The organism is Thioclava sp. F28-4, assembly GCF_002020045.1.
Taxonomy (GTDB): domain Bacteria; phylum Pseudomonadota; class Alphaproteobacteria; order Rhodobacterales; family Rhodobacteraceae; genus Thioclava; species Thioclava sediminum.
Genome location: NZ_MPZQ01000004.1, coordinates 1 through 56,093 on the forward strand (window position 1 = coordinate 1; position 56,093 = coordinate 56,093).

General features: G+C 57.3%; 56 protein-coding genes and 1 pseudogene (1 of these 57 running past the window's edge). 24 read left to right on the plus strand and 33 right to left on the minus strand.

Annotated features, from left to right (window positions below):
- Nucleotides 1-254, minus strand: a 254-nt coding sequence (locus tag BMI87_RS22685; RefSeq protein WP_210402471.1) for a hypothetical protein, incomplete at its 3' end; no start/stop codon positions are given.
- Between the two features lie 171 nt (nucleotides 255-425).
- On the opposite strand from BMI87_RS22685, the gene BMI87_RS22090 reads away from it, so the two are divergent.
- Nucleotides 426-1,163 (plus strand): competence protein CoiA, encoded by a 738-nt coding sequence (locus tag BMI87_RS22090; protein ID WP_143594835.1) that lies wholly within the window; start codon nucleotides 426-428, stop codon nucleotides 1,161-1,163.
- Nucleotides 1,164-1,214: 51 nt separating this feature from the next.
- On the opposite strand, the gene BMI87_RS10040 is transcribed toward BMI87_RS22090, so the two are convergent.
- Complete coding sequence (locus tag BMI87_RS10040; RefSeq protein ID WP_078521066.1) at nucleotides 1,215-2,192, minus strand: reverse transcriptase family protein; 978 nt, start codon at nucleotides 2,190-2,192, stop codon at nucleotides 1,215-1,217.
- Entirely contained in the window at nucleotides 2,173-2,478 is a 306-nt protein-coding gene (locus tag BMI87_RS10045) for a helix-turn-helix transcriptional regulator (protein ID WP_078521068.1), read from the minus strand. Before BMI87_RS10045 ends, BMI87_RS10040 begins: the two co-directional genes overlap by 20 nt.
- An 814-nt stretch (nucleotides 2,479-3,292) precedes the next feature.
- Between BMI87_RS10045 and BMI87_RS10050 the strand changes: the two genes are divergently transcribed.
- Nucleotides 3,293-4,642 carry a hypothetical protein gene (locus tag BMI87_RS10050; protein WP_143594836.1) on the plus strand — a complete coding sequence of 450 codons (1,350 nt, stop codon included), beginning with the start codon at nucleotides 3,293-3,295 and terminating at the stop codon, nucleotides 4,640-4,642.
- A gap of 117 nt (nucleotides 4,643-4,759) precedes the next feature.
- Here BMI87_RS10050 and BMI87_RS10055 read toward each other — a convergent pair whose 3' ends face one another.
- From BMI87_RS10055 to BMI87_RS10065, 3 genes are read right to left on the minus strand one after another with little or no spacing between them, the layout of a single operon-like run.
- Nucleotides 4,760-5,686 carry a U32 family peptidase gene (locus BMI87_RS10055; protein ID WP_078521072.1) on the minus strand — a complete coding sequence of 309 codons (927 nt, stop codon included), beginning with the start codon at nucleotides 5,684-5,686 and terminating at the stop codon, nucleotides 4,760-4,762.
- Nucleotides 5,677-6,675 (minus strand): peptidase U32 family protein, encoded by a 999-nt coding sequence (locus BMI87_RS10060; RefSeq protein ID WP_078521074.1) that lies wholly within the window; start codon nucleotides 6,673-6,675, stop codon nucleotides 5,677-5,679. The genes BMI87_RS10055 and BMI87_RS10060 overlap by 10 nt, the downstream gene beginning before the upstream one ends.
- Before the next feature lie 19 nt (nucleotides 6,676-6,694).
- A complete protein-coding gene (locus BMI87_RS10065; RefSeq protein WP_078521076.1) occupies nucleotides 6,695-7,201 on the minus strand; it encodes an SCP2 domain-containing protein in 507 nt (168 codons plus the stop codon).
- Between the two features lie 296 nt (nucleotides 7,202-7,497).
- Between BMI87_RS10065 and BMI87_RS10070 the strand changes: the two genes are divergently transcribed.
- Both BMI87_RS10070 and BMI87_RS10075 read left to right on the plus strand, forming a co-directional pair.
- Complete coding sequence (locus tag BMI87_RS10070; RefSeq protein WP_078521078.1) at nucleotides 7,498-7,911, plus strand: Rrf2 family transcriptional regulator; 414 nt, start codon at nucleotides 7,498-7,500, stop codon at nucleotides 7,909-7,911.
- A 457-nt stretch (nucleotides 7,912-8,368) separates the two neighbouring features.
- Entirely contained in the window at nucleotides 8,369-9,199 is an 831-nt protein-coding gene (locus BMI87_RS10075; RefSeq protein ID WP_078521079.1) for a DUF3883 domain-containing protein, read from the plus strand.
- Nucleotides 9,200-9,203: 4 nt separating this feature from the next.
- Here BMI87_RS10075 and BMI87_RS10080 read toward each other — a convergent pair whose 3' ends face one another.
- From BMI87_RS10080 to BMI87_RS10095, 5 genes are all read right to left on the minus strand, one after another.
- Nucleotides 9,204-10,205, minus strand: a complete 1,002-nt coding sequence (locus BMI87_RS10080) for a tyrosine-type recombinase/integrase (RefSeq protein ID WP_078521081.1) — start codon at nucleotides 10,203-10,205, stop codon at nucleotides 9,204-9,206.
- A 100-nt stretch (nucleotides 10,206-10,305) separates the two neighbouring features.
- Nucleotides 10,306-10,599: a hypothetical protein gene (locus tag BMI87_RS22095; protein ID WP_146681568.1), complete on the minus strand. Its 294-nt coding sequence runs from the start codon at nucleotides 10,597-10,599 to the stop codon at nucleotides 10,306-10,308.
- Between the two features lie 180 nt (nucleotides 10,600-10,779).
- On the minus strand, nucleotides 10,780-11,007 hold the full coding sequence (locus BMI87_RS10085; protein ID WP_078521083.1) for a hypothetical protein: 228 nt from the start codon (nucleotides 11,005-11,007) through the stop codon (nucleotides 10,780-10,782).
- A gap of 108 nt (nucleotides 11,008-11,115) precedes the next feature.
- Nucleotides 11,116-11,613, minus strand: coding sequence for a hypothetical protein (locus tag BMI87_RS10090; RefSeq protein WP_146681569.1), 498 nt, complete (start codon nucleotides 11,611-11,613; stop codon nucleotides 11,116-11,118).
- Nucleotides 11,614-11,665: 52 nt separating this feature from the next.
- Nucleotides 11,666-12,154, minus strand: coding sequence for a hypothetical protein (locus BMI87_RS10095; protein WP_078521086.1), 489 nt, complete (start codon nucleotides 12,152-12,154; stop codon nucleotides 11,666-11,668).
- A gap of 624 nt (nucleotides 12,155-12,778) precedes the next feature.
- Between BMI87_RS10095 and BMI87_RS10100 the strand changes: the two genes are divergently transcribed.
- From BMI87_RS10100 to BMI87_RS22100, 6 genes are all read left to right on the plus strand, one after another.
- Nucleotides 12,779-13,027 carry a hypothetical protein gene (locus BMI87_RS10100; protein WP_078521088.1) on the plus strand — a complete coding sequence of 83 codons (249 nt, stop codon included), beginning with the start codon at nucleotides 12,779-12,781 and terminating at the stop codon, nucleotides 13,025-13,027.
- Nucleotides 13,028-13,539: 512 nt separating this feature from the next.
- On the plus strand, nucleotides 13,540-14,097 hold the full coding sequence (locus BMI87_RS23015; RefSeq protein ID WP_078521649.1) for a GNAT family N-acetyltransferase: 558 nt from the start codon (nucleotides 13,540-13,542) through the stop codon (nucleotides 14,095-14,097).
- Nucleotides 14,098-14,250: 153 nt separating this feature from the next.
- Nucleotides 14,251-14,883, plus strand: coding sequence for a tyrosine-type recombinase/integrase (locus BMI87_RS10110; RefSeq protein ID WP_078521090.1), 633 nt, complete (start codon nucleotides 14,251-14,253; stop codon nucleotides 14,881-14,883).
- A gap of 265 nt (nucleotides 14,884-15,148) precedes the next feature.
- Nucleotides 15,149-15,859 carry a hypothetical protein gene (locus BMI87_RS10115; RefSeq protein ID WP_146681570.1) on the plus strand — a complete coding sequence of 237 codons (711 nt, stop codon included), beginning with the start codon at nucleotides 15,149-15,151 and terminating at the stop codon, nucleotides 15,857-15,859.
- 387 nt (nucleotides 15,860-16,246) lie between these two features.
- Nucleotides 16,247-17,704: a site-specific integrase gene (locus BMI87_RS10120; protein WP_078521094.1), complete on the plus strand. Its 1,458-nt coding sequence runs from the start codon at nucleotides 16,247-16,249 to the stop codon at nucleotides 17,702-17,704.
- A 132-nt stretch (nucleotides 17,705-17,836) separates the two neighbouring features.
- A complete protein-coding gene (locus BMI87_RS22100; RefSeq protein ID WP_168175195.1) occupies nucleotides 17,837-19,459 on the plus strand; it encodes a hypothetical protein in 1,623 nt (540 codons plus the stop codon).
- Nucleotides 19,460-19,461: 2 nt separating this feature from the next.
- Here the strand turns inward: BMI87_RS22100 and BMI87_RS22105 are convergent, their stop codons facing one another.
- The 3 genes from BMI87_RS22105 to BMI87_RS10140 all read right to left on the minus strand — a co-directional run bounded on the left by BMI87_RS22105 (nucleotide 19,462) and on the right by BMI87_RS10140 (nucleotide 21,715).
- The gene (locus BMI87_RS22105) at nucleotides 19,462-20,286 is read right to left on the minus strand and encodes a hypothetical protein (RefSeq protein ID WP_168175196.1); all 825 of its coding nucleotides are present in this window, start codon (nucleotides 20,284-20,286) and stop codon (nucleotides 19,462-19,464) included.
- A complete protein-coding gene (locus tag BMI87_RS10135) occupies nucleotides 20,243-20,575 on the minus strand; it encodes a hypothetical protein (protein WP_146681573.1) in 333 nt (110 codons plus the stop codon). The genes BMI87_RS22105 and BMI87_RS10135 overlap by 44 nt, the downstream gene beginning before the upstream one ends.
- Before the next feature lie 483 nt (nucleotides 20,576-21,058).
- Nucleotides 21,059-21,715 (minus strand): TetR/AcrR family transcriptional regulator, encoded by a 657-nt coding sequence (locus BMI87_RS10140; protein WP_078521101.1) that lies wholly within the window; start codon nucleotides 21,713-21,715, stop codon nucleotides 21,059-21,061.
- 102 nt (nucleotides 21,716-21,817) lie between these two features.
- On the opposite strand from BMI87_RS10140, the gene BMI87_RS10145 reads away from it, so the two are divergent.
- From BMI87_RS10145 to BMI87_RS10155, 3 genes are read left to right on the plus strand one after another with little or no spacing between them, the layout of a single operon-like run.
- Nucleotides 21,818-22,927, plus strand: coding sequence for an HlyD family secretion protein (locus BMI87_RS10145; RefSeq protein WP_078521103.1), 1,110 nt, complete (start codon nucleotides 21,818-21,820; stop codon nucleotides 22,925-22,927).
- Entirely contained in the window at nucleotides 22,924-24,495 is a 1,572-nt protein-coding gene (locus tag BMI87_RS10150; protein WP_078521105.1) for a DHA2 family efflux MFS transporter permease subunit, read from the plus strand. The genes BMI87_RS10145 and BMI87_RS10150 overlap by 4 nt, the downstream gene beginning before the upstream one ends.
- A gap of 41 nt (nucleotides 24,496-24,536) precedes the next feature.
- On the plus strand, nucleotides 24,537-25,097 hold the full coding sequence (locus BMI87_RS10155) for an NADPH-dependent FMN reductase (RefSeq protein WP_078521107.1): 561 nt from the start codon (nucleotides 24,537-24,539) through the stop codon (nucleotides 25,095-25,097).
- A gap of 519 nt (nucleotides 25,098-25,616) precedes the next feature.
- Here the strand turns inward: BMI87_RS10155 and BMI87_RS10160 are convergent.
- Nucleotides 25,617-25,916 carry an SCP2 sterol-binding domain-containing protein gene (locus BMI87_RS10160; protein ID WP_168175197.1) on the minus strand — a complete coding sequence of 100 codons (300 nt, stop codon included), beginning with the start codon at nucleotides 25,914-25,916 and terminating at the stop codon, nucleotides 25,617-25,619.
- 291 nt (nucleotides 25,917-26,207) lie between these two features.
- Between BMI87_RS10160 and BMI87_RS10165 the strand changes: the two genes are divergently transcribed.
- The 4 genes from BMI87_RS10165 to BMI87_RS10180 all read left to right on the plus strand — a co-directional run bounded on the left by BMI87_RS10165 (nucleotide 26,208) and on the right by BMI87_RS10180 (nucleotide 30,783).
- Nucleotides 26,208-26,837 carry an AbiV family abortive infection protein gene (locus BMI87_RS10165; protein ID WP_078521111.1) on the plus strand — a complete coding sequence of 210 codons (630 nt, stop codon included), beginning with the start codon at nucleotides 26,208-26,210 and terminating at the stop codon, nucleotides 26,835-26,837.
- A gap of 220 nt (nucleotides 26,838-27,057) precedes the next feature.
- Nucleotides 27,058-28,449, plus strand: a complete 1,392-nt coding sequence (locus BMI87_RS10170) for a Fic family protein (protein WP_078521113.1) — start codon at nucleotides 27,058-27,060, stop codon at nucleotides 28,447-28,449.
- 1,458 nt (nucleotides 28,450-29,907) lie between these two features.
- Nucleotides 29,908-30,261, plus strand: coding sequence for a hypothetical protein (locus tag BMI87_RS10175; protein ID WP_078521115.1), 354 nt, complete (start codon nucleotides 29,908-29,910; stop codon nucleotides 30,259-30,261).
- A gap of 171 nt (nucleotides 30,262-30,432) precedes the next feature.
- Entirely contained in the window at nucleotides 30,433-30,783 is a 351-nt protein-coding gene (locus BMI87_RS10180; protein ID WP_078521117.1) for a hypothetical protein, read from the plus strand.
- 328 nt (nucleotides 30,784-31,111) lie between these two features.
- On the opposite strand, the gene BMI87_RS10185 is transcribed toward BMI87_RS10180, so the two are convergent.
- A complete protein-coding gene (locus tag BMI87_RS10185) occupies nucleotides 31,112-31,945 on the minus strand; it encodes an AraC family transcriptional regulator (protein ID WP_078521119.1) in 834 nt (277 codons plus the stop codon).
- 116 nt (nucleotides 31,946-32,061) lie between these two features.
- Between BMI87_RS10185 and BMI87_RS10190 the strand changes: the two genes are divergently transcribed.
- Nucleotides 32,062-32,922: a DMT family transporter gene (locus BMI87_RS10190; RefSeq protein WP_078521121.1), complete on the plus strand. Its 861-nt coding sequence runs from the start codon at nucleotides 32,062-32,064 to the stop codon at nucleotides 32,920-32,922.
- A gap of 251 nt (nucleotides 32,923-33,173) precedes the next feature.
- On the opposite strand, the gene BMI87_RS10195 is transcribed toward BMI87_RS10190, so the two are convergent.
- From BMI87_RS10195 to BMI87_RS10215, 5 genes and pseudogenes are all read right to left on the minus strand, one after another.
- The gene (locus BMI87_RS10195) at nucleotides 33,174-34,298 is read right to left on the minus strand and encodes a hypothetical protein (RefSeq protein WP_146681574.1); all 1,125 of its coding nucleotides are present in this window, start codon (nucleotides 34,296-34,298) and stop codon (nucleotides 33,174-33,176) included.
- Between the two features lie 110 nt (nucleotides 34,299-34,408).
- Nucleotides 34,409-34,741 (minus strand): annotated as a pseudogene (locus tag BMI87_RS10200) (IS3 family transposase); the annotation flags it as partial.
- 218 nt (nucleotides 34,742-34,959) lie between these two features.
- Nucleotides 34,960-35,751: an ImmA/IrrE family metallo-endopeptidase gene (locus BMI87_RS10205; RefSeq protein ID WP_078521125.1), complete on the minus strand. Its 792-nt coding sequence runs from the start codon at nucleotides 35,749-35,751 to the stop codon at nucleotides 34,960-34,962.
- On the minus strand, nucleotides 35,748-36,173 hold the full coding sequence (locus tag BMI87_RS10210; RefSeq protein ID WP_078521126.1) for a hypothetical protein: 426 nt from the start codon (nucleotides 36,171-36,173) through the stop codon (nucleotides 35,748-35,750). Before BMI87_RS10210 ends, BMI87_RS10205 begins: the two co-directional genes overlap by 4 nt.
- On the minus strand, nucleotides 36,170-36,745 hold the full coding sequence (locus BMI87_RS10215) for a sigma-70 family RNA polymerase sigma factor (RefSeq protein WP_078521127.1): 576 nt from the start codon (nucleotides 36,743-36,745) through the stop codon (nucleotides 36,170-36,172). Before BMI87_RS10215 ends, BMI87_RS10210 begins: the two co-directional genes overlap by 4 nt.
- A gap of 135 nt (nucleotides 36,746-36,880) precedes the next feature.
- Here BMI87_RS10215 and BMI87_RS10220 point away from each other — a divergent pair, with 135 nt between their 5' ends.
- The 3 genes from BMI87_RS10220 to BMI87_RS10230 all read left to right on the plus strand — a co-directional run bounded on the left by BMI87_RS10220 (nucleotide 36,881) and on the right by BMI87_RS10230 (nucleotide 38,169).
- Nucleotides 36,881-37,159 (plus strand): hypothetical protein, encoded by a 279-nt coding sequence (locus BMI87_RS10220; RefSeq protein WP_078521129.1) that lies wholly within the window; start codon nucleotides 36,881-36,883, stop codon nucleotides 37,157-37,159.
- Nucleotides 37,160-37,171: 12 nt separating this feature from the next.
- Nucleotides 37,172-37,396: a DUF2188 domain-containing protein gene (locus BMI87_RS10225; protein ID WP_078521131.1), complete on the plus strand. Its 225-nt coding sequence runs from the start codon at nucleotides 37,172-37,174 to the stop codon at nucleotides 37,394-37,396.
- A gap of 293 nt (nucleotides 37,397-37,689) precedes the next feature.
- Entirely contained in the window at nucleotides 37,690-38,169 is a 480-nt protein-coding gene (locus BMI87_RS10230) for a toll/interleukin-1 receptor domain-containing protein (RefSeq protein ID WP_246832683.1), read from the plus strand.
- A gap of 583 nt (nucleotides 38,170-38,752) precedes the next feature.
- Here the strand turns inward: BMI87_RS10230 and BMI87_RS10235 are convergent.
- Nucleotides 38,753-39,118, minus strand: coding sequence for a hypothetical protein (locus BMI87_RS10235; protein ID WP_078521135.1), 366 nt, complete (start codon nucleotides 39,116-39,118; stop codon nucleotides 38,753-38,755).
- Nucleotides 39,119-40,726: 1,608 nt separating this feature from the next.
- On the opposite strand from BMI87_RS10235, the gene BMI87_RS10240 reads away from it, so the two are divergent.
- Nucleotides 40,727-41,419: a hypothetical protein gene (locus tag BMI87_RS10240; protein WP_078521137.1), complete on the plus strand. Its 693-nt coding sequence runs from the start codon at nucleotides 40,727-40,729 to the stop codon at nucleotides 41,417-41,419.
- A gap of 637 nt (nucleotides 41,420-42,056) precedes the next feature.
- Nucleotides 42,057-42,602 (plus strand): hypothetical protein, encoded by a 546-nt coding sequence (locus tag BMI87_RS10245; protein WP_078521139.1) that lies wholly within the window; start codon nucleotides 42,057-42,059, stop codon nucleotides 42,600-42,602.
- Between the two features lie 1,041 nt (nucleotides 42,603-43,643).
- Here the strand turns inward: BMI87_RS10245 and BMI87_RS10250 are convergent.
- The 5 genes from BMI87_RS10250 to hppD all read right to left on the minus strand — a co-directional run bounded on the left by BMI87_RS10250 (nucleotide 43,644) and on the right by hppD (nucleotide 49,183).
- Nucleotides 43,644-44,981: a hypothetical protein gene (locus BMI87_RS10250; RefSeq protein WP_078521141.1), complete on the minus strand. Its 1,338-nt coding sequence runs from the start codon at nucleotides 44,979-44,981 to the stop codon at nucleotides 43,644-43,646.
- A complete protein-coding gene (locus BMI87_RS10255; protein ID WP_078521143.1) occupies nucleotides 44,971-46,920 on the minus strand; it encodes a hypothetical protein in 1,950 nt (649 codons plus the stop codon). The genes BMI87_RS10250 and BMI87_RS10255 overlap by 11 nt, the downstream gene beginning before the upstream one ends.
- A gap of 252 nt (nucleotides 46,921-47,172) precedes the next feature.
- Nucleotides 47,173-47,376 carry a hypothetical protein gene (locus BMI87_RS22110; protein WP_146681575.1) on the minus strand — a complete coding sequence of 68 codons (204 nt, stop codon included), beginning with the start codon at nucleotides 47,374-47,376 and terminating at the stop codon, nucleotides 47,173-47,175.
- 190 nt (nucleotides 47,377-47,566) lie between these two features.
- A complete protein-coding gene (locus BMI87_RS10260) occupies nucleotides 47,567-47,821 on the minus strand; it encodes a hypothetical protein (protein WP_146681576.1) in 255 nt (84 codons plus the stop codon).
- Nucleotides 47,822-48,088: 267 nt separating this feature from the next.
- A complete protein-coding gene (gene hppD, locus BMI87_RS10265) occupies nucleotides 48,089-49,183 on the minus strand; it encodes a 4-hydroxyphenylpyruvate dioxygenase (RefSeq protein WP_078521147.1) in 1,095 nt (364 codons plus the stop codon).
- A gap of 133 nt (nucleotides 49,184-49,316) precedes the next feature.
- Here hppD and BMI87_RS10270 point away from each other — a divergent pair, with 133 nt between their 5' ends.
- Nucleotides 49,317-49,772 (plus strand): Lrp/AsnC family transcriptional regulator, encoded by a 456-nt coding sequence (locus BMI87_RS10270; RefSeq protein ID WP_078521651.1) that lies wholly within the window; start codon nucleotides 49,317-49,319, stop codon nucleotides 49,770-49,772.
- A 64-nt stretch (nucleotides 49,773-49,836) separates the two neighbouring features.
- Here the strand turns inward: BMI87_RS10270 and BMI87_RS10275 are convergent, their stop codons facing one another.
- From BMI87_RS10275 to hpaE, 6 genes are all read right to left on the minus strand, one after another.
- On the minus strand, nucleotides 49,837-50,586 hold the full coding sequence (locus BMI87_RS10275) for an HpcH/HpaI aldolase/citrate lyase family protein (RefSeq protein ID WP_078521149.1): 750 nt from the start codon (nucleotides 50,584-50,586) through the stop codon (nucleotides 49,837-49,839).
- Nucleotides 50,587-50,728: 142 nt separating this feature from the next.
- A complete protein-coding gene (locus BMI87_RS10280) occupies nucleotides 50,729-51,529 on the minus strand; it encodes a 2-oxo-hepta-3-ene-1,7-dioic acid hydratase (RefSeq protein ID WP_078521150.1) in 801 nt (266 codons plus the stop codon).
- Nucleotides 51,523-52,404 (minus strand): fumarylacetoacetate hydrolase family protein, encoded by an 882-nt coding sequence (locus BMI87_RS10285; RefSeq protein ID WP_078521152.1) that lies wholly within the window; start codon nucleotides 52,402-52,404, stop codon nucleotides 51,523-51,525. The genes BMI87_RS10280 and BMI87_RS10285 overlap by 7 nt, the downstream gene beginning before the upstream one ends.
- Nucleotides 52,401-53,813 (minus strand): pyridoxal-dependent decarboxylase, encoded by a 1,413-nt coding sequence (locus BMI87_RS10290; RefSeq protein ID WP_078521154.1) that lies wholly within the window; start codon nucleotides 53,811-53,813, stop codon nucleotides 52,401-52,403. Before BMI87_RS10290 ends, BMI87_RS10285 begins: the two co-directional genes overlap by 4 nt.
- A 38-nt stretch (nucleotides 53,814-53,851) precedes the next feature.
- Nucleotides 53,852-54,832, minus strand: a complete 981-nt coding sequence (gene hpaD, locus BMI87_RS10295) for a 3,4-dihydroxyphenylacetate 2,3-dioxygenase (protein ID WP_078521156.1) — start codon at nucleotides 54,830-54,832, stop codon at nucleotides 53,852-53,854.
- A 54-nt stretch (nucleotides 54,833-54,886) separates the two neighbouring features.
- Nucleotides 54,887-56,093, minus strand: partial view of a 5-carboxymethyl-2-hydroxymuconate semialdehyde dehydrogenase gene (gene hpaE / locus BMI87_RS10300; protein ID WP_078521158.1) — the 3' portion only. The gene runs 302 nt beyond the window's last position; the window shows 1,207 of its 1,509 coding nt (coding positions 303-1,509); its start codon lies beyond the right edge, outside the window; the stop codon is at nucleotides 54,887-54,889.

Sequence of the window (56,093 nt, forward strand, 5' to 3'; positions counted from 1 at the left end):
CCATGCGCCCTCATATCGTCGTTCAGTTGGCTGGTGCGCCGCCTCTGCGCATCTTTGCCTCGATAGCCCGTTTCGTCATTAGGAGCGCGCGCGAAGCCAGGAAAGACCGAGTCACGAATGCTGTCGATATGAAGACGTTGCTTCGCGTAGCAGACATTGGTGTAAAGCGCAGCGAACGACCGCGTTCCGCCTTTCCTGCGTGGGAGCAGTGAACGGCCCATTCCGGACTTTGGCCATACCAGCCATTGCTGCACTGCGGCTTCCCCATAGCGGACATAGCGCCACACTGAACCGGACGAGGGCCCATCGTAAGGCAAGGCGCTGCTCTGATGCGAATGGCACGAAGCTTCGCGAAACAGTTCGAGATGGATGTGAAAAGTTGTTACGACTAGGTAACCTCATCACCACAAGCTCGAAGCGTAAGAATGTTAACAGCAATCATAAATGGCAACCAAAGTAGACCCATCCCGGGGACTGTTGGGCAATGCCCGTTTTGCAAATCTGAAATGTTTCCGCGTTGCGGCGAGGTCAGGGTTCATCATTGGGCGCATAAAAGCAAAGTGGCCTGTGATCCTTGGTGGGAGCCGGAAACCGATTGGCATCGGAACTGGAAAAACGAGTTTCCACTCCGTTGGCAAGAGCAAGTGTTTACTGATCAAGATACAGGTGAGAAGCACATTGCCGACGTGCGCACGCTGGCGGGCCTCATTTTGGAGATCCAACATTCTCATCTCGATCCCAACGAGCGTAGAGCCCGTGAGGGTTTTTACAAAAACATGCTTTGGGTGGTTGATGGGTCTAGGCTCAAAGGCGACAGGAAGAAAATCCTGGGGTGGCGGGACGCACTTACGGAGATTATTCAAGGCAGCGAGCGAACCAATCTGTTCTTAATAAGGGATGCCAACGAGCTTTTTCCAAGCGATTGGTTGCAAAGCCCGGTTCCAATATGTTTCGACTACTTGGGGCCAAATGCCGAAACAGAGACTGCACCAACGCAACTGTTCCTTTTGTATCCTGGTACAGTGCATGGTTGCCGTTTGGTAGAACCTCTGCCACGCGACGGATTACTGCGAGCCATCTATTCTGAACGCGTGCACATGCCCGCTGTTCGCGGAATCCTGCAAAACGTGTCACGACTGAGACTGTCGAGAAAGCGGAGCTAGTAGCGCCTGACTGAAAAGGATAGCTCGCCACCATCGGCCCTTATCGGTCATTCAATCGGCGCCAAACAAAGGTCGGCTTTGAGTTCTTCGAGTTTTCGGGTTTTCAACTTGTTTCCGCTGAGAAAGGCGGCCTGCGATTTGATTGTCGATCCGCTGCTGGAGCTTTGGGTTCGTCGTCCTTGCGCGCTCTTGCTTCAGCTCGGCAAGTCGCTTCAGTTGGCGGTTAGGAAGGTGTGTAGCCCCACCCTTTACAATGACTCCTGTGATATCAGCCGGGGCGTTTATCAAGCTGACTTCCTTCGACGCCTTGAGCCGTAGCCCGTTGCCAAAGACGAGCTTTTTGATCTCCCAGATCAGCGCCTTGGGCACGATATCGCCGGAAATGGTTATGTCGTCTGCATAGAGGCTTAGTTTACACTCTTTCGCCTTCACCAGCTTCTCGACGGCAAGCCAGATATGGCTGTTGCTGTAGTAGGCTAAAATCGGGCTGCAAGGAGAACCTTGGGGCAGGCATCCGCCTAGAGTTACGACGTGAACCAAAACAGCGGTCACGTCCCGAGAGCATTCAAGCTCCCCGACGAAAAATCGAGCGACGTTATTGGCTGAGCAGCTTGGGAAGTAGTCCGCAACGTCCAGAAGCCAGAACGCCTTGGCCTCTTTGTGGTGCGCTGCGTTGTCGACGTATGAGCGTCCCTTTACCGGGCTGAAAAGGAACTCTGGGGCTTTGACACGCCCCAGAAGATCACCAATGCGGCCTTGCATCGCTTTAAGCCGCGGGTCGGGAATGTCGATCGGGCGGTAGTTCTCCGCCTGTTCCGGCGTTGGAGGGTGTTTCAGCCACGCGCCTTTTTCATCATCCTTTAGCTTCTTGTGCTTCCAGCGGCGGACGTAGAGGTCATTGCGGCGGCTTATCTCGTCCAACGTATCGGCAGACACTCGGAGAAGCTTGGCCAGTTGTTTCCGGCTTCTGAGGCGGAAGAATGGGCTATCCTTGAGTTGGTAACCCTCTTCAGGCGGCGTCGTCGGCATCTGCTTTCCTTTCAACGAAACGCAGAATGTCGATGACCTTGCCTGCAATTCTTGAACGAATTTTGTCGCCCGACTTGGCGTTCGGCAGCTCTTCCGCAAAGAACATGATAGAAGAAACCGGAATTTTGAACTCTGCCGCATATCTTTGGATCAGATCGAGCGAGGGAGTTTTGTTACCCTTTTCGATCTCCGAAATATGGGACTTCGAGACGCCGAGTTTTTCCGCCAGTTCGACCTGTTTCAAGTCATGGAACACTCGGATCAACCTCAGTGCTTCATGGATCATAGTTTCATCCCGTTTGCTTTTCCCGCTTAGACATTAGGCGGGCGGCGATTAGCCGGGCGATCCGAAAATCGCCATCAACCACCGGACAAGCCGGTAGATGAAGAAAGCCACCCTAAGGATGACTATCACGGTGCGAGGGTTCCGGAGTTTCCTCCAAAACCGACGTCGCCGCCGCCGTCGGTGTGTATCTTCAGAGAGAGCCATATTGCTCCTCCTTTCTGTTGGCCCCGGCGCAACATCCACAGCGGATGCCACTAACCAAGGGTCCTCACCCAACAGAAAACGGAAACCGACGACTAAACCCTTTGCCTAGACGCGATAGCTGTCCTTGCTATCGCGTCTGCTTCGCCCGCCGCCGTCCCCTCGTCCCCCTCCGGGGCCTCCGGGCCGTGTGCGGTTGAAGTGGTAGAGGGGAAAACCCCTCCGCGCTTGAACAAGTCCAAGCTGGGTATGAGGAACTTCTTCCGTTGTTACACAAGAGAGATGTGGGAATGGTATTGTCAGCTTTCAAGGAAAAAAGTTCCCTGAGAGCGAACTTTTTCTGACGCGGTCAAATAGGTGGGTTCTTCCAAAGGAGACATTGAGCCAGCGCGCAGCGAACGACCACTCACCTCCCCTCTTAACCCAGAGGCTGCTCACAGCAGATAGTCGCCATCGCTGCCGTGTGCAGCGGATGGCCACTCCTCGATCCAAAATTCCAATCTAGAACAGTTTGGAAAGCCCACAATCGCCAACCCACTGCCTGAAAATTAGGAAAGTAGACGGTTCGATTTCGAGTTGCTAGCCTTTGAATACATTTCTCGGAGAGCTAATGATGAAAGAATTACCTGATTTCCTCTCAAGCGGTGATGAGGCACGTTTATTCCCGGTCCTTGCCGAAACGAGTAAGGAAAAGCGTGTGGCCTCGATATTCCTCGCTGTAATGACGCAAATCCCCGCTCTGGCGCAGGAAGTCTTAGCTTCAACCGGCGTGCGTGTTGGGAAACGCACCACGGTTCAAGCCTTCACGGAGGTGGTTTTTCGAGAGAAAGCTTTTGCGAACTGCCGACCCGACGGATTGATCGTAATCGACACAGGACGCACGCGGTGGTCTGCTTTGATCGAGGCGAAAATCGGCAAAAACGGTCTCGATGTCGAGCAGGTGCAACGTTACGTCGAGATCGCTCGGGCCCAAGGGATCGACGCGGTTATTACCGTCTCAAATCAGTTTGTATCTCGGGCGGATCATTCCCCTGTGAATCTCCCGAAGACACTTCTGCGCAGGGTTTCACTTTTTCACTGGTCCTGGACCTGGCTTGCCACGATCTGCGAAATTCTCGGCTATCAGAACGCTGTCGATGATACTGAACAGTCCTATCTCTTGGCGCAGCTCAATGACTTCTTGGCTCATCCAGCTACGGGCGTTGAACGCTTCACACAAATGGCAGCTCAATGGAAAGACATCGTCCAATCGGTCGCGAATGACGAAAAGCTGAAGAAATCGTCTTCTGAGGTTGAAGCGTCTGCCGCGAGTTGGATCGCCGAAGAACGCGACCTATGCCTACACATGTCGAGCCATGTAGGGACACGCGTTGACAGCATCGTCGAACGCAAACTCCGGGAAGATCCTGCAGCAAGATTGAAGGAGCAAATCAGCTCGATCGTCGAAACGCATATGCTGACCTCGAAGCTCCGGGTTCCAGATTGCGCATCAGATATCGACCTCTGTGCAGACATTGCGCGCAAAACCGTGTCAGTTTCGATGACTGTCAAAGCGCCGACTGATCGAAAGTCAACAAAGGCGCGGCTCAATTGGCTGCTGAGGATGCTTCCCCAAAATGACGAGCGGATTTTTGTTCGCGCTCTTTGGCCGGGCCGTTGCCCTCCAACCATGAAGCCCATTTCCCTCCTTCGCGAAGAACCGGAACTAATTCAGACCGACAATTTGGACCTCGTTCCCCATGGATTTGAGATATTGATGATCGAAGGGCTCGGAAAGCGTTTCGGAGGCCGAAGGACTGTTATCGAAGACATTGAGCGTATCGTTCCAGAGTTTTACGACCTTGTGGGAGCAAATCTAAAAGCATGGCAGGCCCCTCCACCCAAACCAGTGAAGTCGCGCACTGCGCCGGACCCGGGAGAACTCGAACCAAATGATCTCGGCGATGCCGGTTCACTACCGTAAAGCAAGGCGTAAGAAAGCGTTCCCTTCGTCGCCGCGGCGAGTTTAGAAATGCAAAGGTCTACGGCCAGGTCCCTGAATCTCGAAAGTCCGAAATTAGCTATCGCGTCCTTATCGCGATTAGTTTGCCGCGGCAGCGGCAATGCGCCGATACCCCGCTTGACCGTGATAGAACCCATTGGAGAACGAAATCCCGTCGCAAAGTTTGCGCAACGCTTGTTCACCGTCGATCATGCTGTGGGTGCCATCCAGAACGTTGCGGAACGTCGTAGCCACTGCAACCATATCCACCGCCTGTGGCATCAGCCGAAAATGGGTGACGCCGTTTACGATCATCTGTCCGGCTTCGGGCAACAGGTCGATGTAGCTTTCCGACTGGGTCTGAATACCGTTCACGCGAAGGATCGGGCGGTCGTCTGTGGTGCGCAAGGGCATGCCGTCCGCGTCCTCTTCGCACACGAATTGGCAGTTATCCTTGGTCCGGCCATGGGCGCGCGCATGATAGCATCGTGCGGACACCGCAAGCGAAGCACGGCCAAACACCTGCACTTCCACCCCCAGCCCAAGCTCGCGCGCCGCCGCAGCGGCCGCAGCAATCGCCGGGGCAGGCATTTCGGTCGGCAGGCAGACATGGGTCGCACCCCGGCCCGCCATCCAGGCGATGGTCGCCTCATTATAGGCGTTCATGAACGGACCGATGCGGTGCGGGCGCTTGCCTCGTGCAAACAGGCCCGCCGCGTTATTGATCTCGATCTCTGGCGCTTCCATGGCGGCCAGATCGGCTGTCGCCTTGCGTTCGCGTTTCAACATCACCTCGGCCAGCGACGACAGGATCACCGTCTTACCACCGCGTTCCAGCCGTTCGATCGTGGCAGGCAGATCGGCCTCGTGAAACGGCGCGCGCTTCGAGCAGATGACCTCGCCCAGATAGACCTCGTCAATCGGCGCCTCGTCGGCGACACGAGCGTAGAAGTCGCGCCGCGTCTGGGTGGACCAGTGATAGGCGATGGGGCCCAAGGTCAGTTTCGTCATGTCGTTTACCGCCATTTCTTTGTCTCGAACGCGCCCTGGGTCTGTTTCTGGCCCTCGGTCAGGGCGACCAGATCGGCGATATTCGCCTCTCGACCCGCGCGGATGTCATCAACGGCCTGCCGGAAGGCCGACACCACACCTCGGACATAACTCTTCGATCGCTGGCGACCTTCGATCTTAAAGGCGTGAACACCGGCCTCGACCAGATCGGGAAGCAGCCGGGAAAGGTTCAGGCTGATCGGCTCCTCGAAGGCATAATATGGCTCGGAGCGGTGCGGCGCCGTATAGCGCCCCTTGCAGATTGTCGGGTAGCCTGCCTTTTCGTCTGCCCCGAAGCAGTCGATAGTGAAACCCGCGAGTTGCGAGGACATAGAGCCATCCGTGTGGCGCTTGTATTCCACGTCCGAGGCCGGAGAGCACACCCCGTCGATGTTGGTCGATTGCCCGGTGAGGTAGTTGGTCAGGCTGCACCGTCCTTCGACCATCAGCCCGTGATTACCGAAGATAAAGGTCTCGATCTCACAGGGAATTTCCTTGCGGATTTCACGGATCTCGGGGATCGTCAGGATGCGCGGCAGCACGACGCGTTTCACTGCGAAATTCTCGCAATAATACCGGATCGCCTCGGGACTGGAGGCGGCGGCCTGAACTGACAGGTGCAGACGAACACCGGGATGGGTGCGCGCGATATAGTCTGCCACGCCCATATCCGCGACGATGAAAGCATCAACCCCAAGCAGCGCACCTGTATCAGCGGCTTGTCGCCACAGATCGACCTTGCCCGCAGGCGGGTAGGTGTTCAAAGCGAGCAACACCTTGGTGCCCTTGTCATGCGCGTAGGCGACCGATGCGGCCAGTTCGTCCGGGGTGAAATTCAGTCCGGGAAAGTTGCGTGCGTTGGTGGCATCCTGAAAGCCGCAGTAAACCGCATCGGCGCCGGCATCGACGGCGGTGCGCAGGGCGGCGGGCGTGCCGGCCGGGCAGATCAGTTCGGCGAGGCTCATGGGACGAGGGGTCCTTTCTTCACGTTGGATAGGCGCGGCGCAGTCTTGCCAGAATGGCGCGGCCAGCAGGGCCGAACATTCCAGCGGTTTCCTCGGCGATGGATCCATCGACATCGTCGAGTGCATTGCGAAGCCGCACGACAGCTTCGGTGTCGCCCGTGACTTCCAGGTCGCGGGAGAAGAACGCGGCATCTCCATCCTCTTCGGAATCGACCAACTCCAGAAGCAGCATGAACTTCCCCCGAATTGTGGCTCCCGCTTCGGGCGCCGCATTGCGCGCGACGGCCCGGAACACCAGCGCTTGCGGATCTGGTCGCAGGTGCAGGGCAAAGGGCAGTTCCACCGGATCGATTACGAAATCGGTCCCCTGATGTGGACCGAGCCGCGAGAAAAGCGACGGATGCTGTTTGGCGACGCGCCTGACCACGCGGGTCAGGACGGGTTGCACGATCACGCATGAGAGGCGAGCGAGCACGGACGTGCCTAGGTCGGCAGCGCGCGGGAGTGTGTCGTCGCCCGCGCTCATGACTGGAGCATTCTAGTGGCGCGCGCAGGCGATCCGAGCTGGGAAGGCCGGGCGAAAATGATGGAAGGGAGTGAGTGGATCATCGTCTTGCCGTTTCTTGTCCGAGCGAGTGCATGGCCGCCTCGATCCGTGAAAAGAGCCCCTCGTTCTCGAGGCTGCTGCTTCCGTCGAGATTTTCCGCGAGCAGAAATCATGGCTAGGCTTTCTAGTTTGCGGTTTCTCTAGGTAATTAGTATTTGGTTTGCGTATTACACTCACTTAATGCGCATTGCAAATACCAAATCGCGAAGCTGCATTTGCGTCTCACCTCCTTCACCGACTTCGGACTACACGTCCTCATGGGGATGGCCAGCACCCCTGATCGACCGTTCACCACCGCGGAGCTGGCGGAAGAGTTCCGTATTTCACGCAATCATCTGGCAAAGGTGATCTCGTCACTGTCGGCTGCTGGCTATCTGGAAACGCGACGCGGCGGCGGCGGCGGTGCGGTGCTCGCGCGGCGGCCTGAAGAGATCCTTCTGGGCGACGTCGTCGCCTATCTCGAGGCAGACCAGGCTCTGGTCGAGTGTTTCCTGTCCGGGAGCGCCGCCTGCACATTGACGCCGCACTGCCGTCTCAAGGCGCGCCTGGCCGCTGCCGAGACAACCTTCATTGCCAATCGCAACCGCAGTTCGCTTGCGGAATGCGTCTATCCGCCACTTAACGTGTAATCGGCCGTCAAGGTCATTAAGGCAAGGACGGCGAAGCGCAACGTCTTCGTAACCACCGTGCGCAACTCGAACATTTAAGTTCTACAAAACCAAGCGAAGCTAAGCAAAAGACCACGTCCTGCCCAAAGGCACGCAATAGAAAGTGTCTGGATGCGGCTACTCCGAACACGGCACGGATGCGTCTTCTTCCGCTCTGAAGGCGTCAGTGGCGCCAATTTTGCGTTTGAAACTTTCACGAATGGTTCACGATCTGTCCGTGACTTTTTGAAACACTTAGCCATTGAAAAGCAACGTTTTCTTCCCGGATTGCAAATCCGTGTACACCGGTTCGATTCCGGTACTCGCCTCCACTACTTAGCTGAAAATCGAGGCACTGGTTTACAGGTCGGTTTACAGAACCGACCCGTAATCTGGTTTTCCGGCTGACATTTCAGATGCCCGACCGTAGCCTGGCGCCATGGCAGGCGAGGATTGGAGTGAGGCGGAAAACGCCGCGATCGTAGCGGAATACTTCGCCATGCTCGCAGACGATCTCTCGGGAACGCGCTACAACAAGGCAGTACACAATCGCAGCCTCCAGTCACAGATCGACAGATCGTGCGGGTCGATCGAGTTCAAACACCAGAACATCTCGGCAGTGCTGAAGAGCTTGGGTGAAACCTGGATTTCCGGCTACAAACCTGCGTTCAACTTCCAGGCTTCGCTCGAAGACATCGTGAGCCGCCAGCTTCAGAAGCAAGGTGGTTGGATCGTGCCGCCAACTCATCCGGGGTCAAGCGACTTCCAGGATGCGACACCGCTTTGGCCCGAGCCGCCGCCGACACAACGAAACACTCCGCCGCCAGAAGAACTCGAACAGATGCTCTCTGTGGCAAGAAAGTTCGACGTGGCGGGACGGGACGAACGAAACCGCGCGCTCGGCAAGATGGGTGAAGAACGCGTGCTCGATCATAAGAAAAGCACACTTCGCGCCGCCGGTCGCGACGACCTCGCGCGCGAGATCGTATGGGTGAGCCAGCAAGAGGGCGACGGAGCCGGATACGACATCCGAAGCTTCACGCCAGAAGGGCGACCCCGCCTGATCGAGGTGAAGACCACCAACGGCTGGGAGCGCACGCCCTTCCATATCTCGCGCAACGAACTGGCCGTGGCGGATGATCGCCGCGAGGACTGGGTGTTGTTTCGCCTATATCAGTTCTCGCGCGGCCCCCGCGCCTTCGAACTTCGTCCGCCGCTCGACGCGCATGTGTCGCTGACGGCGACCTCATTCAGGGCAAGCTTCGACTGAGCGCTTACCTGCCCTCGTCGGATCGCGACCGAGCCTCCAGAAGCTTCGCGAGCACCTCATCGGCGACCTCAGGCACAATCGCCGCATATTTCTCGATGATGTTTGCTGCGTGGCGCAACCCCCAGCCCATCGTGACCGCGATTTCGTTGAGCGAACACCCGGCCCGTAGCAACTCGGTCGCAGCCGTTCCGCGCATGTCGTAGAGACGAAGCTCATCGCGAACATGGATCAACTTTGGATCTTTTGCCGCTGCGGCGTTCGCGCGCTCTTTAACCTTGCGAACGATATCGGAAGCGCGCACCGCCTCGAGCTGCTTTCCCTGGAGAGAAACGAATAGATACTTCTGCCCCCTCGGCGTTTCGTCGATCAACTTCGCCAATGCCGGGGTAACCGGTATGCTCGTCGCTTTTGACGTCTTCGTACGCTTGAAGAGAAGGCGGCGCCCTTTCGGCGTCTTCTGCACATTGTCACGGGTCAGAATCCCGATGTCTTGCGGCGTCAGGCCGCCCTCAGAGGCAGCTATGATGATGCGAGCTTCGCGTTCAGTAGCGACCCTCACAAGCGCAGCAAGCTCCTCTGGCAACCAGATGATCTCTGAACGATCAGACTTATAGATTCGCGGCACGTTCAAGTGATGATGGATCGCGATAGCCACATCCTCATCGCGTGCCCAGTTGAGCAAGCGGGTCACGACGCTCGTCGCATAGTCATAACTTTTCGGGGAATGAACCCATTGCTCTTTCCAAGAGCGGATTTCGCTGAGCGATGCCTTTTCTTCGAAGAGTTTGATCGGATCGACACCGAATTCTGCGTCGAAAGCGTTGAGGTACTTCACATAATCGGCTTGTGTTCGTGCCGCGAGCTTCTGAAAGTGGATCGACTTTCGGTAGCGCTCAATGACTGCGCGCGTCGATGAGGCCATGACTGGATCGGATTGCGCGCGAAGACGCCTCGGCTTCGAAGCCTCGCCAAAGGCTTGAATGTAGTCCGAGCTACCAACCGCCATTGCATCGCCGGTACGCCAAAAGCACGGACCGCCACGGTATGCATAATGGTATTCTCGGACGGCGCCGGTCGCCAAACGCTTCCGCACTCGATGAATTCCTTTAAGCCGACAGACTGTCACGACGCATCCTTCTCTGTTCTACGAGCGACAACGTGGGAGCAGCTTCGACATTCGCAGATGGGGTTTGCATGCCCTGAGCTGCATCGAGGCGAGCTCGGACGAGCTTGGGATCGTAAAGGTTTCGCCGTCCGGGAACCGGTTCGATTCCGATATCCTTGCACCACTTGCGAAAAGCCCCCTTCACGCCGTCAAAGCGCATCGCTTCAGCAAGCTCTTCGCCAGTGACGAGCCAAATGCCCTGCAGCGCAGTCGGGGTTTCGAGACGTGGTTTCATCGAAATTCGCAAAGTTAGATCCCATTAAAGAGCATCTGGTAACTTCTCGTGGAGCTCCAAAATCCGCGCACAAAATTTCTCCAAACAACTGTTCGTCTCGCGTTCGGGGGCGAGGTCAACGACTGTGCGATAGGACCCATTGACCTTGCCTTGCAGTCGGGAGATCACCTTACCGAGCTCTTACGCAGATGGTTCTTCGGGCTCGATCCTTGCGAGGTACCGCAGAAGATCGGCGCTCGCCTCGCGGAATTCCTCGCCGACCACCTCGTCCTTGGCCACAAGTCGCTCGCAAAAATCGCGATCCAACTCTGCGCCCCGAAGAGCGTCAGTCGACAGCGCATCGAGAGCGTCGATTGCCTCACGCGCCATGGCGTTCACATCGCCAATCAGGCTCGGTTGTTGAAACATCGGACATCCTTTTCAAAGCTGAACTGCGGGCGCTGCGGCCCGCATCGAGGGGCCGCAGCGGTTGCGGTTCAGCCGATCCCATCAGGATCACTCTGAGCGATCGCGCGATCAGGCATCGCAGCGCATTTCGCCAAGCGCATCGAGCGCTTTTTGCGCCCAATATGCCTGTCCCTCGAGCTGCGTGCGGATCCCTCTCAGATCGGTCGCGACGGCTCGCATCGCGAGATGCCGCGGTCCTTGTTCGACCGAAAACCGCGGTCCGAGCCGCATGTAGCCGTCTTCGAGGTAAGCCCACTCGAGATCGTCATCGAGCGCGATGAGAGCTCGCGTGATCAGCGTTCGGGTGCGGCCGTTGGCTTCCGTCAGTCGACCGATCAGCGAGATGTCCTCGAAACCGGTGAAGAGCAACCAATCTTCGATAAGCGGCGCGTTCTCAAGATCTTTCGGAGACGGCGTCGCGGCCGCTCCATGGACGACGTTTGCGAGCACATTGCGCTCTTTGCGGAGTTCTTCTGCGGTGAGTTCGGACGGATGTTTATCGTGAGTCATGTGTGATCTTTCAAAAGATTTGGGGTTCAGGAGACGAAGCAGGGCTGCAAGATCCACCCGCCTCGGTGAGAAGGCGGGCGGACGCTGCAGCCCCAATTGGCGACGCGAGTTACGGTTGGATGAGTGGTTTCGGGCGGTAGATCGCGACCCGCGGCCTCAACCGGGACCGAACTTCACGCGGTGCGGTTGCGAGCATCGTCTCGACCGCCTCGAATTGTTCGCGCTGCGCCGGGCCGAGGCGCCCGATACGAGCATTGCGCTCGAACAGGTCGGAACCGGTCGCGATGAAGAGCCGATGCGATGCGCGGAACATGGTGGGACGATAGAGCCCGCAAGCGGCAGCTTGATCGTCATCGGCGATGACGATGTCATCTTCGCGCAGCAGCCGCCCCTCCGGGCTGACACCGGGCGCGACGATGTTCATCGGTGTATCGCCAATCAGACCGCGCGAGAGCAGCAAGCAAGGACGCGTGCCGGGCGGGATGTCGAACTCGCCATCACGCCTGCGGTCGGAGCCGTAGGGGAAGCGCATCAGGAAGATATCGCCGGGTTTGAGCTGTCCACCCGGGAGCAGTCGAAGGTATCGATCGTGGAGCATGAGTGCCTCGTGTCGTTGAAAAGGAAAACGACGCGCCGAACCTCACCAACGAACCCGATACGCGGCCTCGGGGCTTGGCTTGATTGCGTGCGTCAAAGACGCTGCACGCAAGCAAGACATGCGCCGAGGCCTGCCCTCCCGCGACCCATTGATCGCTCGCCTGCGGGCAGATCGCGCGGGTGCCGGGGAGAGCGTCGAGAGGGGTGACATCCCTCTCGACCCGCCGGAGGCGCCGGGAGAGTTCGGAGAGGGTGGCGCGCGCCTCTTCGATCCGTCGGAAGGACGCCGAGAGGGTCCGGGGAGATTGGCGAAAGTCTCCCCCGGTCCGCCGGATGGGCGCCTTAGGGTGCAGGGAAAGTGGCGCCATCTCGTTCGTCGAAGAGAAGTATCACATCGTATTTTCGTCGCTGCAGGGAGTACCACGCGGCGGAAGGCTCAGTCGGTTCCGCTAGCGCTGACTGAGCTCGCGGATCACAAGGTCTGCCGCCAATTATGGTCTCGAAATATTTTTTACTTTTCGATTTCCGTCCCGAACCGAACGAACCGATCTCCAGTGTAGAGAGCGGGATGGCCTCGCTTTCGAAGAACGGATCGCAGTGGCGATCCTTGTTATGGAGATCTATTATGAAGATTGTGAAGATGAAGATTTCTGACGACGTTTTCCTCTCGGCATGGCTGGAGATTACGGGCATCTCGGGCTTGGTTCGCCTCGAAGGTGAGTTCTTCCCGGCTGCGGGCATTTTTCTTGAGAGACTCGAATATGACGACACCGGCGAAGCACTAAGCTCAGAGGATATGCAAAAGTACCTCGAGGCTATCTTTGACAAAGTGACCGAGGCGGCATTGGAGATGCATAAGGAACTCATGTCCTAAAAAGACGCGGATTCGACATCGAACCCTGCGCGCAAAACAAAGTGCGCGCCTCTCTCGAAGTCGATCGGGGCCATCTCAACGATGGCCCCGCTGTTCGTTCAGCACAATGGGATATTCACGAGCGGGCAGACGCGAAATCACTGCAGCGCCTTCTCGAACTCGGGGCAAGTCAGCTACCCGATTAAGCTGACCTGATTAAGCTGCCCTGATTGAGGATTTCTGGTCTGACTGAAATTCGTCCGGCTGTCTAATGCCGATCGCTGCCGTTCGTTATCGGCGCGGTGAGTGTCGCCTTTGAACCATCTCCATCCAAACGTCGCGACCCGGCCCTGAACGGACATTCGTTGTCCTCGTCAGCGCTGCGGCACAGCTTCACCGAAGCGGTCGTTCGGGACTCGGCGCAGCATCTTCCTGGCTCCGATGTCAGCTAAGCGGACGAAGTGCTTTCGCTGCATCGGCACAAAGGTCTGCTCTGGAATAGCCATGCGACTGCAAGCATGCCATTCTTCAGTATGAAACAAAATATTCCTGAGCTTTGCGGCCCACGTGTTCGCCTCCGTCATTTCCATCATTCGGATGTTGCCGGACGGTTGGCCCTTGGACGATCTCCAGAGATTGTGCATTGCTTTGGCGGCAACCCCGATGGCCTTCCCCCATATAAAGAAAGTGATGCGCGCTCTTGGGTAGAGCGAAACATCGAGCACCCTCTTTGTTGGGCGGTCGAAGTCGATGGCCGTTTGCTGGGCGAGGCGCGTCTTGACGGACTTGACCTGCATGACAGCCGAGCGCGCTTGGCAACTGGGCTCTACGATGTTTCACAACTCGGGAAGGGTCTGGGGCGTGAGGTGATCAAACTGGTCTTGTCGCATGCCTTTGGAACTATTGGATTGCATCGGGTCGATCTGAGGGTCTTGGCATTCAATGAACGAGCGATACGCTGTTATCGTTCATGCGGTTTTGTCGAAGAGGGACGGGAACGTGAGGCAGCTCGGATTGGGGACGTCTGGCATGACGATATTATCATGGGATTGCTGGCAGCGGAGTACCAAGCCGAGGGAAGTCAGGTTTGATTTCTCTGGCTAAGCCGTCATTCGACCATGCCGCAGCATCCGGTAAAGTGGGCTCACTGCGGACCTCGGAGGCAGCGCAGCATCTTGTGATATGATGTCTTGTCAACGTCGGGTTGTCGATGTGGGAGGGCGTGGTGGATCGGAGGATCCATCATGGAAACACCAAACTTACCCGCCATTCGCGCGCTGCGCCCTGCTTGGAACAAAGGCCGGATCGTCGGCCAGAAACGGCCGCTCAAGCCCAAACACGTCTGGGCGATCAGGGTGCGGCTGGAGCTGGCGGAGAACCATCGTGATCTGGCCCTCTTCAATCTTGCCATCGACAGCAAGCTACGCGGCTGCGATTTGGTGAAGATGAAGGTGGTCGATGTCATGGCATCAGGCCAAATCAAGGAACGCGCGTCGGTTCTGCAGAGCAAGACCCAGAAACCTGTGCGTTTCGAAATCTCTGAAGGCACACGTGCATCGCTCGCGAGATGGATGCGGGAGCCGCTGATGGTCGGATCCGAATACCTCTGGCCCGGGCGCTTTCACGAACGGCTTCACATCTCGACCCGCCAGTACGCGCGAATTATGCGTGACTGGGTTACATCCATTGGTCTGGAGGCAAGCGCCTATGGCACGCACTCGATGCGGCGAACGAAGGTCACGCAGATCTACAAGAAGACAGGCAACCTGCGGGCGGTCAAGCTGCTGTTGGGTCACACCAAAATGGACAGCACTGTCAGGTACCTCGGCGTCGAGCTTGAAGATGCACTGGTGATCGCCGAAGCTATCGAAATCTAAACAGCTGGGCCGTCGCCACAGACGGCCCGAAGCCGACCTTCGCCAAACCGGCCATCGCTGCGGCGCGGCTGCCCCAAAACAGCCATTCGTGACATCGCGAAGCTCCGACCCGCATGCCCGTCTCAGCTATGCGGGACAGAGCGGCCACTCGCGTTAGCGCGAGGGCAATGTTTTGTTGTTCGCATATACTTAATTGAGCCAGCACAAATCACGCCTATAAAAGAAACCACCAACACGAACGCAGCGAACGCCCGGAGGGACTCAGTTGAAACTTCGAATGACGCTTGGGTTTCTCCTGAACTGGGGCCTCACTGCTTCTGTCTCCTTTGCGGGAACTGCTAGTGAATGCCCACCTCCGCGCGTCATCATCGACGCGGCCCCTCTGACCTACCAAGTCAACGATTTCCGTGTGCGAACTTGCTATAACCGATACAGAAATTTCACCGGGCCTATCGACTCTACCCTGATCTTTGCAAATCCTGAGGCCATCCCTGACCTCGGCGAGGCAGAGATTCCTCTTAGAGGAATGTTTTTTTATGCAGATAGAGGCTTTGAACTGCCCCCGCCGTGGAACCTTGATGGCTTCCTCGGCCCAGTTGTAGGCACGGAGATAGCAGGAAGTGTCAAGTTTGACATCCGCTTCAAGGGCGCGCCGTCACAATCCGTTTACTGGCTGTCGGACGATCCACCGATGCGTGTTGCCTTCAGTTTCACGACCGTCCCAAATCCTTTGAAGGCAGACTACAACCACGTTTCCTACATCAACATTCAACAACCCTGGCAAGGTGGAGTGATTGCCTTTATGTTCAATTTTCCAGGAAAGAGCCCATATTTTAAAGGCGATGCGTCCCGTCGTGCTCGAGCAATCGGAGCCACTGAGGCTGCGCAAGATATGCGACGGCTGATGAACTGGGCGGATTTGACCGAGACACTGAGCGATGAGAAGGATTTCGAATCCGGCTCCACGAAGCCCTAGCTTCTTATTTTCACGAAATTTTAGAAAGCTCTACGTTTTCTTTTTCCGTGCAGTCACAAAGGAAAGAAACCGCTTGATACGGGTGCTCGGGCGACCGATGGCCAACATAAAGTCGGACGTCGGCTATTCAACGCAGCGGTATCAGCTTCCCTTAGCTATATCTGATAGCGCCTTCCGGAATAGGTGACCGGCCCACTCAGCCAAGTTAGCCGAAGATTGATGGCGCTCCACCCTTAGGCTCAAATTACAGAGAGAAGCAGGAGAACATGAAAGAATTCACCGAAGCCGACACGGCAGAAGCCGTTCTGCTCGACTACGTCGAGCGATATGGCTTAACGGAGAGAGCGCGAAGATACTTCCTCAACCTTGGCCAGGAGGAAGTAACCCATGGATCACGCGCCGAAGCTCGACACCCTCAAGACGATCAAAGCTCTTCCTGAAAGACGGGAGCCTTATTGGAACATTCTCGAATATTGCCGCCACATTGGCCTCGAGAAAAAACCAGCGAAGCCCCTTCATTGGGTCGCTCGAATCCGCAAGAAGGATGGCCGCTATAGGCAGCGGCGGCTCGGACCCGCAGTTTCGGAAAACTCAACGGGCCTTTCCTACGAAGCGGCTATCACGCTCGCGCGCGCTTGGTTCGCCGAGCAAGAATGGCAAGGCATCGCCTCGGCGAGCTACCCGGTGGGAACCACACAACATCTGCGATACTCGAAGAGCGAAACTGGCTTCACAGTTGGCGACGCCCTGATCGACTACGTGGAGTGGAAACGGATCGCTGCGACCAAAACCACCTTTGAGACACTGGTCGCGCTGATCAACTTTCATATCCTACCGCGCCTCGGATCAGTTCAGCTCGATGAACTGACCGGCAACACAATCACCAATTTCTGTCGTGCCATCCTTGAGACGCCACCCAAGCGGGGGAACCAGGCGCTCAAGGCAAGGGTAAAGATTGAAAGCCTCGACCCGGATGCATTGCGCCGCCGGAAAGGAACACTGAACACGCTGCTGGGGATATTGCGAATTGCCATGCAGATGGCATGGGAGAACGGCCACACCGCCTCAGAACGCTCGTGGCGCTGCATCCACCGCGTTCCGAATTTGGAAGTTCCTCGTCAGATATTCCTCACACGCGCGCAGTGTCGTGAGCTGATCGCCGCATGCCGCCCAGATCTCGCGGACTTGGTGCGCGCAGCGCTTTACACGGGCTGCCGCGTGTCTGAGCTTTCAGCGCTTCGTGTGTGCGATGTCGGAAAAGACATCTTTGGCATTTACGTCTCCTCCCCCAAAGGCTGGCGACCACGCTATGTGTATCTCCCGGAGGAAGGGATGCGATTTTTCTTGGCCAAATGCGCCGGGAAAGCAGACGATGACATCGTCTTTCGCACCGGCGCGGGCCAGATCTGGAAAACCCGTCACAAGCATCTCTTCAAAGCAGCTGTCGAGAAGGCCGGGCTGCCGCATGAATTCGTGTTCCACGGATTGCGGCACACTTATGCCAGTCAGCTTGTGCAGGCCGGCGCGCCGCTTGCCATCGTCGCGCGTCAACTCGGCCACGCGAACACAGACACGGTGAGCCGGACTTACGGCCACCTTTCCTGCGAAAGTATCGAGCGTGAGCTCGCTCTACGATTTGCGACACTGGAAGATCAGCCTTGTGAGCATGATGAGCGGATGCGGTCTTTACGGAAATCGCTTCAAACTGCGCCTCCCCCGGTCCCCGCCTCTTCGTGGCCGCGAAGCAACTTCGCGCGGTGCCGAGGCGACGAGCTTCAGTTCATGAGCAGACGTGCTCGTAAGTATACTTCTGCTATATCCACCCAACAATGCGCAGACACATAGGCATTCAGTAGCGCATAACGAGGGGCGAGCGAAAGTCTACCCGTGAAAGCAAGGGACTAGGTCCCTGATAAATCCTACGAACACGATAAAATCGGCAAGACGCGATAGACTGGTGGGTTGAGTTTCACTACGTTGAAGCTGCCAGGGTTCCGTGAGGATGGAAGCCAATGGGCGAAAGTTGAACTTCTGAACGTTGAGCGTATTAAAATGAAAAAAAGAGTAATAATACACATCGGCCCGCACAAGACGGGAACAACATCTGTTCAGAAGTTCCTGCTTGGCAATAAGGATAGTTTATTCCAAGAAGGCTTTCTTTTTCTGCACGACGAAGACACCCACGAAGCGGCCATCTTGCTTGCGAAGGAAAAATTCGAAGACGCTGAAAGAAAGCTTGAGGAAATTTCTGAAACAATAAAGAATTCAACCTGCAATACGATTATATTAAGCCAAGAAGATTTTTGTGGGGACATCCCTGGCCGGTCTAAGAGACGAGAGGTATACACAAAACTCACAAAGAACTTACGCATAATTATGCGCGCCCTGCGGCCTCACGATGTATGTTTCATTTTCTTCGAGCGCAACGAAGAAGATTGGTTGAAAAGTTGCTATCACCAATCATTAAAATACCGCACGGACTTCCACGACTTTCGAGATTTCCATGCGAGGTTTTCGACTGACTTTTCCTGGGCGCAAAAACTCGAGAAACCGCGGAACGTTTTTGGCGAGCGGCTCGTAGTAGAAGATTACTACAAAGATGTGGGCGACGGAATCAGCAAAATTCTCAAACTTGCAGGAGCATCGAATATACATCTACCAACTTCCCCTCAAAGAGTAAATTCGGCACCGTCCAGAGAAGCATCTCAGCTGTTGGAGCGTATCAATAAACTCTCGAGCTTTAAGGCCACCGCTTGGTTCTCGAAGAAACTCATTTTGGCTAATTGGAAGCCGCGCCCATTATATGAAACATCGTCGCCGCCTGCTGCCAAGTCAAATGAGCTAGCTGCGGTAGCGTTTCCGGCACTTTCGATGAGATCTGCTTCTAGGTTCGCACCACAAGATGTTATCGATGTTCTCCCCGCACAGGATGTCGACCTATCTCAATACCTATTTGATATCCTTCCAACTGAAGTCGAACTTCCCTCGGAATCTCGTGTGAACATGGCAGATCAGTCACGAATTCTCGACTATCACCTCAGAGGAAAATCCAGACTCGCCAAAATCAACGCTCTTGCTATCAGCTATTTGCGCCGCGATACGCAACACACGCAAAAAGCTTCAGTGATTTTTCACCGAATTTGGCGCGAGCATGGAATTCAGCTAGTTAATGAATTATCAACGCGCTGGCTCATATCCACTCTCCAAACCTTTTTAGATCATGGATCAAATGAAGCTCAGAGACAGATTGGCGCAAGCGGTTACTTTTATGCAAACATGATGAAGATCTACGAAGGTGAGCGCGCGATCGAGGGCGCTGAGCAAACTGCGACATATTCAGAAGTATCACCGCAAACACCGAACGAATTTCGTGGCCTCGATCGGTATACCGTAGGTGGCACAGACCTCCTACTAAATACCAACGCTCTCCTTTTAGACCTCGCTCGAAGCGATGACGTCGCTGGCTTAGTAATGATGGAGTTTATGCTTCGAGTTAAGAGCTCAGGAAACGTATTTACTAGAATGGACAATACTCGGAAAGAGAAGAGCATATCCGTTAATGGATTTGAAGACACTTGGTCGTTCTTTGAGAAAATTTAAGATTAATAACCAAGGCTTTGCGACATCTGACTTAGTGGGCGAACGAGAGTAACTCCCTCCATTTTGGAAAGTCTCTGCAAATCAATCTCATATTGAACGTCGAGCCTCTCAATGATTTCAAATGAAAGACCTGGCAAAGATTCGCTATCAAGAGGACTTTGGCGCTCTGGAAAAGCGGAAGAAACCAGATCCTTTAAATCCAGAATAAGATCGAAATCGTCTACCCGCAGCAACTCCCCAATAAAGGACAACGCGATTTCCCTAGGGCGCTCAAAATCCCAAACCATAATCCGAAATTCCGGCACAATTTCTCTTATTCGCTCGATGAGACTCGACCACGAGGGCATGGTCCGCGCCTCTGAGATAAAATCAATATCATTTTTAGAGCGAACGAACTCGTAAAAGTAGTCAAGTTGACTCGTTATTGTAAAATGAAGCATTACAGAGCGGCCAGAAAAAATCTCCGCGACCCGAGAAACTCGAGCCTCGGTTTGTGGAAGAACTTTATCTTTTAGGAAAGAATCTTCTGCAACGCCAAGCAATGCATCCTGACTTATTGCAACGGTATCATACTTCGAAAAGTCAGAAAGAATTTCTTCAACGTTGCTCCAAGATTCAGTATCCAACGCGGCCTCACGCCACCTCGTGTTTATTAGCTCTCTGAATTGTTTTTTCCAGATGGGGCGCGATATAATTGCCGACGAACTTTGGTCTTCGAGAATTCCCGACTTATCAACGGAATGCAGCAGGTCAGAAGCGACGCCCGGTATTCCAGCGTGTAGGTTAAACATCCACGGATTTCTCGCCACTAAACTCAGGAAAACCATGCGCCGCAATGCTCTCTTTTCCACTAGCAATTGCTTCGAGGAGTTCGGCGCGGCGCGTCGCGCTTTGAGTTGCAGCTTGGCACATCAGATCCATAGCTTGCCAAGCGCGATCTCGCTCCGCGAACTCTTCATCTGTCAACCTGCAAAGCGTGTCGTCTGCCGAAATAAGAGCGATTAGGAGTGGGAGAACTTCCTCTGCTCTCTCCAACAATGTTTCGGTGCTTAAATCGGTGCGCTTAAAATCAATCACCAATCGAGAACCGGTGACTTCCAAGTCGACTTTTTTCACTTCTACACGCTCCTTATCTTGAACGTTTACGCCCTGCATCGCTACCTGTCGGCAATCTAGCGCGAGGTCAGGTTAATGGCCACCTTAGGGCGCCTATCCTCAAGGGCCGCGGCATCGTTGCCGTTTATGCTGCGACCACCTCAGGAGACCATAGTGATGAACTAGTCCACGAACACGCGCAACGCACGGTTTTCGGACAATGAAGGCTCCTCTGAGTTGCCCGCGATCAGAGACCGGTCTGGGTTGCGATGTCTCTCATCTACGATCGACTGACCTGCCACGGGATTTTCCCTCCACCATCCCGAAACCACCGGACCCGTCGCGATTGGCCCACAGTGGCCCTTTGTGCTCCCCGCCGCGAAGGTCAAGTTGGGAGCTAAAGCGAAGATTCCCGTGATCGTGTGAGATGCGCGGTGTGGTCGTCAGAGAATAGCATTGACCGATGCTTGGATCGAGAAAGTCTCACTTGCTGAAAACCTGTCCTTAGTTTGCGTTCTTGGGAGCATAGGCGCGCATGAAGACATACACGGCGCCGCAGATGATCCGGTCCATCTGGGCGGGGTCGGTTTTCTCGTTTACGCCGAAGACACGCTTGTAAAACTGGTCGGCCTTGCACAACTCGAGGAATTGCGCCGCCGCCAGCGGCACGTCTTCGATTTCGAGCTCGCCGCGCGCGACAAATCGCTTCAGTAGAGGTTCGAGATGTTCCACCCCGCGCGCGGGCCCGGTGTCGTAGAAGGCGCGCGCGAGTTCGGGGAACAGATGGGCATCTCCTACTGCAACGCGAAAGGCACTCTGGGCGGTATCCGACAGGAGGCGTCCGAGATAGGCTCGCGCCACCCGCTCCAACGCTTCGGGCGCACTCGCGGCCACGAGATCGGATGGAAAAAGCGTCGCGGCATAGCGGTCGCATTCCAGCGTGAAGAACTCGGAATATAGATGCCGCTTATCGGGAAAATGTCGGTATAGCGTGGGTTTCGATACGCCTGCCACGCGTGCGATCTCGTCGATCGAAGCGCCGTCGAAGCCGCGCTCCATGAACACCTTGCGCGCGCCGACCAGAATCTGAGCGCGTTTGGCCGCGCCACGCTTGTCGGGTGCGCTTCGCGTGGCGCTGGGATTCTGTTCAACCGCGCACACAAGCGCCTCCGCGTCTCGAACCAAGTTCCGGTTGCATATCGCATGTCGCGTGCGCTAGAGCAACATAGAAACTAAACGGTAAAGTAACGATAAGAGGCGAAGATGGCCACGCAAGACCCGAAGAACGGTGGCAAGACGTCCGATGCGCCCCCCGCCGTCAGCACTACGAAACCTGGCGCCAAGCGCATCGTTCTGACGGCGCTGGCGCTGATCGCGATCGGCGCGGGCGCGTGGTTCGGTTGGGACTGGTGGACGGTCGGGCGCTTTACCGAAAGCACCGACGACGCCTATGCGAAGGCCGATATCGTCACCTATTCCGCCCAGGTTCCGGGCCGGATCTCCGCGATCGAAGTGCCGGACAATACGCAGGTCAAGGCGGGTCAGGTGCTCTTGCGGATCGACGACACGCGGCTCAAGAGCTCTCTGGCGGAAGCCGAGGCGCAAGTTGCCAGCGCCAAGGCAGCAATCGTCTCGACCGATGCGCAGATCGCGCTGCAATCCGACAATATCGCCTCCGCCAAGGCGAATCTTGCTTCGGCGCAGGCGGCGCTCGATCTGGCGCAGACCAACGCCGAGCGGAGCCAAGCGCTGCTGGAGCGCGGCGCGACGCCCAAGGCCAGCACCGACCAGCAGGCCAAAGCGCTTGAGCAGGCGCAGGCGGCGCTGCGCGGGGCAAAGGCGGGGCTCGATGTGGCGCGCGGGCAGTTGCCGGTGCTCAAGGCGCAGCGCAGCCAGCAGGAGGCCGCGCTGCATCGCGCTGAGGCCGCCGAAGCCTTGGCGCAGAAGAACCTCGATGACACGGTGATCCGCGCCAGTCGCGACGGCATGGTGGGCAATCGCGGCGTTGAGGTGGGTGAATATGTCGGCGTGGGCACGAAGCTGATCAGTCTCGTGCCGCTTGATGCGATCTATGTCACCGCCAATTTCAAGGAAACCCAGGTCGAGAAATTTCGTCCCGGCATGAAAGCTGATGTCAGCTCCGACATGTTGGGCGGCGTGCATCTCAAAGGTGTAATCGACAGCATCGCGCCTGCCACCGGATCGCAATTCGCCCTGATCCCGACCGAGAACGCCACCGGTAATTTCACCAAGATCGTGCAGCGCATTCCGGTGCGCATTCATATCACCGCTCCGCAAACGACGGACGGGCCCAGCCTGCGGCCCGGCTCCTCGGTGGTGGTCGATATCGACACCCGCGGAGCCAGGGAATGAACGACGTGCCCAGCCCGCAAGCCAGCGCCCCGATCCCGAGCCGGGGCGATATCTTCGGCTTCTTCCTGATGGTCGTGGGCATGTTCATGGCGATCCTCGACATCCAGATCGTCGCAAGTTCGCTGCCCCAGATCCAGGCGGGAATCTCGGCCTCGATCGACCAGGTGACTTGGGTTCAGACCGCCTATCTGGTGGCCGAGGTGGTGATGATTCCGCTCTCGGGCTGGCTGGCCAAGGTCATGTCGACACGCTGGCTTTTCGTGATGTCCTCTGGCGGGTTCACGGTGATGAGCGTGGCCTGCGCATTCGCATGGGACACCCAGTCGATGATCGTGTTCCGCGCAGCACAGGGTTTCATCGGCGGCGCAATGATCCCCACAGTCTTTGCGGCCAACTTCAAGCTGCTGCCACCATCCATGCGGATGATGGGCACCGTGATTATCGGGCTGACCGCGACCGTAGCGCCGGCCGCCGGCCCCACGCTCGGCGGCTATATCACCGAGCATTTCAGCTGGCACTGGTTGTTCCTGATCAACATCGTGCCTGGGCTGATCGTGACAGCACTGGTGCCGCTCTTCGTCGATATTGACCGTCCCGACTGGGGGCTGTTTCGCAAGATCGACCTGCTCGGGATCGTTCTAATCGCGGGGTTCCTCGGCTCGCTCGAGATCGTGCTGGACGAAGGTCCGCGGGAGGACTGGTTCCAAAGCCATGTCATTCTCGGCTTCGCGGTGCTCTCGGTGGTGTCGGCGGTATTGCTGATCTGGCGCGAACTGGTGATCGAGCACCCGGTTCTGGAACTGCATGCCTTTCTCAACCGGAATTTCACGATGGGCTGCATTCTGACCTTCGTGATCGGCACCTGCCTCTACGGGCAAAGCTATATCCTACCGCAATTCCTGTCGCGGGTGCGCGGGTTCAGTTCGCTCCAGGTCGGCGAGGTCATGGCGGTGACCGGGGTTGCGATGTTCCTTGCAGCCCCGATCGCGGGGCAGTTGGGCCAGCGCTTCGATGCCCGCAAGATCCTGTTCGTGGGTTTCATACTGGTGACGCTGGGCCTGTGGCTGAACACGAAGATGACCACCGAGGTCGGGTTTGACCAGTTGATCTGGCCGCAGATCGCGCGTGGCACGGGGCTGGTGCTGTGCATGGTCACGATCACCGCTGCCGCATTGGGCACCCTGCCGCCCGATCTGGTGGGCGGGGGGAGTGGTCTGTTCAACGTGTTTCGCAACATGGGCGGCGCGCTTGGTCTTGCGCTGATCAACACTCAATGGGACGGGCGCTATGATCGCCATTACTGGTGGCTGGCCGAGAGTATCGGCACCACCGATCAGATCGCGACCGATCAGATCACCCAGATGACCCGCCAGATGGCGACCCATCCCGAGATCAACGGCGATCCGATGCTGGCCGCGGTTCGCCAGCTTGGCGGAGAAATCGCGCAACAGGCCTCGATCATGGCCTGGAACGATGTGTTCTTCATGATGGCGGTGGCCTTTGTCTGTGCCACACCGCTGATCCTCCTGCTGGCCAAGCCCGAACATCCCGACGTCGCCGCGCATTGATGCCTTGCAATCCCTTCCCCTTCAAACCGACTGGAAACAAAATGCCGAAAATTCTCGTTCTCGCCGCCTCCCTACGCCCCGGCTCGCTCAACTCGGCTCTGGCCGATATTGTCGCGCATGCCTGCGCCGAAGGTGGTGCCGAAGTCACACGGCTGAACCCCGCCGATTACGAGATGCCGATCTACACAACCCTGGAAGAGGAACAATCCGGCCTGCCGCAGGCAGCGTTGGCGCTCCATGCGCAGTTTCGCGGACATGACGGGATTTTCATCGCCAGTCCCGAATACAATGCCTTTCCCGCGCCGCTGCTAGTCAATTGGCTGACCTGGCTGTCGCGGGTCACCGATCACGGCGGCAAGCCCGCGGCCTTCGAGGTGCCGGTTTTCGCGATCGGCAGCGCCTCGCCGGGCGGGTTCGGCGGCTATCGCGGCCTGATGGCACTGCGCAACCAGCTCGAACTGGCGTTCGGCGCGCGCGTGTTGCCCGCTATGGTCTCGATCGCCAATGCACAGGCCGCGATCGGTGCAGGCACATTGCAAGACCCCAGGGCGCAACAGATGTGCGAGATGATGGTTGCGAAGCTGCTGGAGGCAGCCGCCTGAGGGGCGGATGCCCACTTTTTTGCATGAGGCCAAACTCTTTGCCCGACTATAGCTTCGCAGCCACTAGCGCGAGCCATTCTTGATCTGGTGGGTAACGTCGAAAAACAACTACCAACACTGAGCAAGATCCGCCGTGAAATTGCTTGAAAATCGGCCATTTGTCGGCACCCTATCGACGAGCGAACAGCTTTTCAAACCGCTGAGCGCAACTGCCATCGTATCTCGGTTGTTCGCGTCCTGCGCAGCAAACGTCGGCTCTCGCTCATTCCTGACGGAACGTTGTTCACGGCCCTTTGCGGTCATTCATCCTGCCGAGTGCCCGTTGCGGTGCGGCCCGCCCAAGCGGACATTCGCCGCTCGCGCATGATCCAAATTGATTTGAACTCGGTGCCGCTGATCGTGCTGTAAGTGTTGGCGGTCTTATCGACCGAGCATTAGCGCGTTTCCCAGCAACACCTCGCCTCGCTTGAGGAATACATCAAACCCGCAACGAAACCGGGCCGCAGGCGGTTAAGAAACCTACTTCGTCGTGCTCAGGATTTCTCCAATTTTGAGCGCTTTCATAGGATTCCCGTCAACTTTTAGCTGGCGCATCATAAACGCCTTTGTGGGGTTCTTTACTCCCATTGCTATGTCGTAGAAGACGTTAGCGTCCGCCGTCAGCGTTATGTCAGCAGCTTGGTCGCTCTCAATTGCTCCAGTTTCGTCCACATAGAGCGTCGCTGTGCCCGGCATCTCTAGTCGCACGCTGCCCTTTATCCGATTTTTTGAGCGTTCGCTCACGAGTTCTACGATTTCAGCCTTACTTGGTTTGGTCACGTTGGTCTCCTTCCCCTGCATGGACACCGTTTTCGATTGCTCTGTCTAGTTTGACGCTGGGTCGAGACTGGATCATTGCTCTTCCGGCCCATAGCCGACCTTGAGCAGGGTTTTCAAATGCTGCGGCCGCAGCCCTCATTGCCGCCGTTCGCGCAGCAGCAGGCAATGCTCGAAGGCCCCGTTCTCGGAAATTCCATAGGTGGCGCAGCTTAGCTTATCGAGTATCAAGGCTGACATTACCGCCCTTTGTCAGCGCCAGGACGGTCCGACGGGCATATTTGGAGGCACCGGATGACGGATAGTGATCCACGAGACATCTCGCATGACGCTGCACATAAGGCGATATATTTTGGTCCGCCGGATTTCGAAATCAGGACAGCTGATGATTTGAATCGATATCTCGACTACCTCTTGTCGCTCATTAGAGGCGCAGAAACCCTTTTTGCGGCAGGTCATTTTTATCTTGCCGCATTCGCAGCAATCACTGCCATCGAAGAAACCAGTCGCGCACATCTGACTGTATTTAGGAAAGCAGATGCAGAGCGGCAAAAGGGACGTGATCCCCTACGCGATCATCATCACAAACAGAAAGCTGCAGTGTCTGGTGTGTTTATGGGGGAGAGAATGCATGAGGTGTTAGGCGGCGAAGAAGCAGCCAAAGACTTCCATCAGAAGATCAACGATGGATACCTCAACGAGGTGCGAGAGAAGAGTCTCTATTGCTTCGCTGATGGAGGAGGCTTCGCCCGACCCATGGACTTCGTGGACATTGAGACAGCGCGCATTATTTTGCTTGTCGCCATTGAAACCGCTGATGATACGTTTTGCGGAATGACTACCCACAGCTATCATGTGTCCAAGGAGTTCGATGCGATCTTTGAGGACGTTCGCGGCAACAGATCATCTTCTTCTGCCAAGTGATCGGGCATAACCAGCGTAAACGGCCCTGAGCTGCCGCTCAATCACCTCAAGACCAACGTGCGCATAGAGTCCACTCCCAAGCCGCCGAGCGCCAGAGCTCGGCGTGTCTAACGTCACCACGTGCTGCGACGCACGTTCAACAGAACAAACCTGCTAACCTCATGGACATCTGGACAGGGAACAGAACATACTAGGCGTTGTAATAGAGAGGAATTTTTCAATGGACATCCTGAATCCTCGAAGCGCGGATCTTGCCCCAGAGACATTGAACCTGTTCGACGAGGTGGCAGAAGTCGCCGCAGAGCTTGCGAAAAAGCGCCCTTTTGATCAGGAGACCAATTCTCGTTTGAGCACGGAATTTTTGCCCGACAGGATAACTGCCAGCTTGAATATGGAGGGTATCTCGGTGTCCAGACGCCAAACGCTTCTTATGATGGACGCTATGACACTGAGCGAGAATAGCTCAAAGGCGGAAGCGGAGATTTTTAATGCGTTAAAGGCTGACGAGTTCATCTACGGGCTCGCGGAAGAAGGTTACCCTCTTACACCCAGCGCCATTCGGGAAACAAACAAGATACTACAGAGTAAAATACTTCCCACTGCAGGTAAGTTACGGCAAACAGAGGTGGAGATTACGGGCGCATCCTTTCAACCGCCACCGCCGACAGAGATTGGTCGGCTTATTCAAGAAATGTCGTCAATTTACGGACAAACGGAAGATCTGTATCCAATACTTCGTGCAGCATGGCTCCACGCAACATTCACGAGAATACACCCTTTTGAGGACGGCAACGGCCGCACGGGCCGCCTCCTGCAAGATTACTCGCTCTTGTCCAGCGGCCTTTATCCAACTGGAATTCCATCATCACGCCGGGACGATTACTATGATGCTCTTGAGCAGGCGGATTCTGGAGACTGGAATCCGCTTTGCCAAATGATCAGTGAATTTGAGTTGAATATCCTTTCTCGTGTGAAGTCCATAATCGAGGAAATTCAATCCCGAGGAAAGTTCATCGTTTCGCTTGCAAAACGAGCCAGTGAAAAGAAGACCGGTGGACTGCATAAACAGTATATTGTTTGGAAGCAGCGTATGCAAAACTTCTCTGATCAACTTGCGGCGACATGTGAAGAACTGAACGCCAGCTCAGAAATTCTCCATGTGCGAACTGAAAAGTTTGAAGTCATTGATTTTAAGAAATGGCGAGAAATTAGTGAAACTGGAAAATCTTCCAACACATGGCTTATGAAGCAAACATGGTTTTCAGAAGGCGAGGCATTCTATCGGACTATATTCTATTTTCGACGCCATAATTTCAGGCCTGAGGACGTGCACCCGAGAGAAGAGTTATATGGCGCAGTGTCTTTGAACCTGACCGGCGGAAAACCAGAATTTAATATTAGGTATGATTTCGACCACTTTTCCGATGACGATATTCGGTTCCGCGAAGGGATCTACATCAACGACGCGCTGCACCTTTACACATCCACGCCAGAGAAGCGGAAGGGTCGCTTCGGGAACGAAGAAGTCTGGGTCTGCAACGAAGTTAGCGATCAGTCCGTGCTGATCCAAAGTTTTCTGGAAGATATGTTTGTTAGGAAGCTGGGAATCTGACGCATGCTTGCATCCAATGCTACCGGCAAAGCTGAACCGTGTCACCTCGCCGCGTCGACTGCTGGGCCAGTCAATTCGTAACAGCGCCAAACCCGCCATTAACCTCTGCCGCAGCGAAGGGCTGCTTCCCGCCCGAACCTCCTGACTCGTCGGTTCCGGCCCTCTCCGGACATTCGCCAAATTGAGCTTCGCTGCGGTGCAGCTTCACCGAAACGGTCGTCCGTGCCAGCGTGCAGCATTGTCGGGCATGCCAAGGTCGGCGGTGCGGACAAAACACCAATTCGCTGCGGCAGCGCCAATGGCGGCTTTGGGGAGGGGGCTGGAAAAAGCTGTAACTTGAGCTATTACCGCCGATCTTTCCTTTCGTTGACAGCCTTAGATTTGGCCAATCGGCAACCCGTCTAAGCGGGCATTGCCAACATGGCCTGCTCGAAGCGGACGCGCTCCGCAACGGTCGGGGTGTCGCCATGCAGGACCGACCGGAGACGCGCCGCGCTGATCTCGCCATAGCTAGACGATCCTGCTGAGGATACATCGCCAGCACCGTCATGCGATGATGCTGGCTTTTAGAAGAGGAATTCAGAGGCTTCCCCTGTCTGTGATCATGGTGACGGTTTCTCCTGAGCGGCCAGCCATGCTAAGCAGCTTGTTCGGTCCGTAGAAGCCGCGATCTGGAATGACAAATGGGAGGCGCCCACTCGCCAAATGGAAAGGGTCGCCTGCAAATGCTGTGCCGAGATAAACCCAGTTTTGGCGCTCGCATCTCCATGCCCCACCTCGTTGCCTTAGAACAGGGTTGTATGTTTTTACTCCATATTGGTAGCATAGTAATGGCTTTCCGCTCTGCCTGTCCTCCACCTTCCATCTACCTTGGACTGGATGTTGGTTCCCCGGATACCAAAGAAATACTTTTCCGTCAGGGGAGTGATACTCAACCTGAGTGCCGTGACCGCCTTCATCGGGATCGCTGTGGTTCCAAACGGTATTGCCTGACAGGTATGATGTCAGCAAGATACTGGAGTTAGATACGGCGATTTTGTCCGTAATCGACATTCCTCCAATTCTATTTAGAGGGTCCGGCGGCACACAGGCTGCTAGAGCCCCAAATATTGCGCAGACCAAAAATATTCTTAGCCCTAATTTCATGGGCGTTATTTCCTTCTATTTTGGTTTTTGTTCGACATTCCCCAAGTGGCGTGTCGATTGTGGTAAGGTTTGTCTGAATTTGACAGAGTGACAAGACTTTTTCGCCCCGAGCGACCTCTGCGGTCGCGCGGACTGCTGGGACAGGATGGATCAGACCGGGAAGCCGCTGCGTCCTGGCATAGGAGCTGCGTTTTTCAGTGCAGCGGGCAGAAATGTCCTGCCGCTTTCGTTAAGTTTTGCCGTGGATCGCGGTCAAGTGCATAGCGGTTGCGATCGCGATCGGCGGATGGCGTCAAGAATGGCGCGGGCCATTTGGCTGGTTACCGCGACTTCGGCCTGATGGAAGGTGATGGCTCGGGCGCGACGCCAAGCGCGGCCGACAATATGATCCGCTCGGTGCGGGCTCCCTACAAATGGGCGACCGAGCGAGAGTATGTCGCGAACAATCCGGCCGCAGGGATCGCAGCGGTCAATACCGCATTGAAGGGCGGCGCTGTGCCACGGACGCCGGACAATCTACTCAAGTTCAAGAAGAAGCATCCGCCGGGCACGACCGCGCACCTTGGGCTCACCCTGCAGGCTTTCACCGCGTGCCGCGTAGTTTATGCGATCTGGTTCGGACGCGATCAGGAGGTCACCCGCAGCGGTCAGACTTGGCTCGACTGACAAAGGATCGGCTCTCGTCTCGATCCCGTTGCTCCTGCCGCTCTACGAGGCGAGGCGGGCCGCGACCGTCGTTGGACCGACCTACTGGACTAGCTGCAACTTCAGTGCAAGGTATTGAGCTTTGCTGATAGTAGATTTGATGATGGAAGAGCGCGCTTGGTAGGTGTCACCATGAAAATACTGATTTTCAACATCTGTCCGACTTGGGAACGCCTTAGCGTTGCGAACGCCGTATCCTTGGGCTTCGCTTTGGGACTTGCGCTCGGCGTCGTGCCGCATGTTGTATTCGGGTGGCCTGTAATGATCCCCGGTTACTTAGTTTATTTCCCGTTTCATGTTCGGCTCTGCTACGTGGCATTCAGCGTGCTGCTTTCCAGCGGTCGGCGAGCTGACTTCATGGGGGAAGGCTATTCTCCCATCGGAGCGTTTTTCGGATTTTTACTGACCACAAAATATGGACTGTTTTGTATTTCGTGGTTCTTCACGATGTGGCTGCATTGGGTGTCGATCATCGGCATTTAGCGTCATCGACACTCAAATCGTGTGTTCTGTATTCTGAAAACCCGCCATTCGTTCCAATTGCAGCATGCGACAATCTGGGCTCGGAGCAGACATGCGGCGGTGCCGCGAGCCCCACCGCCTCGTCTGCCAGCCAGGTCGTCGCTGACGGCCCACACCGGCCATTGGCCGGGATCATCATTGCCGCAGCGCGGCTTCCCCATACCGGACCTTCATGGCATCGCGCAGCATAGGCTTGGGCTCCAAAGTCAGCAGAGCGGACGAAGCTGCCATTGCGGTCGCTTACCAGCGTGCGCGATACCCCATTTCCCACGATCAGTTCTTATACTTATTAGCCTTTGATCGCCGTCCGCCACGCCGCGGGGGTTGTCCCGGTGCCGGACTTGAAGGTGCGGGTGAAATGGCTCTGACTGGAGAAGCCGCAGGCGAGGGCGACCTCGAGGACCGGGTCCGTGCCGCGTAGCAGTGACTTAGCGCGATCGATGCGCCGTTCGGTGATCCAGGCGTGGAGCGGTATCCCGCGAGATGCCCGAAACATGCGATGGAGGTGGAATGGCGAGAGAGCCGCCAGCGCAGCGAAATCGGACAAGCGGATCGCCTCATCAAGATGCGCTTCGATCCATTCGTCGATGCGGCGCAGGATATGTGGGGATAGCCCGCCGCGGAGCGGCACCTTGCGCGCTCCGAGCCGCGCGACGATCTCGGACAGCGCCGTGTCGGCCAACAGGACGTCACCCGCGGACGCTGCCCGGGCGAGCGCGGCGAGTGGTGTGGCAAGGTGCGGCATGTCGGCGAAGGTGATCTCCGGCACGTCGAGCCGGCGCGCGTCGCAATCGTGCGTTCGGGCGAAGTCAGCGCGGAGTCGGTCGTCGGGAAGATAGAGGTGGGCGAAGCGGTGGGGCGTCGTGATCTCCCACTCCGAGGGCTGTCCGTCTGGGAAGACGCAGACCGCGCCGGGCCAGCCACTGACACCGGCACCGTCCAACCGCCGGGTGCCGGTACCCCCGGCGAGGTAAAGGCTGAAGGCATGGCCTCGCGGCGCCTCGTAAGAGACACGGTCGTTGCGGTTCTCCCAGACCGTGACGCCCCGTCCCCCGCCCAGATCGAGCGTGGCGGCCGCTGTCGCGACCGGGGAACTTTCAAGGAAATCGCGCACCGAGGCCATGAGGTCTTTTAAGCCTATCGTGATCGGTCGGGAATGCCGGGCCGGCACTTCACCGCAAGATCGTGCAAAGGCTCCGTGCGGGTAAAGCGTAGATGGCGCGGCAGAGGAGCCGCCCGATGACCACACCCGTCCTTTTCACCGCTACAATCCTCATTTGGGGAACAACCTGGATCGCCATTGCTGCGCAAGTTGGCGCGGTACCCGTCGCCGTATCGGTCTTCTACCGTTTCGCGCTGGCGGGGGTGCTGATGCTTGCTGTGCTCGCCGCACTCGACCGATTGCGGAGCCCCGCGGTCTGGCGGTTCGTGGTCGTGCAGGCGCTTTGTCTCTTTTGCCTGAACTTCCTGGCGCTCTACACCGCGACCTCCCTCGTGCCGTCGGGCCTCGTCTCGGTGATCTTCTCGCTCGCCTCGATCTTCAACGCGGTGAACGCGCGAATCTTCTTCGGCGACCGGATCAGCCGGCAGACGGTACTCGCCGGCGCGCTCGGGGTGGCGGGGCTCGCTTGCCTCTTCTGGCCCGACATCGACATCACGGCGGGCGCATCGACGCTGCGCGGGATCGGCTGGGCGGTGCTGGGCACCCTGATCTTTTCTTGGGGGAATATGGCCTCACGGCAGAACACGCACCTCGGCATCACGCCGATGACGGCAAATGCCTGGGGCATGGGGATCGGGGCGCTCTGCCTCCTCGCCATCCTTTTCGCGACGGGCCAACCGCTGGTCCTCCCGCGGAGCGGCATCTACTGGACGGCGCTCGTCTACCTGTCGGTCATCGGATCCATCATCGGGTTCACGACTTACTTGATGCTAGTCGGCCGCATCGGATCGGCCAAAGCGGGCTACGCCACGGTCCTCTTCCCCATCGTAGCACTCACCCTCTCGACGCTCTTCGAAGGCTACGAATGGCCCCCCCTGTCCATCCTCGGCGTCATCCTCGCTGGGCTCGGGAATGTTGTCATGTTCAGGCGGCGATGAGGTACGGGAAACGCTGGGTTAGGGGAGGGAGTTTCGGGCTCGAACCGGTCATGTGGCGTCGCGGCAAGCCTTTCCTGCGACCCGCCCGGCCGTATCGACGCGCTCGGCCCAAAGTGGTTATCCCTTCGACCTGCACACCTCTGCGGTCGCAGCCCGCATAGCCGCCATTCGCTGCTATTGCGAAATTCTCTGCAGCACGAACTGATGGCGAGCGGGTGAGGTAGACTATCGAAGGACAGCACCCGCTGTTTTCAAAGGATGCCGAGCAGTCGCTTTGCTGCTTCGATCACCGCTTCCAACTTTTCGGGGTGTAGCGCTAGGTAACCCGAACCGCCTGCTGGGATTGCCCATTTGATCGCAGTATCGACAATCAGGTCGCCCTTTTTTAGGCACCAAGCAAAGCCCGTCTTCAATGCCGAGACCAACCTCTCGATGATCACTTTCAGGCGTGATGGGTCGGGATCGCCGGTTCCAATTTCGTTGCTGAGATCTTCCAATGGCTTCCAAACAATCACTAATTCCTTAGCGATAGGAGCATCGTCGAGCATTTCTGGTGGATTATTTCCACCAATTCCGTGTCTGTCGGCCGTGGCACGGCGAAGATCGGCCTCAAGATCACCGATGCGCTTTTCTAAATCGAAGATGCTACGGATCTTTTCGATTTCTGCAGCTACGGCTTCTATGCCTGCTTCCCAAACAGCATCGTCGATCAGCGCCACTCGACGTTGCAATCCCCAATCAAGCGGTTCACCATCCAGTAAGCCTTGGTACCACTCACGCCAGAAAGTTCCATTCTTTCCTGCCCATTCATGCCAATGATCGAAAAAGCCTAGCGCAACAGCTTGATCCTCCGACTCCTGTTGTTGCCATAGTTTTTCGTTTCGCAAGGCTTCGACGCGCTCATCCGCCAGAACCTTTGTCGTCAGGCCAACGTTTTTCGAAACCGCAACGATTTCAGAACTTAGCAGCTTATCTTCGACGGTGGCCTCGGTGGAATTTTCAACCCCATACCCACCTTCGGATCCAATGTAGAAATGCACATCAGGCATCCCACTTGCAATCGACGTACTAAATATTCGTTCTTTCTGGCTGAATGCTAAATGGTGTGTGTCTGGCCGATCTTGTGGATCATATGGACTGGAAAACTGCTTGGTTTCACGGTTAACGCCCGACAAAACTGTGATAGAACACCTGAAGAGATCGAGCGCAAAGTCACCTGAAACACTAACTGGTATTTCGTCTGGGTATGAAATTGTTGCGAGGTTTCGAAGTAAGTGTCTCGTGATCAGAACCTGCCGAGCATAGGCTGACAACCTGCCGAGTTTTCGTAGTGAATCCTCAAATTCTTCAACGGCGGTTGGCTGTTCTAAAGCCATCGGTAGCCTCAAAAATTCCCGTTCTGATCATCATCATGGCGAAACCTCGTAATATCCGCAATTAATATCGTCGACCGCTTCGAACAGCGGCCTGAATCGCCCCACGTTTCTTAGACGCCTTCGGCTCTCAGCTTCCGCTGCCGTTCGAACTCGACGGGCGACAGCATCCCGTTCCTCGCGTGCTTGCGCTTCGGGTTGTAGAACATCTCGATGTAATCGAACACGTCTCGCCGTGCTTCCTCGCGGGTTCTGTAGGTCCGGCGCCTGATCCGCTCGCGCTTGAGCAGGTTGAAGAAGCTCTCCGCGACGGCGTTGTCGTGACAGTTCCCACGGCGGCTCATCGAGTGCTCAAGATTGTGGGCCCGCAAGAACGCTGCCCAATCCATGCTGGTGAACTGGCTGCCCTGGTCCGAGTGGATAAGCACCCTGACCTTCGGCTTTCGGCCCAATCCGGACATTGGACGTGTTGTTGGATTGCTGCGGACGCAGCCCGCTTTGCGGTCATTAGCTGCACCTGCAAATTCCGGGGTCGGTCGGATTAACACAATGCGTGACTTCCCGGTCATTCGGCCAGTGACGGCTTTCGGCTTGTTGGCCCCTAGGAACTTTCAACAGTCTAAATATTTTGTAGAAAGTTAGGCGCGATAGCAGCAATCAAGCTTCACCAACGATATCCTGACTTCTCCGGTTCCTCCTCGATCATTCGGTTGTCTTTGATCGTGAGAAGAATCAAGACTTCATCGTCAGTGATGCGTCTGGCTTGCTCATAGAGTTCATATTGACGAGCCTCGGACCGGTCGAACCAAGCATCCGCACCGATTAGTCGAGGGAATCGGTCGCCCTCAGATTGACCAAAAACGGCTTCGAAGGCTGAGGATTCAGGGTCCACGTCATTCTGAGGAAACCAGCGCCGGTGAAACATCGGTGCTTGAGTGAACCACTTGCGTCCCTGCTGGGTATGGCAGATCAACATGCACGGCCAGATATCAGCTTCCACAAGACGTATCGCTGTTGCTGACAAACTGGTTCGAAAGTCGGAAGCGAATTGTTCGATAGTTTTGAACGTGAGTTTTTTATGGTCACGTGCACGGGGCATGACCAAGTAGTTTGGCATTAGCAACGATGCCGCATATCCATTGGCCTTGCGCTCTGCGAGTTGCTTGTGCCGAGGTTGGTAGTCTTCGACGCGGCATTGTAGTTTCTTGCCTCGGTGATGATGCCAATGCCCCAATTCGTGAGCGATCGAGAATCTCTTCCGGGCCATTCCCCGGTTTCGGTCAATCGAAATGATTGCCCTATCCTGATATCCTAGAATGTCAGCTTCACATCCGCTCAGATCGCAAAATCTGATTTCCGCCCCCTGATCGAAAGCGATATCCTCCAGCTCGATCTCGTGCGGTTCTGTAACGCCGAGCGACTTCAAGAGCCGCTCGGCTGGGTCGATGACCTTCATGGATCGCCCCCATTTTCAGGATCAATTACACCAAGGCGAATAAGGTCGTCGTACTTGCGCAGAACCTCCTCATCGGTCAGATCGCTTTCGGTTTCGTTGCGGGCAGCCATCGACAGACCATCTTGCTGAAAGGCATGGCGCAAAGCTTGGCGAGCGATAGAAATATCGACCACATTGGTGGATTCAGCCACGCCCTGGGTAGCCCTCCTGCCAGCACGAGCAGCTTTCATTCGTTCTTTGCGTGCCTGCAGGAGCGTTTCTTCGAAACGAGCCCGCATTTGGTCGCTGATCGCTGACGGATCCCCACCAGCTTCTGTGACCTCTTTGAGAATGTCTTCGTCTGACGTCGCAAAGAGGTCGTCGAGGAGAGCATCAGCCAGCGAAGCCAGCTTTCTCCGTTCGTCGCTTCTCTTGTCAGTCATAGGGTGAGTCCGTTCTCGATTGCGTTGTTGATCTTGCGCCTTACATAACGCCGCTTGCTGTTAAAACCGGTTTGATCCAGGCCAGTTACTTCCCTGAGCTCTGCGCCTTCTGTTCCGGTCAACATGCCCAGGACGATGAGTTGTGCCTCGTCATCGCCCTCGAAAAGCTCCAACAGGCGATTTTCGGTTCCTCGGGTTTGTTCATTTGAAATCATCCTTTCTTCGGCGGTTGGTCCCGGCTCCTGTGGTGTGATGGCATCCGGGTTTTCGATTGTCTCGTCATGAACCGACACTTCGTCGCGCTGGTGTTCGACCTTCTGAAGCTCATCATGGGCAATGCTTCGGATCGCTTCAGCAACGAACCGCACGACGCTAACATCTTTGGGGCACTTCCTCGTTCCAGCTATCGCTCGACATAATGCTTCTTGAATCAGCTCCTCCGGTTCAACGGGGTAAACCGCATAGAGCTGCGCTGCGCCTCTGATGCGCATCCAATCGGCATCTGAAAATTCGCCGATGGCTTCTTCCAGCTCCCCCCGCGACAGCACCTTGGCCGTATCGACATTGTTCATGTGCTCAAACCTCTTCTCGAAATCCCATGCTGGAAAAAATTACCTGTTCGGACAATTCGGTGTCCGAACGCCCCGATTTTCTCCGCATGGGTAGTTGAGGCCAGGAAATCGGCTGAAAGAACTACGAGGAACACCGTGATCTATTCAATTAACTACGACCTGAACCACCCGGGTCAAAACTACAGCGAGCTGCATGATGCAATCAAGAGTTGTGGTGCCTGGTGGCACTATCTCGACTCGCATTGGCTGGTGGATACCAACCTGACCGCGAAAGGAATTTGGGAGAAACTCTCGCCCCACGCGGACAAGAACGACAACTTCCTGATCGTTGGGATCAGCCGTGATTACAGCGGTTGGCTTCCCCAGAAAGCGTGGGACTGGATCAATTCCCGCACCAACAAAATGGCTGCATAGAAAGGAAACATGATGGCAGGCAAGAACCAATATGTCGTGAAAAACGGCGATGGCTGGGGTGTTCGTGGCGAAGGCAACGACCGTCTTACCAAGAGCTTTGGCACTCAGCGTGAAGCAATCGACTACGGGCGTGATATAGCCCGGAACCAGGGCTCTGAGCTCCGCATTCAGGGCCAGGACGCCAAGTTCCGCGAAGCCTGGAGCTATGGCAACGACCCCTATCCCCCGAAAGGTTGATCAGTGGTCGTGAGATCGCAGGTTCTTCTAAAATACGGCCCCCACTAAAGGAGTAAGTTTCTATGGTACAATGCACAGCGCCAGTTAATGGCCACCGCACCGCGAGTGGGGCAGCAAATTGTCCCGCTTGTCGCGGTGGATCACGCGGGTATAGGTCGTCTTTTTCCTACTCACCGTATCGCAGCCCATCCTACACATCATCACTTGGAAGCGGTGGAAGCTCTGGAAGCAGCAGCGGTTCACGAGCAGGCGGTAGTGCGAAGCCACGCTGGTCGAAGGCAAGCTCGACAGTAGTGTATACACAGACAGAGGTGCGAACCCTTACGCCCATCCGGGAAAACGTTGAAAAGCGGGCATCAATTCCCGACATTCGAGATGTTTTTCTTTGTCACGCATGGGACGACCGGGGAAGCGCTGCAAAAGAACTACACGATTTTCTGGAAGCATCTGGCGTCTCAGTTTGGTTCAGCGAAAAAGATGTTCTGCTTGGCTCGAACCTTCTCCGCGAAATCGACAAGGGACTTGTAAAATCGCGCGTTGGCATCGTTTTGGTGACTCCGGCTCTTTTGCAGCGCCTTCGGGGCGAAGGAATTGCCGATAAGGAACTGTCAGCACTGTTGGCACGCGATCTGCTCGTTCCAATTGTTCACAACACAACGTATGAAGCGTTGCGCGAAGTTAGTCCCCTTCTTGGTTCACGAAGCGGCCTGAGTACCGCAGAGGATAGCATGTCAAATGTAGCTGCAAAGCTTGCGGAATTGGTGGCCCTCTGACAAGAAAGGAAGATTACCTTCACACTTTCTGCAAAAATTTATTTCGTTGAATGTTTGGCTGCGCACCGCCCTGCAAACAAGAGGTTCTGGCCATGTGCTGCGATCTCGCCCAAGCATTGTTTTGTTGAAAGTTTCGCTGATGGCAGTCCTCGCCACACCGAAAGGAAACGCAGGTACGGCTGATCCATGTGTCGGCCTCGAAGTTGACACAGAGCAAAACCGCCTTTCGGCAGCAGACTTTGAACGTCGGAAGCATGTTGTCTGAAAGTCAGCTTCCGAAGATGCAGCTTGACTGGCTCGCAACTGCAGAGAACGGCAGCTTTCCGGCTATCGCGACCAGTTGGAAAAGAAGGTGCGGTTGACGAACGGAAGAAATGCTCGTCCTCGTTACCATTAGGCAGAGCACCTCCGCTTGGCTTCCAATTCTCACAGCGGTTTTAACCACACCAGACCTTCGAGACGACTGCAGCGAATGATCGCTTCACCGCCCACTCCGCCATTTCGCCCGCCCTTTTTCACTACAAAGTCGGTCGGTTCTCGTGCGCCACGAGACCATCATCAGCTTAATCTCCGCGCGCAAATCTTATCCGCGCTCGGCGCCTCGCAGCATGCCCACCAGCGCTTCGACCGTATCCGCCGGCAGGCCGCGTGCTGTCCCTTCGCGGCGCGCGAAATACGTCAGATGCGCGCCAGAAAGCGACGGGACATCGAGCACGCGACAGCGGCTCAGCAGCGGCGCTGGCACGGCCCGACGGTTGTTCGAGCTCCGAATCCAGCTGATCCAGCGCATATCGAACCGCACCCGGCAATAGGGGCAGCTCCAAGTCCGTGCGCTGAGGAGTTCGAGCATCGACAAGAGTGAGTTGCTCAGCGCAAAGCTGAAGCCTCGATGTGAACGCACATCACCGACCTTATCCACCTCGTCGATCGCGACGACCGGGTCGCCCACGCGCTCGCGCAGTAGCTTATCACTCGTCGTTGAGCTAACGACCTCTCGGAAAAACTGCCGATTGATCGGCTATTCATGTTTAGACTGTTCAGCCTGCCGCAGCAGCGGGGTCGCTGCATCCGCACGCGTGAAAACCTCCGACGGGATGTACCGCTGATTTGATTGAGCAATTTTCAGGCCTTTTCCTGGTGCAACCAATGAGAGATAGGTCGAAAGGCTTCAGTTCAAAAAGATCAGCAGACATTACCGCCCACACTTTCGAGGTCGCTTTAGGCCGCTGAAACTTTACATCAACGCCAAGAAAGCAGCGGGCAGATAGGCAGCCGCAGGCCCTCCGAACAGCGCGAAAAAATTGCGATAGAAATTGGAAAAATTGCGATAATTCGTGGGAAAATTCCGATATTTTCGGAGATTCTTACGACAAGATACGGAATTTCTGCGATACGACACCCTACAAGGCATTGAAAGATCTACACAAACAGGCCTCCGAACAAAGAGAACATAGGAACACTTAGAAAGAGCACTGAGCGTGCTGTTTTTTGTCTTCCGTGGAACCCGATCTGTGTCAAGCGCAGCTCAAATAAAACGGTCACAAACGTTTTTGGTCTGCGAACTACGTGCCTATCTCCTGACTAAGCAAAAGGTCATTCATGAGAACGTTAAGACAAATGGAAGTGGCACGACAGGCTGGCGGCCCATTGCAATCTTCACGATACTTGGAAACCAGAAAAATCATTCATGTTGTGTTAGACTTGGTGAGGCTCGTTTCGTTTGACGCGACGCCTTCCGCGTTTTGGATGCAAACCACAGCGCTCAGCCGCGAGACGCTGGCATTCATCTTTCCAGCTCTGTCTGATGAGCATTAACAAATGACCTTTGCGCAACAGAAGATCATCCGTCAGCCGCCCAATGATCGCAGTACCTGCGTCATTCGAAATGATCCTTTTATCGGTTCGGAGAACACGAATGCGTCGAGCAAGAACGAACCGGCTTGCACGCTCAAGCCCGCAGGCAGCGTAGTCCGTACTCACTCGGATATCAAAGCCGGAGTTGGCCCGTTCGTGCGAGCTCGTGCAATACGCGAGCAGAAGTTCATTCTCCGAAGTCTCGAGAACGAGGCTTGGCCGGGCATATGGTGAAAACCCTTCGGAATAAGGGAAGCGAAACGAGACGATATCGCCTGAGCGTATCGGGGCGGTTTGAGCTTGAGACAACCTGAAGACACTCCATAGATGACGGCGTCAGCGGCGTGCCGACGCGGTGGCGTCCTCGCACCGCATCGGCACGTCGCTGATGGCGCTCGCTCAATCCCTGACAGAGCATTCGCAGCGAGCTGCGTAGGGCATCCTGGGGTGCCCGAGGGGTACAGCCGCCCTACATTTATGCTGGGCTTGGACCTCAAAGAGCGTCACATCACCATTGCGCATCCAGGGGACGTCGTGAGTTATTTTCTAAGCGAATTCAACGCACTGTAAAAATTTTCGTATTCGATTTCCGTGTCAGAGTGGACGAACCAATCTCCTTGTTAGGGCGGGACACTTTCCCACCCGCAGGCCGCGATTGCCCGCCCACTCTGAATACACAGGCTGCAAATTATGGAGACGACAAATGCGCAAAGCTGAAATCAGGACGTACAAATCCGGCGCAGCAATTTCTTTCCCGATCGAATTCAAAACAATCTTCAAGGAGCACTTTCCCAGCGCGAAGTGGAAGCCGGAGACAAAGGAATGGCACGTTTCTACGCGGGCAGCAGTTCATCTGAAACAATTTGAAGAAGCGGTGAACAAAGCAATCGAAATTCGTCTTGAGCGTGAAGAACGCATTCTTGCTGTTAAGGAAATCGAAAAGCTCGAATTCAAGCTCAAGAAAGTCGCGAGTGAGTACAACTCCTTCGAAAAAGAGGTGGAGGGCCTTGCCGCAGCGCGCGAACAGATTGCTGCGGCACGCATCGAACTCGCAGCGAGACAGGACCAACTCGCAGCGATCAAGGCGGAGCGCAGGGCTGCCGCAGAAATGGTCCGAGCAGAGCGCGAGTCGGTTCACGCGATCGTATCGTCTGTCGTCGATGTTGACGAAATTGAGCGCGCGCGAAGTGAGATGCGCAAAGTCATGAAGGTTCCCAAGGCATGGGCGAGCGAACAATATTTGGACGCTGAGACTCGCTTGCGAGATCTCTACGCAGAACTCAAGAAGGCGGGAATCGCGTCGGAAGCAATCGCATCAGCACTCCGTGCTAACAAGAACCGGCCGGATCGCGATTTTCGGCTTCTCGAACTCGATCTCGATTTCTCCGTCACCTGACAAGCGCAATCCACATTAGCCCACATCAGCGCGGGCGGGGCCATCTGAATGATGGTCCCGCCCGTTCCGTTGCGCGCCTTGGCGCGCGCTTGGTCGTTAGGCGGCCTTGTGCAATTCGCTACGGCAACGAGATTGCGATCCAGCTTCTCTCGCTCGGCCCCAAGCAAATCCATGTGAGCGGCAATTGACGAAACAAATTTCCCACGCTTATCGGCTCGCAGATGAGGGCGGGGAGGTAAGACTGCAGCGCCACACCGCACGGGGTCCGGCGCGGTCTCAGAGACGACGGTATGCGGCTGAGATAACCGGATTCGACTTGCGCTGAAGGTTACCCGGTACAGCCGGAAGCGAACATGGCATCGAATGGGGAACTCCGCACGCCCCATACCAAGGATGAACGCCAGGTCATTAAATATATTCAAAACAATCGCTTACGATATTTTTTGAGAAATAATCACAACCAACCGCGAAAGTCGTTTCCGCATTAATCCGGATGAACCCACCTTCAGAACATGACGGAAATGGGAGTGGCTGAGCGCCATCAGAAAGACCCGCTCAGCTGCAAGCCGCCGTTCATGAGAGACTTGCTCAGGCGCTTGCCGGAGCTTCAGACCAACACTTTTTAGGAGTCCGTAACATGGGGCTTACTGTCGCCGCATTCAAAAATGCTCGCCGTGTCAATGCGTATATCAATGACGAGAACCGTGCGATCGAAAGAGACACCGGAAAGGAGATCGACGCCTTCAAGGCGGGAAACCACCCTTTCTATCAGCGCTATGCTCCCGAGTTTGTCCAAGGCCAGCTCTACACCTTCGATGAAATTTTCCGTTTTGAGGCGGGTTCCTACAGCTATTATGCAGATTTCAGAGAAGAACTCGCTGCGTTGGGTGTCGCGATGGATGACGACTTCGAGCCCTGGTGCGAAGAAGACCCTCAAAGTGTCGTCCAAAGGTATATGCAAGAATGCTATGAGTGGACGCCTCTTCCGTTCTCAGGTCTGATCGCCTTCTCGGACTGCGATGGGACGCTGGGCTGCAGCGCAGTGATGAAACTCGCGCAGGATTTTGCCGACCACGCCCACCTGGCCGCGAAACTTGAGAGCGAGAGATTCCGAAAAGACTATGCGGCCTGGCAGCGCGCGCTCGCCCTCGCGTCCGCGTCAGGATGCATCATCTTCATTTAATCTGTGAGCACGGAGGTAGTTTTCAAAGCTTTCTCCGTGAATGTCCTCAGCTCGCTCGAAGCTCATCTCGACGGCCGCCTCCCTTCGACGAAGAAGGACTGCCCTTGAAACGCACACGCTGGCGGGATTTTTCTCCATTTCGCAAAAAGGTCCCCAAACATAACGCCGATATATGTTTGGGGGCCTCTGTGCGGCTGGCGGGACTTCAAACGGTGTGTCGCGAATTTGCATATCGTACTGTGCGCTTAAAAGACCTGAGCGAGACGTCGACGAAGTTTCGGTAGCCGCAAAAAGTCATGGATATACACTTTCGGACCCTCCTGACTGCCCAAATTCGCGGCGCTCTCCCGCCACGTAAGACGCCATCCTGCCGCGCAGAGAGATGCAGCTTTATTCATTCTTGAACGCATGCACTGAATAGCCCAACCGAGTGGGTTCGTTTTCGGGGTTAGTGCAGCACTGACCTTGACGGCATCAAAACAAGAGGGGGCCGTGGCTGACTTCGATGAAGGACGATCTTGGGAGCGGCTCGCAGTCAGCCGCTTCCCAGACCTCAAGACCGAATTATTCTTCCGAGCGCTATTCCGGGAATGACCCCTCGGCGAATAGAGAGCCGAATGTAGTTTTATTATTACAGTTATTGCGGAATCGACTTTGGCACCAACGTGCCGCGTCGAACGGCGCGACACGGACGTTCGTCAACACGTTGCGCGTCGGGAGGCCCTGAGCGATCCAGCGCTCGACCGTGCGTTCACTGACATTGAATTTTCGCGCAACGTCGCTCTTGGAGAGTAGAGGGCACTGATAATCCTTCCGGAGCGCCCCACTCGGCGCCGGGCCTCGCTCGATCGCCCAGACGTAACGCCAGGACGATCTCCATTCGCCATCCAGCCGCACACCACGCAAGCGTCCGTTACCGAGGTAGTCACGGACGGTTCGGTCGGTCAGTGCGAGGTGATCGGCTATTTTCGCAACGGTGAGGATGAAATCGTGTGCTGGCTCCATGAAACAGAGATTGTGCGGTCAGGCGCCCGATCAAAATTACAGGCGAGAAATACCTCTCGCGTGCATCTCGCGGATTTCAAGCCACCCTCTCTGTACTATGGTCTGATTAGAAATTGCCCGATACTCAGCTCCTGCTTCTCGCGAGGAATGGCCAAGCAAAGCCGAGACGGTCCCTGCGGCCGTGGCTGGATCGTGCAATCGCAAATAGTCTGCTGCGAGGGTTCTAAGATCGTGCAATGGCACCCCAAGCGCAGCTGAAACGCGCTCGCTCGGCCACCGCCGATCATGCCCGGACGCTTCATGAGACAACCAGTTCATTCCGATCAACTCTGTATAGCGCCGATGAGCATAGCGTGGCGGTCGACCTCCCAAGAGATGTTCATCAATCACCCAACCGACTTCCGGCCAAAGGGTTCCAGCGTTCAGCCAGACCCCGGTCTTTTCCTGTTGCCAGCGCAGATGCCAAGTGCCGTGAGGTTCGCGAACGAGAGCTTCGCCATAGACCCAGCTAACGATATCTCCGCTGCGTGGCGGTACGTTGAGCGTGATCGCAAGGATGGCAGCCGTCGCCCTTGCCGTCTCAGCCGCTTCCCGCCAGTCCGCGCATTCCGCTGCCCGATCAAGCTGCCGAACGATCGCCCGCACAACCTCTGCATAGCCACCTTTCTCATAGAGCACTTCAATCCGCCCTTGTTTCAGCTTCGGCACGCGTCGTGTCTCCCGCAAGAGGCCCGCTTGGACGGAGCGAAGCCCTGCGATGGCCTGAGTGTCGGCTCCACCATGCGACGCAAGGCTGACCAGCCCACCGAGATAGCTGGCGATGGTCGCGGGTCGAAGCCCCTCCTCGCGAAATGTCCTCGCCATCTCCCATGCGAGCAACCAGCCGAGGCGTGGTGGACAGGTCAGGATCGGCAACAGATCCGCACACCGGTTGATGGACGCGATATGTCGCGCCAACGTGCTCTCTGTGATCGGCGCCATCTGCATCGCAGGCAGCATCGATTTCCACGCATTGGGCCATCCACGCGGTTCTGCTTGATGACGAGTGTCAGAAGCGGTGACCGCCGAAGATCTCAGCGACCGGGCGCGATAGAAGCCGCGGCGGAGCCCCCTGCCCTCCGCGAGACACATCTCTGGCGCGAACTGCTCGAGCACGCGGAGCAGCAGGCCGAGCGTTGACTCTGACTTGCACGCAGCTTCGAAACTTGCTCGTTTTGGGAAAGCCGGATCGTCTCCGGCCTCCGCAAGTATTGTGTAGAAGCGAGCTACGACCGTCACTGCGCCGTTCGGCAGATCGACTCGCCGGGCCATGAGGCGTGCGCGCACCACCGCTGGAACGCAGGCAAGGCGTGAAGCGGCGATCTTATCGTGCATCGGACAATCTCCTGGTGAGGTTATTGAATATTTCCGGATGTGTCGCGAGGATCGCGGCCCGGGCTTCGCGCGCAGCAGCCTGTCCGTCATCTCGACCATAATGTTTACGTGCGGTGCTCTCGAGGATGCCGAGGACAGACGACGTAAACGCGTGATCGCCGGGGCGCAGCGCGAGGCTAAGCAGAGCTACCACATGGCGCATTCGGTGGGGTGTTAGATGAACGCCGAGTACATCGGACGCATCCCGCCAGAGATCAAGAAAGGCGCTCGTCGAGCAAGTCCCGCGTGGCAACGTGACCGGGTCCCCCTCGTCATGCGCTGGCAGTGCTGAACCGGGGAAAAGAAAGACATTCCGCGGATCGAGCTCTTGCAGCTCGATCAATCTCGGTCGCCCACGTTCAAGCCATTCCCGAACGATCGCAGCGTCTTCTCCGACTACATCGACGTTGACCCACGTATTGTTCTTCACTTCCCAGGGCGCATACCGGAATGTAAGCATGGTCTCGTCAGGGGCGGTACGAAGTAGGTTCGCATACGCCTCGCCGTGCGAGGCGATCCGAGTATTACGGAGGCAAGCTGTACGCAGCGGGCGCGACATTTGTAGCGCGTACGCTACGGCTCCCGCGAAGAGCCGAAGCGCGGTCACTTCGCGGACTGGTTTGCCAAGTGTGCGGGCTTCGTCAAGCGCTTCACACGCGGCCTGCGCGATACGCATCGGTGCGTTGGTCCACACCGCAGCAAGCTCTGGCCGTTGCCTCAGGAGGCTCGCAATCCGATCAACATCCATCTCGACCGAGCTCGCCTTGGAGACTTTGTGCTTCGCGCGCGGAGCATCGAAATGCTTTTTCTTCAGAAGTGTGAGCACCGCCGCAACGGCAACGTCTTCAAAGCCATGTCTCGCGAGCGTGATGAGTGGGGTCAGCCGCGTTTTCAATGTTGTCGAGTCCAGAGAGTCCTTGAGATCGCGGGCCGCGTTGGAGCGTTCGATCTGGTGCTGAATGGCGGCTTCAATGGTTTGACGCTCAAAAAGCTCCCGGACATCCCGCAGGGTGGAGATATCGCCGCCGTTATCTTCCCAAGCACGCACAAGCCAACTGATCGCCTCCCGATACCCTTTGCGCGCGGCCGTCGGCTTGCCAATGTTTCGTGTCTTTTCAAGCGCCAACGCATCGGCTTCGGACATGACAAGCTCCGGATCCTCGCCGGCCTCAATCCGCGCGAGCATCCTGTCCGCAAGGTCTTCGCTGCCCGCCAGGCTGGCATCAACAAGCGCATCGAAGGAGTTTCGAAAGGCCTCGGGCAGTTCAGTCCATTCGACCTTGCGCGCACGCCCAGACCCAGCCGGCACCCGCAACTTGATCGAGGGAAGGAATCTCAGGATCCCAGGCAGCGCGGCACTCCGGTGCTCAAGCGAGTTCAGAAACAAAACCGCTTTGCGAAGGCTCCTGCGGGTCTCAGCCGATACATCGCGCGCGATCCTTTCGATCTCGACCTGTGTCAGAGCCTCCGGTGCACATTGCGCGCGTGCCCTCAAGACAGCGAGAGTCCGGTGCCGGCCAATATTCCAGAGCGCCCCGGAACCAGGCAGCCCTTCCTGCGACTTGATCAAGTCCATAAGCTCACAATACCGACAACCATGCTCAGGGCTACGCCTCGGAGCCACCGCTTTAGCTTGCAGAAACTGCCGCAGCGCCGCGCGGATGCGCGAGTCCATACGACGCCCGTTTGTCTTCATGTTCTTCGCCCGGCTCACGAGCGCATAACCTCGGCCGGCGACATCCATCTCGAAGGAGCGCATCTCGGCAGGGATCGAGCCGATATCCTGGTCAAGCATCCCGAGACGCGCGGGGACTTTCTCTATCGCTCGAATTGTATCAACGCCGCTCCCCTCTTCTTCTGCCCAAGCGAGCAAGTCTTTGAAAGAATACTGATGTTTCATATCGATCTCCGCGTTCGACCGCCGGGCGGCCCTTCGGATAAGGGCCGGACAGCGGGTAGAGCGGAGATAGGTGTCGCGAAGATTGATCTAAAATCTGAGAGGATATCAGCCGATTTGGGTCACGGTTGATGTTCGCGGACCGGCTGTCTTAAAGACTATAGCGGTCGTACCGCGTCGCCGAACGGTAGTTTTCTTTTCTTCGCTCCTGCCGCGCAGAACGATCTCAAGAGCCCATGTAGGGCGTTCTCTATTTTAAGTGTTTCGATAGAAGGAAGCTAATTTCCGCATACGCTCAGAGCGACCTATTAGTTTGATCTCTCGCCGACCACCGCCGTTCTCGCGGGCGATTTGCGCCGCAGAAGCGGCGCCTGAGCGTATATCACACTCATCTTGGGCCCGCGCGGCAGCTTTTTCAGCGGCACGCTGATCGAACGAAAAGTTTTTCTCAGACTTCATCGCGTACCCCCTTGAAAATCCCTTAGATGTAGTAAATCCGCCAAAAAACAAACAAAGCTTTCTCTTTTAAATGAAGGCCTTATCGTCATTTAAGCTCTGTGAACGCATCTATTCGAATAGACCGCAATTCCACAGAGCCTGAGTGCTGCCGCAGCACGTTCGGCCAATCGCGGTGAATTTTACGGCCTGCTCATAGATGAGCATCCACTACCGAACGATAGGCAGCGACGATTGCGGGAGCCGGCATCTCACCGGTAAGCGACTCGCATTTCCGAACATCCGCGAGTGACAACTCTGAAACAACCGCGATCTCTTCTTGAGCCAAGTTAACGCTATCGCGAAGAGCGCGAAGTTCCATCGCCAAGGCGATCTTCTCTTCAAAGTTAGCTTCACGCTCTGCAATCTCCGGGCGCACCCCGAGTATCTCGTCTCGAAATCTTTTCATGAGACACTTATACCACGGTTCGGGTCCACTCGGGAGACGCGTTTTACAAATATGAAATTGGGCGTTCGAATCTCCGCGGGAAAGGAGGCTGATCTGATCCCCGGAAACTCCGACGTCCGGCGATCCAAGAAAACGTAGGCAGAGCCCCCAACGGCTAGCTTGGCGTGCCATAGATAAACCACAGAGTACTCGGGGCTTTGTATTTTGTGGCCGCGATAGGGAGCTCGGGCCAGGCACCTACCTGACCCGAATTCTTCGCTCAGAAGATCATTCCACGACGAGTTCGCCGCTTTCGATCTGCTCGCGCTCGATCGACTCGAAGAGCGCCTTGAAGTTGCCCTCGCCGAACCCGTCATCACCCTTACGCTGGATGAATTCGAAGAAGATCGGCCCGATCACAGTCTTCGAGAAGATCTGCAGCAGGATCTTGGTCTCGCCGCCGCCAAGGACGCCTTCGCCGTCGATCAGGATACCGTGCTTCTTCATTCGCTCGACCGGCTCCTCATGCCCGGTCACGCGGTCATGGCTGAGCTCGTAATAGGTCTCGGGCGGGGCCGGCATGAAGCGGATGCCGCGATCGGCGATCGCGTCGGTCGCCTCGTAGATGTCGCGTGCGCCCACGGCGATGTGCTGGATGCCCTCGCCCTTGTATTTCTTGAGATAGGAGACGATCTGCCCGGTCTCGCCGCGATCCTCGTTGATCGGGATGCGGATGCGCCCGCAGGGCGAGGTCAGCGCCCGGGAATAGAGGCCGGAATATTTCCCCTCGATATCGAAGAACCGGATCTCGCGGAAATTGAACAGATCGCCATAGAAGTTGAACCACTTGTCCATGTTGCCCTTGAAGACATTGTGGGTCAGGTGGTCGAGGTAATAGAAGCCCACGCCTTTCGGCTTCGACGTCTTCAGCCAGTCGAATTCCGCGTTATAGGGTGAGGTGTCGTAATACTGGTCGGTGAAATAGATCAGGCTGCCGCCGATCCCCTTGATCGCGGGCCAGTCGACTGTCTTGTCGGTCCCTTCATATGGCTCCGCGCCGTTCTTCACCGCGTGATCGAAGGCGTGCTGCGCATCGACGACGCGCCACGCCATCGAGGGTGCGCAGGGCCCGTGCTCCTCCACGAAACGCGCCGCGAAACTGTCGGAGTCGGCGTTGAGAACGTAGGTGATGTCGCCCTGCTGCCAAAGCTCGACCGGCTTGGATTTGTGGTTGGCGACATGCTCGTAGCCCATCTTCGCGAAGAGATCGCGCAGCTCTTGCGGATCGGGATGGGCGAACTCGACGAATTCGAACCCGTCCGTGCCGGCGGGGTTCTCCTCGGTGATGGTCGATTGCGGGGCATCGTGCGGGAACGGTCCCATGGGTCTCTCCTCCTGTTTGCGCTGCGAAGAGGATAGCCCGGCGCGAATGCTCGTTCCGCGCGAAGTCGCGCATATGAGCCCTAAGATTTGCGGGAATATTGCACCTTCTTACAAAAGGGCGCAAACTTTCCGCATGATCGACGATATCGACAAACGCCTGCTCGCGGAATTGCAGCAGAATGCACAGCTGACCTCGCAGGATTTGAGCGAGCGACTGAACCTGTCACCAAGTCAGGTGGGACGCAGGCGGCAGCGGCTCGAGGCCGAGGGGCTGATCCGCGGCTATGGCGCGCGGCTCGACGCGGCGCGGCTTGGGCTTGCGGTTCAGGCCTTCGTGCAGGTGCAGATGCTGCGCCACGGGGCAGAGCCCGCGCAGCAATTCTCGCGCCTCGTCTCCTTGCAGCCCGAGATAACCTCGGCCTGGACCCTTACCGGGGAGGCCGATTATCTGCTGCGGGTCTATTGCGCGGATCTGGCGGCGCTGCACCGGCTGATCCACGACGTGCTTCTGGCCCACCCCACCGTCGCGCGGGTGCAGAGCCAGATCGTCATGCATCAGTTCAAGCAGGATGCGCCATTGCCGATCTGATTGCGGAGCGCACTCTGGAACGTCATGTCATTACACGTGATCTCGGGCCCGTCCGCACGCGCCGTCAGCCGAGAGTGAGCCCCTTGCGCAGGGCGATCAGGTCGATGTCACGTGAGACGAAGACGGCACCGGCCTCGAGCGCCCTCTGATAGACCTCATCGTCGGTGGTCAGGATGCCCGGCGGCAGGCCCGCGGCGCGGATGCGCGCGATCGCATCGAGCACCGCCGCAGTGGTCTCGGGGTGCGAAGGCTCGCCCGGATGCCCAAGCGAGGCCGCCAGATCCGCAGGCCCGACGAAAATCCCATCCACCCCGGGCACGGCGGCGATCTCCTCGAGATTGGAGAGCCCCTCGACACTCTCGATCTGCACGACGAGACAGATCTCTTCCCGGGCGATCTTGTGGTAACCGGGAATCTTGGCGAAGCGCGTGGCGCGGTTCATGCCGGAAACCCCACGCATGCCCTGCGGCGGATATTCGACCGCCGCCACCGCCGCGCGTGCCATCTCTGCATCGTGCACCATCGGCACGAGGATCGTCTGCGCGCCGAGGTCGAGTATTTTCTTGATCTCCGCCGCGTCGAGGGATCCGGGCCGCACGATCGGCGAAACAGGATAAGGAGCCACCGCCTGCAACAGCGGCAAGACACTGCGCGCATCGAGCGCCGAATGCTCGGTGTCGAACATCATCCAGTCGTAACCGCAGCCAGCGATCAGCTCGGTGGCGAGGGGGTCGCTCATCGTGCACCAACAGCCACGCTGGACCCCGAAGGCTTTCAGCGCCGCTTTGAACGAATTTCTTGGCAGATCGACCATCGTGATTTTCTTCCTTGTTGACCTCGGCACCCGCGGAACGGATGCGCGGGGCCGTCCTAAAAAGGTTGCTTGAGCTTATTCGAAACGAACGCCGATCGCACCTCGCGAACAGCATTCCGCCGGGCTTGCATGGCCTGCCGCCTCAATCGAAGGCGATGGACACATCCCCGAAAGCGCCGAACTCGGCCTCGATCCGGGTCCCCGGGGGGCACTCGATCGGTGCGATGAACGACCCCGACAGGATCACCTGCCCCGCCTCGATCCGCTGGCCGTATTGGCCCATTCGCCGCGCCAGCCAGACAAGCCCCTTCACTGGATCGTCCAACACCGCCGCGCCGAGCCCGGTCGTCTCGACCTCGCCATCCTTGCGCAGGATCGCTCCGGCCCAGCGCAGATCGACCTGAGATGGATCGTGACGCGCCCCGCCCAGCACGAGCCCCGCATTCGCCGCATTGTCCGATACGGTATCGACGATCACGCGCGCCTGCCCGGTCGCGGGATCGGCGCGCAGAATGCGGGTGTCGAGGATCTCGAGCGACGGGGTCACGTAATCGGTCGCGGCCAGCACCGCCGCGCGATCCGCCGTGGCGTCGAGCGGCGCTTTCATGACGAAGGCGATCTCGGCCTCGACCCGCGGCTGGATGAAACGCCCGGCAGGCACCGTCGTCCCGCTGGCAAACAGCATATCGTCATAGAGCACACCAGAATCCGGCGTGTCGATCTTGAGCGCGGCCTGCATCACCTTCGAGGTCAGCCCGATCTTCCAGCCAAGGATCGACCGTCCCGCCGCCAGCTTGCGCGCCATCTGCGCCGACTGGATTGCATAGGCGTCGTCCAGCGTCATGCCGGGATGGCGCAGGCTCAGCAGCCCGATCTGTTTGCGCGCTTCTTCGGCGGCCAGCAGGTCATCGGCGGCCTGCGCGATCTGATCGGGGCTCAGCATGTCGGCTCATCCGCAACGGTGTTGCGCAGCAGGCCGATACCTTCGGCCTCGACTTCGATCACGTCGCCAGGTTGCAGCCAGATCGGAGGATCGAACCGCGCCCCCGCCCCGGTTGGCGTGCCGCACACGATCACGTCGCCCGGCACCAGCGTTGTGAAGGTGGAGACGTAATTCACGATATAGCGGAAATCGAAGATCATCCGGCCTGTGCGATCATTTTGCCGGATCTCGCCATTCACGCGGGTGGTCAGCTCGATATCGTCCAACTGGGTCGCGTCGCGGAACGGCACCAGCCACGGCCCCATCGCGCCGGAGCGGTCCCAGTTCTTGCCCTGCGTTACGTTGAATTTCGCATGGCGCACCCAATCGCGGATCGTCCCCTCGTTGCACAGGGTCAGCGCGGCTATGTGATCGTAGGCGCCTTCCTTCGCGATCCGGCGACCCGCCTTTCCGATCACGATCACCACCTCGCCCTCGTAATCGAGTTGCGGGCTTTCCGGCGGACGGATCAGCGGCTGGCCGTGGCCGGTGAAGCTGCGCGGGAAGCGGATGAACATCGACGGATAAGGCGGCGCGGCCTGCCCGTCTTTGTATTCGGCGTTACGGTCGGGAAAGTTCACCCCGATACAGATCAGCTTTTCCGGGGCTGCCATCGGGATCAGGAACTCGACCTCGTCGGGGCGATAATCAGACGCGCGGCCCTCCGCCGCCGCGATCACCTCTTCCAGCGCGCCGGCCTCTACGACCTGCTGAAGGGTCGCGAACCGCGCGCCGAACTCCGGGGTGAGGTCCACGATGCCGTCATCCTGCACCACGCCGTAGCGATCCGTGCCACCGGTGCGAAACGCCGCGATGCGCGGCAGTGCCAGAGTCATGACATTCCCTCCTGTGAAAGTCCCAGACCATCGAGAATGGCGCTATAGGCGATGTCGATATCGGCTTCGCTCATCGCAAAGGACCCGGCCTGAAAGCGGATCGCAAGCTGGCTGCCGACCCGCGTTTGGGTGAGATAGATGCGCCCGTCATCATTGATCGCGCTCACATGCGAGATCGTGTCATCATCCGATGCGCCTGCCCGGCGAAATGAGAACAGCGACAGCACCGGGGCGGTCACGATCTCAACGCCCGGGATCCCAGTCAGCCGGTCATGCAGCATTCCCGCCCAGCGAACGTGATCGCGGATCATCGCGCGAAGCCCCTCAAGCCCGTGAAAGCGCAGCAGGAACCACAGCTTGAGCGCGCGGAAACGGCGTCCCAGCGGCACGGACCATTCGGAATAGTTGACGATCCCGTCGCGGCCATGGGTCTTGAGATACTCGGGCTGGATCGCCAGCGTGCGCACCAGCATCTCGGGGTCGCGAATGAAATGGGCCGAGCAGTCGAAGGACGCGCCCAGCCATTTATGCGGATTGAAGACGACAGAATCCGCACCCTCGATCCCGGCCCAAAGCGTGCGGAACTCGGGACAGATCATCGCAGAACCGGCCCAGGCTGCATCGACATGGATCAACAGATCATGGGCATGCGCGACCGCCACCAGTGCGCCGATATCGTCGCATGCCCCGGTGCTGGTCGCCCCCACGCAGCCGATTACCCCGGCGGGCTGATATCCGGCCGCCAGATCCGCGCGGATCGCGGCCTCCAGCGCGTCGGGAGGGAGCGCGCCGCTGCGCGGATCGGCGGGCAGTTTCACAAGGTTGTCCTGACCGATCCCCGCGATCCAGATCGCCCGGTCAATCGAGGAATGCACCTGATCCGAGCAGTAAATCCGCAAGTGCGGCGCTTGGCTGAGCCCCGCGCGATTGCCCTGCCAGTCCAGCGCACGCTCACGCATCATCAAGACCGCCGCCAGCGTCGCGGACGAGGCGCTGTCCTGAATGACACCCGAGAACGCTTCGGGCAGCCCCAGCGCGTCGCGCAGCCATTCCATCATCCGGGTTTCCAGCTCGGTCGCCGCCGGAGAGGTCTGCCAGAGCATGCATTGCGCGGCCATAGCGGTGACCAGATATTCCGCCACCACCGATACGGGGGCTGCATTGCTGGGAAAGTAAGCGAAGAAGCGCGGATGCTGCCAATGGGTCATGCCCGGCTCGATCAGGCTCTCGAACTCGTCAAAGATCCGCTCCATTTCGCAGCCGGTTTCGGGCGGCTTGGGCGGGATCGCGCGGTAGATCTCGCCGGGCGCCGTGCGCGCACGTACCGGGCGGGCATCGAGTGTTTCGCGATATTTCACGCCCCATGACGCCGCGCGCTGCGACCATGTCTCGAAGTCCTGAACATCCATCCTGTTTCTCCTGCAAGGGCTTGCGTGCGGGGACCCGCTCACGGCGCGATGATCGGAGTGGCCTTCATGTCGCTGGCGATCGGCTCGACATCTTGGAACAGCGAGCCATGCTCGAACCACGAGCGCGGCGCGGGCGCCCCCCACAGCGTCTGGCGCTGCGGGTCCTTCAGGTCCCAGCGGATCGCCTCGAGATCGGGATCCACGGTCTGATAATCCGAGCAGTAGATCTCGATCCGGTGACCATCGGGATCGAGGATATACAGGAAGAAAGCGTTCGAAATGCCGTGACGGCCCGGCCCGCGCTCGATATTGGCGACATAGCCGGTGGTCGACATCAGATCGAGCAGATCGATGATGTTGAGCGGCGTCGGCACCCAGAACGCGGTGTGATGCAACCGCGGACCAAGCCCGTTCGTGAAGGCGATGTCATGCACCCCGCCCTTGCGATGGGTCCATGCCGCCCAAAGCCGTCCGCTCTCTTCATCTTCGGTATATTCGGTGACGCGGAAGCCGATGCGATTGTAGAATTCGACCGCCTTATCGACATCGCTGGCAAAGCAATTGAAATGGTCGATCCGGAGCGGCTTCACGCCGTGATAGAGCGCGTATTTCTGGTGGATCGGTTCCAGACGGTCCATCTGGAAATAGAACTCGATCGGCATTCCGAAACAGTCATGGGTGCGCAGGGTGCGGCCCTGATAGGGGCGCTCGACCCATTCGACCGAATGCCCCTCGGACTTGAACCAGTCATGCGCCTTGTCCAGCTCGCCCTCGTCGAAGAGCTTGAAGGCGAGCGAGCGCACATTGGCCTCGGGCGTCTTGACCAGAACGACCGAGTGATGCCCGCGCTCTTCCATCGCACGAAGAAAGATATGACGGTCGTCCTCGTCGGTCACCTGAAGCCCCAGCGTATCGACATAGAAGGCGCGGCTGGCGGCCAGATCGGTCACGCCGAAGACGACATGGCTGAGGCGGATGATGTTGAACGGCGGATACAGGTTCGGGGCCGGAATGGGCATGTCTCGCTCCCTTGAGGAAAGATCGGGGCGGCCTCCTCCGACCGCCCTCTGTCGTTAGCCGAGGCGCGGCACGCGATGCGCCTGACGCGGGAAGGAAACGTTGACCGTCTCCATGTAGAAATCGAAGGACCAGTCACCGCCATCGCGGCCGATACCGCTGGCCTTCACGCCGCCGAAGGGGCTGGGCAGATGGCGCACGTTTTCCGAATTCACCCAGATCATGCCCGCCTCGAGCGCGTCGGTCATCCGCATCGCGCGGTCCAGATCGGCGGTCCACAGATAGGCGGCCAGCCCGTAATCGACGTCATTGGCCAAGGCGAGCGCTTCGTCTTCGTCAGCGAAGGGGATCGCGGTCAGCACCGGGCCGAAGATTTCTTCCTGCGCGATGGTCATATCGTTGCGGGCCTGCGTGAACAGCGTGGGCGCGACGTAGCAGCCCTGATCGCCGACTTTCTCGCCGCCGGTCGCGATGGTCGCGCCTTCCTTGCGGGCGGTCTCGAAATAAGACAGCACCTTGGCCTCGTGCTCGGGATGGATCAGCGGACCCACCACCGTTTCCGGATCGAGCGGATGGCCGACCTTGATATTCGCCGCCACCTTGGCGACGCGCTTGCAGACCTCGTCGTAAATGCTCTCCTGCACGAGAAGCCGCGAAGACGAGGTGCAGCGTTCGCCGTTGAGCGAATAGATCATAAAGCTCGCGGCATCGACGGCGCGGTCGATATCGGCATCGTCGAACACGATCACGGGGTTCTTCCCGCCGAGTTCGAAATGCACGCGCTTCAGCGTCGCCGCCCCCTGCGCCATGATCATCGAACCGGTGCGGCTTTCGCCCACAAAGGCAATCGCCTTGATGTCGGGATGTTCGGTCAGCCGCTTGCCCGCATCCTCACCATAGCCGTTCACGAGATTCAGAACCCCTTTCGGCAGCCCCGCCTCTTCGGCGATCTCAACCAGCAGCGTTGCGGTCATCGGCGAGAATTCGGCCGGCTTGTGCACCACCGTACAGCCCGCCGCCAGCGCCGGGGCGATCTTCCAGGTGGACAGCATGAAAGGCGTGTTCCACGGGGTGATAACGCCCACGGGGCCGATCGGGCGGCGCGAGGTCACGTTCATCTGCGTCGCGTTGCGCAGAGCCTGACCATCCTCCGCCGCCGGCGCCTTGTCCGCAAAGAACCGGAAATTGGCCGCCCCGCGCAGTGCCGCTTTCGACATGAAGCGCAGCGCCTGCCCGGTGTCGAGACATTCGGTGAAGGCGATG

Bases quoted from the DNA above. Each gene is read 5' to 3' on its own strand.
- BMI87_RS22110 (WP_146681575.1), bottom strand. From the start codon at position 47,376: ATGAAGTCTGAGAAAAACTTTTCGTTCGATCAGCGTGCCGCTGAAAAA.
- BMI87_RS22105 (WP_168175196.1), bottom strand. From the start codon at position 20,286: ATGGTTTTCCTGAGTTTAGTGGCGAGAAATCCGTGGATGTTTAACCTA.
- BMI87_RS10110 (WP_078521090.1), top strand. From the start codon at position 14,251: ATGGAAACACCAAACTTACCCGCCATTCGCGCGCTGCGCCCTGCTTGG.
- BMI87_RS23015 (WP_078521649.1), top strand. From the start codon at position 13,540: ATGAAACAAAATATTCCTGAGCTTTGCGGCCCACGTGTTCGCCTCCGT.
- BMI87_RS10185 (WP_078521119.1), bottom strand. From the start codon at position 31,945: ATGGCCTCGGTGCGCGATTTCCTTGAAAGTTCCCCGGTCGCGACAGCG.
- BMI87_RS10170 (WP_078521113.1), top strand. From the start codon at position 27,058: ATGGACATCCTGAATCCTCGAAGCGCGGATCTTGCCCCAGAGACATTG.
- BMI87_RS10040 (WP_078521066.1), bottom strand. From the start codon at position 2,192: ATGCCGACGACGCCGCCTGAAGAGGGTTACCAACTCAAGGATAGCCCA.
- BMI87_RS10180 (WP_078521117.1), top strand. From the start codon at position 30,433: ATGAAAATACTGATTTTCAACATCTGTCCGACTTGGGAACGCCTTAGC.
- BMI87_RS10055 (WP_078521072.1), bottom strand. From the start codon at position 5,686: ATGGCGGTAAACGACATGACGAAACTGACCTTGGGCCCCATCGCCTAT.
- BMI87_RS10275 (WP_078521149.1), bottom strand. From the start codon at position 50,586: ATGGTCGATCTGCCAAGAAATTCGTTCAAAGCGGCGCTGAAAGCCTTC.
- BMI87_RS10195 (WP_146681574.1), bottom strand. From the start codon at position 34,298: ATGGCTTTAGAACAGCCAACCGCCGTTGAAGAATTTGAGGATTCACTA.
- BMI87_RS22095 (WP_146681568.1), bottom strand. From the start codon at position 10,599: ATGAAACCACGTCTCGAAACCCCGACTGCGCTGCAGGGCATTTGGCTC.
- BMI87_RS10280 (WP_078521150.1), bottom strand. From the start codon at position 51,529: ATGCTGAGCCCCGATCAGATCGCGCAGGCCGCCGATGACCTGCTGGCC.
- BMI87_RS10210 (WP_078521126.1), bottom strand. From the start codon at position 36,173: ATGACTGACAAGAGAAGCGACGAACGGAGAAAGCTGGCTTCGCTGGCT.
- BMI87_RS10215 (WP_078521127.1), bottom strand. From the start codon at position 36,745: ATGAACAATGTCGATACGGCCAAGGTGCTGTCGCGGGGGGAGCTGGAA.
- BMI87_RS10075 (WP_078521079.1), top strand. From the start codon at position 8,369: ATGGCAGGCGAGGATTGGAGTGAGGCGGAAAACGCCGCGATCGTAGCG.
- BMI87_RS10045 (WP_078521068.1), bottom strand. From the start codon at position 2,478: ATGATCCATGAAGCACTGAGGTTGATCCGAGTGTTCCATGACTTGAAA.
- BMI87_RS10155 (WP_078521107.1), top strand. From the start codon at position 24,537: ATGCCGAAAATTCTCGTTCTCGCCGCCTCCCTACGCCCCGGCTCGCTC.
- BMI87_RS10065 (WP_078521076.1), bottom strand. From the start codon at position 7,201: ATGAGCGCGGGCGACGACACACTCCCGCGCGCTGCCGACCTAGGCACG.
- hpaD (WP_078521156.1), bottom strand. From the start codon at position 54,832: ATGCCCATTCCGGCCCCGAACCTGTATCCGCCGTTCAACATCATCCGC.
- BMI87_RS10190 (WP_078521121.1), top strand. From the start codon at position 32,062: ATGACCACACCCGTCCTTTTCACCGCTACAATCCTCATTTGGGGAACA.
- BMI87_RS10290 (WP_078521154.1), bottom strand. From the start codon at position 53,813: ATGGATGTTCAGGACTTCGAGACATGGTCGCAGCGCGCGGCGTCATGG.
- hppD (WP_078521147.1), bottom strand. From the start codon at position 49,183: ATGGGACCGTTCCCGCACGATGCCCCGCAATCGACCATCACCGAGGAG.
- BMI87_RS10270 (WP_078521651.1), top strand. From the start codon at position 49,317: ATGATCGACGATATCGACAAACGCCTGCTCGCGGAATTGCAGCAGAAT.
- BMI87_RS10260 (WP_146681576.1), bottom strand. From the start codon at position 47,821: ATGAAAAGATTTCGAGACGAGATACTCGGGGTGCGCCCGGAGATTGCA.
- BMI87_RS10240 (WP_078521137.1), top strand. From the start codon at position 40,727: ATGCGCAAAGCTGAAATCAGGACGTACAAATCCGGCGCAGCAATTTCT.
- BMI87_RS10255 (WP_078521143.1), bottom strand. From the start codon at position 46,920: ATGAAACATCAGTATTCTTTCAAAGACTTGCTCGCTTGGGCAGAAGAA.
- BMI87_RS10095 (WP_078521086.1), bottom strand. From the start codon at position 12,154: ATGCTCCACGATCGATACCTTCGACTGCTCCCGGGTGGACAGCTCAAA.
- BMI87_RS10050 (WP_143594836.1), top strand. From the start codon at position 3,293: ATGAAAGAATTACCTGATTTCCTCTCAAGCGGTGATGAGGCACGTTTA.
- BMI87_RS10250 (WP_078521141.1), bottom strand. From the start codon at position 44,981: ATGCACGATAAGATCGCCGCTTCACGCCTTGCCTGCGTTCCAGCGGTG.
- BMI87_RS10145 (WP_078521103.1), top strand. From the start codon at position 21,818: ATGGCCACGCAAGACCCGAAGAACGGTGGCAAGACGTCCGATGCGCCC.
- BMI87_RS10225 (WP_078521131.1), top strand. From the start codon at position 37,172: ATGGCAGGCAAGAACCAATATGTCGTGAAAAACGGCGATGGCTGGGGT.
- BMI87_RS10245 (WP_078521139.1), top strand. From the start codon at position 42,057: ATGGGGCTTACTGTCGCCGCATTCAAAAATGCTCGCCGTGTCAATGCG.
- BMI87_RS10150 (WP_078521105.1), top strand. From the start codon at position 22,924: ATGAACGACGTGCCCAGCCCGCAAGCCAGCGCCCCGATCCCGAGCCGG.
- BMI87_RS10120 (WP_078521094.1), top strand. From the start codon at position 16,247: ATGGATCACGCGCCGAAGCTCGACACCCTCAAGACGATCAAAGCTCTT.
- BMI87_RS10080 (WP_078521081.1), bottom strand. From the start codon at position 10,205: ATGGCGGTTGGTAGCTCGGACTACATTCAAGCCTTTGGCGAGGCTTCG.
- BMI87_RS10060 (WP_078521074.1), bottom strand. From the start codon at position 6,675: ATGAGCCTCGCCGAACTGATCTGCCCGGCCGGCACGCCCGCCGCCCTG.
- BMI87_RS10085 (WP_078521083.1), bottom strand. From the start codon at position 11,007: ATGTTTCAACAACCGAGCCTGATTGGCGATGTGAACGCCATGGCGCGT.
- BMI87_RS22090 (WP_143594835.1), top strand. From the start codon at position 426: ATGTTAACAGCAATCATAAATGGCAACCAAAGTAGACCCATCCCGGGG.
- BMI87_RS10205 (WP_078521125.1), bottom strand. From the start codon at position 35,751: ATGAAGGTCATCGACCCAGCCGAGCGGCTCTTGAAGTCGCTCGGCGTT.
- BMI87_RS10165 (WP_078521111.1), top strand. From the start codon at position 26,208: ATGACGGATAGTGATCCACGAGACATCTCGCATGACGCTGCACATAAG.
- BMI87_RS10100 (WP_078521088.1), top strand. From the start codon at position 12,779: ATGAAGATTGTGAAGATGAAGATTTCTGACGACGTTTTCCTCTCGGCA.
- BMI87_RS10285 (WP_078521152.1), bottom strand. From the start codon at position 52,404: ATGACTCTGGCACTGCCGCGCATCGCGGCGTTTCGCACCGGTGGCACG.